Source organism: Actinomadura sp. KC06, from assembly GCF_004348735.1.
GTDB lineage: Bacteria > Actinomycetota > Actinomycetes > Streptosporangiales > Streptosporangiaceae > Spirillospora.
Window position 1 is genome coordinate 1 of the sequence record NZ_SMKT01000015.1, and the last position, 56,111, is coordinate 56,111.

A 56,111-nucleotide genomic window follows, 5' to 3' on the forward strand; every position below is an offset into this window, starting at 1 on the left:
CCCCCCATGCCCCCCGAGGAGCCCTCCGATGCCTGCCCACCTCCTGGACGACGATCCGCGCGCGGTCGGCCGCTATCGCCTCATCGGCCGCCTCGGCGAGGGCGGCCAGGGCGTCGTGTACCTCGGTGAGAGCCCGTCCGGAGAGCGCGTCGCCGTCAAGGTGCTCAAGACCGCCGACGCCGCGGCCCGCGGCCGTTTCGCACGCGAGATGCGGGCCGCGCAGCAGGTCGCGCCGTTCTGCACGGCCGCCGTCCTCGACTCGTCGGCGGACGGCGAGACGCCCTACGTCGTCAGCGAGTTCATCGACGGGCCGTCCCTCCAGCAGCGCGTCCTCGCCCGGGGTCCGCTGCGGGGCGGGGAGCTGCAGCGGCTCGCGGTGAACATGGCGAGCGCGCTGGCCGCGATCCACGGCGCGGGCATCGTCCACCGCGACCTCAAGCCCGCCAACGTCCTCCTCGGGCCGGACGGCCCGCGCGTCGTCGACTTCGGCATCGCCCGCGCCGTCGACGCCGAGACCCACACCCAGCTCGTCGGCACCCCCGCCTACTTCGCCCCCGAATGGCTGGAAGGGCACCCGCCGACGGACAGGTCGGACGTGTTCGCGTGGGCGGGCACCATCGTGTACGCGGCCACCGGGCGCCCGCCGTTCGGCCCGGCCACCAGCATCCCGGCCACCATGCACCGCATCGCCAACGGCGAGCCCGATCTCGCCGGGGTGCCGGAGGCGCTGCTCCCGCTGCTCACCGAATGCCTCGCCAAGGACCCGGCGCGCCGCCCCAGCGCCCGCGACCTGATGGTCCGCCTCGTCGACCCGTCCGCGAACACCGGCCCGGCCCTCGCGAACACGAGTCCTGGCGCCAGCGCGGACACCGGGCCCGGGGCCCCGCCGCGGCGCCGCAGGGGGCTCGCCGCCGGGCTGGCCGCGGGCGCGGCGGCCATCGCGATCGTCGCGGTCGCCGCAACGGTCGCCGTCCTGACGCACGGCCCGGACGACCCTTCCCCGGAAACCGGTCGGACCGGCACCGCCAAGGGGTCGGGGAACACGGCGCAGTCCACGCCGACGACCCAGGCGGGAGGCTCTGGCCCCGCCGCGCGGGTGCCCGCCGGATTCGGCGGCACCTGGACCGGCACGGTGACGCAGCGGGACGGGCTCACCCTGGGCGACAGCAGCACGCGAGTGACGATCAAGCTCACGGAAGGCGCGACGGACGGCACCTCCGACTACGACGACTGGGGCTGCCACGACACGCTGATCATCAAGCAGGCCTCCCCGACGCTCGCCGAGTTCCAGGAGACGCCCAAGAACGCGAACGGGAAGTTGGGGTTCTGCGTCGGCGGCACGCTGCTGCTCAGGAAGGTCGCGGACGGCCTGGAGTACACGTCCCCGGGCATCGGCACCACGAGCGGGATCCTGCGCCGCAGCGGCTGACGTCCGTGACGAACGGCACAGGCCCGCCCCGCTGATCACCGAATAGCATTCCAGAGGTCGACCCGATCTGAGGGAGCGAAGTTGAGCGTCGAGGCGGGCCCCGAGGCCCACCGGCGGGCCGCCGAGCTGTGGAACACGCTGTCGGGCGCGGAGCTGATCCAGGCCATGGCGGACGGCGAATTCCCCGAGATCTCCGACATCAACCAGCACATCGGGCAGGTCATCACCTCCGCCGAGCCGGGCCGGATCGTCATCTCCTGGACGCCGTCCGAGCAGCTCTGCAACCCCGGAGGGACCGTCCACGGCGGCTACATCGCCATGATCCTCGACAACGCGGTCTGCCTCGCGGCCACCAGCACCTGCGAGCACTTCATGCCGATGCTGACGCTGAACCTGAACGTCGACTACCTGCGCGCCGTCCGGACGGGCGAGACGTTCACGGTCACCGGGACGTGCGTGCACGCCGGCGGCACCCGCATGGTGTCCAACGCGGCGATCGCCGACGCGCGCGGGCGCACGCTGGCGCAGGCGTCCGCGAGCGTGATCCCGAACAAGGCCTTCGCGCGCTGACGGACCGCCCGGCCGGACGCCGGGCGCGGGAAGGCCCCGCGTCCGAGCGCATAGGCTGGGCGCATGGTTGATCCCGGCAACGTCGTCAACGTGATCAAACAGGCCCGCGACCGGCGGACGGCCCCGCTGATCCTCGAACTCGACCTCACCGAGGGCATCGTCGAGGTCGCGCCGTCCGACCCGATCTCCGCGATCCTGTCCATGCGCCGGACGAGCCTGCGGGACGTCCTGGACGGCCTGCGCCGCGCCCGCTCCGACACCCGCGTGCGCGCCCTCGTCGTGAAGGTCTCCGGCGGCATCGGGCTGGCGCTCGTCCAGGAGCTGCGCGAGGCCGTCCAGGCACTGCGGGACGCGGGCAAGCACACCGTCGCGTGGGCGGAGACGTTCGGTGAGGGCGGGCACGGAACCGTGCCGTTCTACCTGGCCACCGTCTTCGACAAGGTGTACCTGCAGCCCACCGGCCAGGTCGGGCTGACCGGCATCGCGATCGAGGAGCCGTTCCTCGCGGGCGCGCTGGAGAAGGCGGGCGTGCAGCCGAGGTTCGCCAAGCGGCACGAGTACAAGACCATGGCGAACACGTTCATGGAGAAGGCGTACACGCCGGAGCACGAGGAGTCGTCGCGCCGCCTGGTCGACTCGCTCGGGGAGCAGATCACCGCCGGGATCGCCGCCGGGCGCGGCCTGCCGGAGGACAAGGTCCGCGAGCTCACCGACCGCGGCCCCCTCCTCGCCGACGAGGCCCTGGAGGAGAACCTCGTCGACCGGCTCGGCTACCGCGACGAGGTGTACGCCGACCTGCGCGCGGAGTTCGGCGAGGAGGCGCAGCTGCGCTACGTCGCCCGCTACAACCGCGCGCACGGCCTGGCGAGCCGGCTCCCGCAGCCCGGCCGGCAGGACGCCGTCGCGCTGATCAACGGGCACGGCCCGATCCGGCTCGGCCGCAGCGGGCGCGGCGGCCCGCTCCCGAACTCCGGCCCCGCGATGGGCTCGGACACCATCGGCGCCGCGTTCCGCGCCGCCGTCAAGGACGACCGGATCAAGGCGATCGTGTTCCGCGTCAACAGCCCCGGCGGCTCCGCGGTCGCGTCCGACGCGATCTGGCGGGAGGTGGTGCTGGCCCGCCGCGCCGGCAAGCCCGTGATCGTGTCGATGGGCAACGTCGCGGCGTCCGGCGGCTACTACGTGGCGGCGGCCGCCGACACGATCGTCGCGCAGCCCGGCACCCTCACCGGCTCGATCGGCGTCGCCACCGGGAAGGCGCTGGTGAACGGGCTCCTCGACCGGATCGGCATCGGCCTCGGCAGCGTCGCGGTCGGCGAGCACTCCCGCATGTCCAGCGCCACGAAGGACTTCAGCGACTCCGAGTGGGAGCGCGTCAACGCGTCCCTCGACAAGATCTACGACGACTTCACCTCGCGGGTCGCCGAGGGGCGCGGGCTGTCCCGCGAGCGCGTCCACGAGGTGGCCAGGGGCCGCGTCTGGACGGGCGCCGACGCCAAGGAGCGCGGCCTCGTCGACGAGCTCGGCGGCATCGACCTCGCCCTCGACATGGCCCGCAAGAAGTCGGGCCTTGCCGCCGACGCCCCGATCCGCGTGTATCCGCACACGTCGCCGCTGGAGCGGCTCCGCCCGCCGGAGTCCAGCGAGGACCGCGCCGCCGCGTCCGCCCGCTTCGACGCCTGGGGCTCGCTCGGCGGCCTCGCCGCCCGGCTCGGCCTGCCCGCCGCCGGCCCGCTGACGCTCCCGGGCACCTGGGAGATCCGCTGACCGCCACGGCCGACTTCGTCGAGGCCGTCGCGGGCTTCGCCACGGGCGTGGCGGTGCTGACCGTCCGCGACGGCCGCGACGACCTCGGCACGACGGTGACCTCGTTCATGTCGGTGTCGCTCGAACCGCCGATGGTCGCCGCGGGCGTCGCGACGTCGTCGTACCTGACGGAGGTCCTGAAACGGCGGGACCGCTGGGCCGCGACCGTCCTGTCGTCCGGGCAGCGCGCCCTGGCAGGACGCTTCGCGGCGGAGGGCCGCCCGAGCGCTCGCATCCTCCTTGCGAGCGCCCCGCACCACCGCGGCACCCACTCGGACGCCCTCATCCCGGAAGCGGGCGTGTCCGCCCTCGAATGCGAGACCCGCCAGACCGTCGCCGCAGGCGACCACACCCTGTTCGTCGCCGAAGTCCTCGCCGCCGACTACATCGCCCGCGACGAGAACCCCCTGATCAGAGCCAACCGCCGCTACCTCACCTGAGCGCCGGCCCTCCAGACGGCGGCGGTCTGGGGGACGCCGGGGCGGTAGGCGAGGTGGATGTAAGACGGGGCGTCCAGGACGTGCACGTCCGCGCGGGCGCCGACGCCCAGGTGACCGACGTCCGTGCGGCGGAGGGCGCGGGCGCCGCCGGCGGTCGCGGACCAGACGGCCTCGGCGGGTGTCATGTGCATGTCCCGGACGGCGACGGCGATGCAGAACGCCATGCTGGAGCTGTAGCAGGAGCCGGGGTTGCAGTCGCAGGCGAGGGCGACGGTCGCGCCCGCGTCGAGGAGGCGGCGGGCGTCGGGGTAGGGCTGGCGGGTGGAGAACTCGACGCCCGGCAGGAGGGTCGCGACCGTCCGGGACGACGCCAGCGCGTCCACGTCGGCGTCACTGAGGAACGTGCAGTGGTCGGCGGACGCGGCGTCCACCTCGACGGCGACCTGCACGCCCGGGCCCTCGGTGAGCTGGTTCGCGTGCACGCGGGGGCGGAGGCCCGCCGCGACGCCCGCTTTCAGGATCTCGCGGGCCTGGTCGGCGTCGAAGGCGCCCTGCTCGCAGAAGACGTCCACCCAGCGGGCGTGCGGGGCGCAGACCGCCAGCATGTCCGTGGCGGCGAGGCGCGCGTAGCCCGCGGTGTCGCCCTTGTACTCGGTGGGGACGACGTGCGCCCCGAGGTAGGTGACCTCGTCGGCGAACTCCGCGGCGATGCGGACGGCGCGCTCCTCCTGCTCGACCGTCAGGCCGTACCCGGATTTGCATTCGACCGTCGTCGTGCCCTGGCGGGCCATCTCGCCGATGAGGCGGCGGACGTTGGCCCGGAGGTCGTCGTCGGACGCCACCCGGGTGCGTTCCACGGTCGTCCGGATGCCGCCGCCGTCGTACTTCTGGCCGCTCATCCGCGCGGCGAACTCCTCGGCGCGCTCACCGGCGAAGACGAGGTGCGCGTGGGAGTCGACGAAGCCGGGGAGGACGGCGCGTCCGGCGGCGTCGAAGGACTCGTCGGCGGCGGGGGCGCCGGACGCCGGGCCCGTCCACGCGATCCTGCCGTCCTCGATCACCAGCGCGGCATCGCGGAGGATGCCCAGGCCGGAGCCGGTGGCGGGGTCGTTGGTGACCAGTTCGCCGATGTTGGTGATGACTGTGGTGCCTGTGCCGGTGCTCATCTTCGGCAGGATCTCACGCATCGTCCGCGTCATTCCGGCTCGGGTGCGGTGACGGCGGCGATGGCCTCGTCGAGCGCGCCCGGGACGTCGTCGATCAGCAGGTGGCGCCCGTCGTGGACGATCTGCCGCCCGGACACCACCACATGCCGGACGTCGGCGGCCGTAGCGGCGAACACGGCCGCCTCGGCGGCGTAGTCGGCGGTGGCCCCGGCGGTGCGGACGGAGTCGAGCGCGACGGTGACGAGGTCCGCATACGCGCCGGGCTCCAGCCGTCCCGCCTCCGGCCAGCCGAGCCCGTAGTGTCCGTTGGACGTGGCCGCGGCGAGCAGTTCCCCGGCCGTCCAGTGGCCCCGGACGCGGGTGCGGAGACGCTCGTCCAGCTCGACCGCGCGGGCCTCCTCGAACAGGTCGACGACGGCGTGCTGGTCGGAGCCGAGGCAGACCGGCGAGCCCGCGTCCGCCAGGTCGCGGGCCGGGCCGATGCCGTCGGCGAGGTCCCGTTCGGTGGTCGGGCACATGCAGACGCCGGTCATCGTCGTCCCGAGGAGGCCGATGTCGTCGCCGGTGAGATGCGTCGCGTGGACGGCCGTGGTCAGCGCGCCCAGCGCCCCCGATTCGGCGAGCAGGCGGGTCGGGGTCATGTCGTAGGCGTCCAGGCACGCCTCGTTCTCGGCGGGCTGCTCGGACAGGTGGACGTGCAGCGGCGCACGGTGCTCCTTCGCCCACGACGCGACCGCGCTGAGCTGCTCGCGCGGCACGGCCCGGACGGAATGGATCGCGGCGCCGACACGGGCGTGGAGCCGTCCGGCCTTGCCGGTCTCCTCGTGCAGGCTGCCGACGCGGCGCGCCCAGTTGCCCGCGGTGCCGTCGCCGAAGCGCAGTTGCGGGCCCTTGAGCGGCTCGCCGATGCCGCCGGCGAGGTAGCAGGCGTCGAGGAGGGTGATCCGGATGCCCGCGTCCGCCGCGGCGGCGATCAGCGCCTCGCCCATCGCGTTCGGCTCGTCGTACGGGGCGCCGCCCGGACGGTGGTGCAGGTAGTGGAACTCGCCGACGCAGCTGATCCCGGCCAGGGCCATCTCCGCGTACACGGCGGCGGCGAGCGCGCGGTACGAATCGGGGTCGAGGCGGTCGGCGACCTTGTACATCGTGTCGCGCCACGTCCAGAAATTCCCGGAATGGGCCTGGACGCGGGAGCGGAGCGCCCGGTGGAAGGCGTGCGAGTGCGCGTTGGCCAGCCCCGGCAGCGTCAGGCCGGGCAGCCGCTGGGCGTTCTCCGGCGCGGGGACGCCGGGCGCGACGCGCGTGATCCGCTCGCCGTCGGCCTCGATGAGCACATCGGCCGCCACGCCGTCTCCGAGCCAGGCCAGTTGTGCATGCCACTGCATACCGAAATCCTTACCCGCACGCCCTGGCACTACAAGCAAGGTCGTCCAGTACCGCCGTGAGGGCCTCGACCCCGGCCAGGCAGTCCGCGGGTTCGGCGCACTCGGCGGGCGCGTGCGAGACCCCGGTCGGGTTGCGGACGAACAGCATCGCCGTCGGCAGCCGCGCCGAGAGGACGCCCGCGTCGTGCCCCGCACCGGTCGGCAGGACGGGAACGCCGCCCAGCGTCGCGCCGATCCGGTCACGCAGGGCGTGGTTGAAGTCGACGATCTCCGAATAGGACTCCTCGGCGAGATCGACGCTCACCCGATGCGGGCGAGCGGCGACCCGGGCCGCCTCGTCGATCTCCGCGACCGTCCGCCGGACGGCCTCGTCCCGCGGTCCCCGGGCGTCCAGCCAGCCGGTCACGGACGAGGCGATCGCGTTCACCCCGCCCGGCACGACCCGCACCTTCCCCACGGTCGCGACGGTTCCGTTGCGTTCGGCCGCCTCCCGCGCGGCGATGACCATGGCGGCGAAGGGCAGCATGGGGTCGCGCCGGTCGGGCAGCCCGGTCGTCCCGGCGTGGTTTCCCTCGCCGCCGAAGTCGAACCGCCACCGCCCGTGCGGGACGATCGCGCTCGCCACCCCGACCGGCTCCCGCAGCGCCCGCCCCTGCTCGACGTGCAGCTCGACCAGGCATCCGATGCGTCCGAGCAGGCCGTCGTCGGGGCCGATCGCCGCGGGGTCGAACCCGGCGTTGTGCATGACCTCGGCGAACGTGTGACCGTCCGCGTCGGTGAGGCCGCGGGCCCGCGCCGGGTCGATCGCCCCGGCCAGTAGCCGCGACCCCAGGCACGCGACCCCGAACCGCGCGCCCTCTTCCTCGGCGAACGCCGCGATCCCGATCGGGCGTCGCAGCGCGGTGCCCCGCTCGCGGAGCAGATCGACGGCGGCGAAGGCGGACACGATGCCGAGGGGCCCGTCGAACGCGCCGCCCCCCGGCACCGAGTCCAGGTGGCTCCCGGTCAGAACGGCATCGCCGCGCGAGCCGTCGGCCGGGAGCCACCAGGCGATCATGTTGCCGTTCGCGTCGTGCTCGACGTCCAGGTCGCGGCGGCGTGCCTCGTCCAGGAACCAGGCGCGGCATTCCAGCTCGGGCGGCGTCCACGCGAACCGGTGGTAGCCGCCGGTCGCCTCGTCCCGGCCGACCGGCAGCAGCGCCGCCCACATCTCCTCGAAGCTCATGCGCGCTCCCGGCGTCTCGGTTCGCTGGCGTTTCGTTCGCTCACGCTTGCATCGGGATGCGGACGCCCCGCTCGTCGGCGACCTCGGCGGCGCGCTCGTAGCCCGCGTCGACGTGCCGCATGACGCCCGTCCCCGGGTCGTTGGTCAGGACGCGCCGCAGCTTCTCGCCGGCGAGGGCCGTCCCGTCCGCGACGCAGACCTGGCCCGCGTGGATGGACCGGCCGATGCCGACGCCGCCGCCGTGGTGGATCGACACCCACGTCGCGCCGGACGAGGCGTTCAGCATCGCGTTCAGCAGCGGCCAGTCGGCGATCGCGTCCGATCCGTCCTTCATGCCCTCCGTCTCCCGGTACGGGCTGGCGACCGACCCGCAGTCGAGGTGGTCGCGGCCGAGCACGATCGGCGCGCTGATCTCGCCGCGCGCCACGAGGTCGTTGAACGCCTCGCCGGCCTTGTCGCGCTCGCCGTAGCCGAGCCAGCAGATCCGGGACGGCAGGCCCTGGAAGTGCACCTTCTCCTGCGCCATCCTGATCCACCTGGTCAGCGGCTCGTTGTCCGGGAACAGGTCGAGGATGGCCTGGTCGGTGCGGGCGATGTCCGCCGGGTCTCCGGACAGCGCCGCCCACCGGAACGGCCCCTTGCCCTCGCAGAACAGCGGGCGGATGTAGGCGGGCACGAACCCGGGGAACTCGAACGCACGCGTGTATCCGGCGAGCTGCGCCTCACCGCGGATGGAGTTCCCGTAGTCGAAGACCTCGGCGCCCTCGTCCTGGAACCCGACCATCGCCTCGACGTGCGCGGCCATCGACGTCCGGGCCCGGTCGATGAACGCGGCCGGGTCCTTGTCGCGCTCGGCGGCCATGTCCTCGAACGCGACGCCGCGCGGAAGGTAGGTCAGCGGGTCGTGCGCGCTGGTCTGGTCGGTGACGATGTCGATCGGCGCGCCCCGGCGCAGCAGCTCCGGGACGATGTCGGCGGCGTTCCCCAGCAGCGCGATCGACAGCGCGCGCCGCTCCGCCTTCGCCTCCTCCGCGAGCCGCAGCGCCTCGTCCAGGCTCGCGGCCCGGACGTCGCAGTACCGGTGCTGGACGCGCCGCTCGATCCGGGACGGGTCGCACTCGACGCAGATCGCGACGCCGCCGTTCATCGTCACGGCGAGCGGCTGCGCGCCGCCCATCCCGCCGAGCCCGGCCGTCAACGTGATCGTCCCTGCGAGCGAGCCGCCGAACCGCTTCTCCGCGACGGTCGCGAACGTCTCGTAGGTGCCCTGCAGGATGCCCTGCGTCCCGATGTAGATCCACGACCCGGCGGTCATCTGCCCGAACATCGTCAGCCCGAGCGACTCAAGGCGGCGGAACTCCTCCCACGTCCCCCACTGCGGCACGAGGTTGGAGTTCGCGATCAGCACGCGCGGGGCCCACTCGTGCGTCCGGAAGATCCCGACCGGCTTGCCGGACTGGACGAGCAGCGTCTCGTCCCCCTCAAGGTCGGACAGCGACCTGATGATGCCGTCGAACGCGTCCCAACTCCGGGCCGCCTTCCCGGATCCGCCGTAGACGACCAGCTCGTCCGGGTGCTCGGCGACCTCGGGGTCGAGATTGTTCTGGATCATGCGCAGGGCGGCCTCCTGCGGCCAGCCCTTGGCGGCGGTCAGCGACGTGCCGCGCGGCGCGCGGACGGGACGTGGACCTGACATCTTCGGCTCCTTCGTGAGAGCGGGTTCAGAAGAGCTTTGGTTCGGGAGCTTTCAGGTGGGCGGGCTCAGGAGTGCGGGTTCAGGCGAGCGGGCCGGTGACGGCTTCGGCGGCGGCGACCAGGGATCCGTCCCGGACCATCTCGGTCGCCGCGGCGATCTCGGGCGCGAGGTAGCGGTCCGGGCCGGGCGGCGGGACGGCCTCGCGCAGCTTCGCGACGACCGCACCGGTCGCCGGCCCGGGACGCAGCGGTGTGCGCAGGTCGAGGGCCCGCGCGGCGGTGAGTATCTCGATGGCGATGACCTGCGCGAGCCCTTCCACGGACCTGCGCAGCTTGCGGGCCGAGTTCCAGCCCATCGACACATGGTCTTCCTGCATGGCCGAACTCGGAATGGAGTCGGCGCTCGCGGGCGCGGCGCGCCGCTTCAGATCCGACACGATCGCGGCCTGCGTGTACTGCGCGATCATGTGCCCGGAGTCGACGCCGGGGTCGTCGGCGAGAAAGGCGGGCAGCCCGTAGGACCGCCCCTTGTCGAGCATGCGGTCGGTACGGCGCTCCGACATCGATGCGACGTCCGCCGCGGGGACGGCAAGGAAGTCGAGCACATAAGCAATGGGAGCCCCATGGAAATTGCCATTTGACTCGACCCGTCCATCGGGCAGAACGACGGGATTGTCAATGGCGGACGCGAGTTCCCTGCCCGCCACGAGTTCCGCATGTTCCAGCGTGTCGCGAGCGGCCCCGTTGACCTGCGGGGCGCATCGCAGCGAGTAGGCGTCCTGCACCCGCGTGCAGTCGGGACCGCGATGCGACTCCATGATCTCCGAGTCGCCCAGCAGCGCCCGCAGGTTCGCCGCCGACGCCGCCTGACCTGGATGCGGCCGCAGTTCCTGCAGGTCGGCGGCGAAGACGCGGTCGGTGCCGAGCAGCGCCTCGACGGTCATCGCGGCCGCCACGTCCGCCGCCGTGAGGAGATTCCGCAGGTCCTCGATGGCCAGGACGAGCATGCCGAGCATCCCGTCCGTCCCGTTGAGGAGGGCGAGCCCCTCCTTCGCGCCCAGCGTGACCGGCGCGATCCCGGCCTCCTCCAACGCCTGCGCGGCCGGCTTGAGCTCCCCGCCGCCGTCCCTGACGGACCCTTCACCGATCAACGCGAGCGCCACATGCGCGAGCGGCGCGAGATCCCCGGAACACCCGAGGCTCCCGTGCTCGAAGACCTGGGGCGTGATGCCGGCGTTCAGGAGCGCGGCGAGCGTCCGCGCCGTGACGGGTTGGACGCCGGTGCGTCCCGTGGCGAGCGTCCGGAGCCTGAGGAGCATCAGCGCCCGGACGACCTCCCGCTCGACCTCCGGCCCCGTCCCCGCCGCATGCGACCGGACGATGTTCAGCTGCAACTGCGCCCGCATCTCCGGAGGGATGTGCCGTGTGGCCAGCGCCCCGAACCCGGTGGAAACACCGTAAACAGGCGTGGGACGCGCGGACAGCTCCTCGATGTGCGTCCGCGACTCCCCGATCAGCTTCAGTGCCTCGTCCGTCAGCGTGACCTTGGCTCCGCCCCGCGCCACGGCCACCACCTGCGCGAAGCTGAGCGTTTCCGGCCCGACCCGGACGCCGTTGCCCCCCATGTCAAAGCTCATACCCACCATTCCAGCGCCCTCGTCCGCCCCGCACGAGGGCCTGCCCGGCGAAGGTGTCTCAGATACCAGACAGTGCCGCGCGGTCGCCCCCCCGCGCGGTCGCCTTCCGCCGCGAGGGCGGTAGCCGATGCCGATCGAGCGGCTCGATCCCCCGCCTTGAACGCGATAATAGAAGAGATTTTCACCATTGCATCCGAATTCCAATGAAATTAATCTTGGTGAAGTTTCGACGCGGCGATATGACGCGGCCGCGCCGACCGGAGGAAATGCCCTGGCCACCCCCTCACCAGGAAGTCCGCCCATGTTGCGTCCCAGGACCAAGGCGATCGCGATACTGAGCGTCGCCACTGCGCCACTCGCCTTGACCTTCGCGCCCGCATCCGCGGCGCCGGCACCTCCCGCCCCCGTGATCGAGATCGCGACCCTCAACGGCTCCGGATGTCCACCCGGAACCGTCAAGGTCGCCCCCGACCCGGACGGTTTCACCATCAAATACAGCGGCTACACGGCCAGTGTCGGCGGTGACGCCAAACCGACGGACTCCCGCAAGAACTGCCAAGTCAGTCTGAAGGTCACCGTCCCGGAGGGACTCACCTACGCGGTGGAAAAGGTGGATTTCCGCGGCACCGGCGGCATGGAGCCCACGACGACCGGTGTTCTCAAATCCAATTTCTACTTCGCGGGCCATCCGTCGACCAGCTCGATCACGAGAGAGATCCCGGGCCCTGTCGCAGGCGACTGGCAGCGCAACGAGAGGTGGGTCGAGCTCCTCTGGCCGCAGTGCGGCGAACAGCGGAATCTCAATCTCAACACCGAACTGCGCGTGACAGCCTCTGACAAATCCAAGGCCAATTTCTTGTCCATGAACTCCGACCTCGGCACGTCCTACCACTTCAATTGGAAGACCTGCCCCTGACGGAAAGCCCGCGGACGTGACCGGCCTCCGTCCCCGCCCGTGGAGCGGGGGCGGGCCGACCTGGTCGTCTCAGATACGAGACGATGGGTCCCATGTCCCAGGTACCGGCCGCCCGCCGAGCCCTGGCGGTCCTGCGCCTGCTGGCCGCCGCGGCCGGCCCCCTGCCCGCGTCCTCGATCGCCCGGTCCCTCGACCTGCCCCGGTCGAGCACCTACCACCTCCTGACCGCGATGGCCGAGGACGGCTTCGTCACCTACGTCCCCGAGGAGCGCCGCTGGGGCCTGGGCGTCGCGGCCTTCGAGATCGGATCCGCCTACCTCCGCCACGAACCCCTCGAACGCCTGGCCCGACCCCTCCTCCGCCGCCTGGTCGACCGCGTCGGCGAGATCGTCCAGCTCGGCATCTTGCACGGCCCGGAGACCCTCTACCTCCTCAAGGAGCAGCCCGCCCGGCACGCGACCCTCGTCACCGACGTGGGCGTCCGGATGCCCGCCCATCTCACCGCGAGCGGCCGCTCGATGCTCGCGCACCTGCCTCCCGCGCAGGTCCGCGCCCTGTTCACCGTCCCCGTCGCCACCCGCGCGGCCCCCTTCATCAGCCGCACCGGCCGCGGCCCCACGACCCTCACCGACCTCCGCCGCACCCTCGCCGAGGACGCCCGCCGGGGCTGGTCGGTGGAGGACGGCCACGTCACCGAGGGCTTCGCGAGCATCGCCGCCTGCGCCTTCGACCACACGGCCCACCCCACGGCCGCCATCACCATCACGTTCCGCCGCGAAGACCATCCTGAAGAGACGTGGCCTCCGCTGGCCGACCAGGCCAGGGCCACCGCCGCCATCCTCACCACCCGCCTGAACGGCCGTCCCCCGCTCCCCTGACCACCGGGGATTCCTGACGAAAGTCAGGGGCGGCGGGTGGCGTTCGGTCAGTGTGCCGGTCACGCCCGGCCGCTTAGGTTCAACCTCGCCATGTTGGACGGCGGGGCGGGAGAACCCGAGTGATCACTTTGCGGGGACTGACGAAACGGTACGGGGACAAGACCGCGGTGGACGGGCTGTCACTGGAGGTCGCGGCCGGAAAGGTGACCGGATTCCTCGGCCCGAACGGGGCGGGGAAATCCACCACGATGCGCATGATCGTGGGCCTGGATCGCCCGAGCGCGGGCGAGGCCCTGGTCGGCGGCCGCGCGTACGCGGGAATGGCGCGTCCCATACGTGAGGTCGGGGCGCTGCTGGACGCGGGCTCGGTCCATCCCGGCCGTTCGGCGCGGGCGCATCTGCTGGCGATGGCGCGCAGCAACGGAATTCCGCGTCCGCGCGTGGACCAGGTTCTGGGCCTCGTCGGATTGGAGTCCGTCGCCGGGCGGCGGGTCGGCTCGTATTCGCTGGGAATGCGTCAGCGCCTGGGAATAGCGGGCGCGTTGCTGGGCGATCCCGCCGTCCTGATGTTCGACGAACCGGTGAACGGCCTCGACCCGGACGGAGTGCTGTGGGTGCGGCGGCTCATGCGCGGGCTCGCCGCGGAGGGCCGCACGGTGTTCGTGTCGTCGCACCTGATGAGCGAGATGCAATTGACGGCGGACCAGCTGGTTGTTCTCGGCCGCGGACGCCTGCTCGCCGACGCGCCGATGGCGGAGGTGATCGCGAACGGTTCCGGCAACGCCGTCCGGGTGCGCAGCCCCCGTGCCGCCGAGCTCGCGGGACGGCTCGCCGCCGTCGGCGCCGAAGTACGCCATGCGGACGAGGGCGAACTGCGGGTCACCGGCCTCCCGATAGACCGGGTCGGGCTCATGGCATACGAGGCGGGCGTTCCCGTGCTCGAACTGAGCGCCGTCGAAGCGTCGCTGGAAGAGGCGTACATGGATCTGACCGGGGCGAGCGTCGAATACGGCACCGGAATGCCGGGAGCGGAGGCACTGCGATGACCACGAAAACGGGACCGATCGGCATCGAAATCGGAAGCGCCTCCGGCACCGTGTCCGGCGGGGGCATGCCGGGCGCGTTGGCGGCCGAATGGACGAAGCTGTGGACGATACGTTCCACGTACTGGGGCCTGGCCGGTGCGCACCTGCTGATGGCGGCGCTGTGCTTGATCATGGCGCAGGTGACGGTGTCGAACAACACCGATGAGCGCGTGCAGGAGCACCCCGGAGTGGTCTCGGTCAGCGACATCGCCACCGGTTCGATGGACATGGTCCAGTTCGTGATCCTGGCCCTGGCCATCCTGATGATCACGGGTGAGTACGCGACGGGAAGCATTCACGCGACGCTCCAGTGGGTCCCGCCACGGGGTCGAATGCTGTCGGCGAAGGCGGCCATTGCCACGGCGGTCATTTTCCCGTCCGGAGTTCTCCTCGGCTTGGTGGGCACGGCCGTCGCGTACCCCGTCCTCGGAAGATGGGGGCGCCTGGACGCCGGCGACGTCGTCCACGACGCGCTGATGACGGGCGTGTACCTGACGGCGCTGAGCGTCATGATTCTCGGCGTCGGGGCCATGCTCCGCAGCACCGCGGCGACGCTGACCACCGCGTTCCTCTTCATCATGGTGCTGCCGGTAATGCTGGCCAACAGCCGGTCCGAGCTGCTCATGGACGTCGCGAACGGCATGCCGAGCAGCGCGGGCCGGCACCTCCTGAAAGGCGACGGCCCCTATCCGGCGGCAGTCGCCGGAGCGATTCTCGCGGCGTGGACGGCCGCGGCTCTGTGGGGCGGAATCACCGTCCTGCGCCGCCGCGACGCCTGATTCCTCAAGCCGGGCACGAAGTGCGTTCGTTGGGCTGGAGACGCTGGCTGAGGATGACGCCCTCCCATCTGCCCAGGGCGCCGTCCCGCCTGATCCGCCCCGACTGGACGAAGCCCGCTCGTTCGTAGTAGCGGACGAGGCCCTGGTCTCCACCCGCCCAGCACCTGAGCCTGAGCAGGCTGATTCCCCTGTCGGCGGCTTCGGCGCGGGCATGGTCCAGCAACGCCTTGCCGACGCCGAGCCCGGCGCACCGCCGGTCGATGACGAGAGCCTCCAGAAAAAGCTCCGGCTCCTGGACGGAAGGAATGAATTCAGGGGCAGGCCCCAGCCGCATGGCCCCTACGACGGCGCCTTCGTTCTCGGCGACGCGCAGTTCCCCCGACTCGGCGTAACGCCGAACCCTTCCGATGAGCCTCGGACTCTCCGACCACGGTTCCGTGCCCCACTGCCCCGACCGGCCGGAGCCGGCGAGCCATTCGACCGCCCGGTCGTAAAGCGCGAGAACGGCTGGAACGTCCTCCAAGTCTCCTGTCCGGATACGCACCGCTGCCTCCGCCATCCCCATGATCGAGAGCCCTCGTCCTGACGTTAGCCGGACCTCAGAAGTCCTGACTATGAGTGCGGTCACAGACGGCGGCCGACGGGCCGGATCGCGATCCGGGCTTCACTTCCGGGTCAGGTAGTCGGTGAGGACGGGGGCCAGGACGTCGGCCGCGACGATGTGACCCTGGTCGGGGAGGACGAGGTGCCGTCCGTTCGGCATGGCGGCGGCGATCTGCTCGGCCGTCTCGATCATCCAGGAGTGGCTGTCGCCGCCGCACAGCACGAGCGTGGGGACGGTCACCTCGCGCGCCTGCTCGACCGGTGTGCGTCCGCCCCGGCTGTCCTCGCTCACCATCGCGAAGGGGTCGATGGGCAGGGTACGGGCGCTCGCCTGGGTTCCGGGGTTCTGGCTCATGAAGTCGATGAGCTGCTGCGGCATCCCCGTGGGCGTCAGGAAGGCCGCGATCGCGTCGGCGGGACGATCCTGTGCGAGGTGCTCCTTGATGGTGCGGAGCAGTGCCTGCGACCTTTCGGGTTCCTCTGGGTCGTCCTCAAGGAGGAAAGGCGGCTCGTGGAGGACGAGTCCGGTGATGGGCAGCCCGGACGCCGCCGCGTGCAGCGCGAGAGCCGCCCCGGACGAGTGGCCGTACACCGCCGCCTCGCCTCCGGCCTCCGCGATGAGCGCGCCCAGGTCGTCGATCTCCTGCTGGACGGTGTCCGGGGCCTTGTCGCCGCTGTCGCCCCGGCCTCTGCGGTCGTAGCAGAACACGGTGAAGTTCCGTCCGAGCTCCGCGGCGAGCGGGTCGGTCGCCATGCGGTCGCACAGGGCCCCGGCCACGAGGACGACCGGCGGGCCGTCGCCGGTCCGCTCGAACGCGATGGAGGTTCCGTCCGCTGAGATCGCTTTGTTCATGGTCGTCCTCTCATGATCGGGTCAGTCAGGCTATCGGTGCGGCGCCCCCTTCACGACGACGATCGCGCCCCCGGCGCAGGTGACGGCGCCGCCCGTGAAGCGCCGTTGTCGAGCAGGCGCATCTGCAGCAGCGCGGCCACGGCGGCGCACGCGACGGTGCCGAGGAGGCTGGCGGCGCCCAGCTCTCCGCGCACCGCGTACGAGGCGACCGAGGCGGTGAAGACGCCGGTGCTCATCGCGAGCGCGAAGCCCAGCGCAGGCGCGGCGGACGGGCCGGGCAGCGCCGCCGCGGCCAGCAGCAGCGCGCACAGGATCAGGTCCGGCACGAGGAACAGGTTGTCGCCGCGCCAGGAGTCGTGCAGGAACAGAAAGGCGAACGTGGTCACGCTGATGAGGACCGCGAACGCGCGGGCGAAGCCGATGAGGTTCATGGTCCCATCAGAGCGGGGACGCGCGTCCGGGCGCATCGGCCGGCGCGCCGCGACATCGCGGCCACCTGGAGGAGGGCGGGCTCCTGCTCGCGGCGGAGGCCCCCGGCGGGCGGCGATTCTAGGATGAGAGCATGTTCGCCGACCAGGTGGAGAGCCTGCTCTCACGCTGGTTCGTCCCGCTGCGTGCGGGCCTTGGCGCCGTCCTGGCGGCCGGCGATCTCGCGCTCATGCACCGTCCGGAGCACGGCGCCGACTGGACGCTGGTGCTGGCGGCGTTCGGAACCTACACCGCTGCCGTACGGCTTCCGATGCCGGCCGTCGCCGGGCTGGCGGTGCTGCTGGGTCTCGCCGAGGCCACGGGCTCGGCCATGGTGATGCCGGTGAAGGGCATGCTCGCGATCGCCCTGTTCGAGCTGGCGGTGCGCCGCCCGGCACGGGAGCTGCTCGCCGGAGCGGCGGCGTTCGCGCTGGCGGTCGGCTGCGGATGGATCGGCGACCCGCTCCGGACGGTCCCGCCCGCGCTGTTCCGGGTCGCGGTCTTCCTCACCGTCCTGCTGCTGGCGGGCGCCTACATCCGCTCCGCGCGGGCGGCCGCGCGGGCGGCGCGGGAGCGGGCCGCCGCCGAGACGCGCGCGGCCCGCACCACCGAGCGCACCGCGATCGCCCGCGAGCTGCACGACCTGGTGGCGCACCACGTCTCGTCGATGGTCCTGCGCGTCGGCGTGGCCCGGCACGTCCTCCCGGACGCCGGGCCCGAAGTCGGGGAGGTCCTGGACGACCTGCACGCCACCGGGACCGCGGCGCTCGACGATCTCGGCCGCCTGGTGGCGGTGCTGCGCGACCCGTCCACCGTGCACGGCGAGCCGCCGCAGGTGGAGCCGGCCGCGCTGCCGGCCGCGCTGGAACGCGTCGTCGAGCGGCGCCGGTCGGCGGGGCTGGCGGCCGAGGCGTCGATCGACCCGGCCGTGACCCGGCTGGCCCCGCACCAGGGCGTCACGATCCTGCGGCTGGTCCAGGAAGGACTCGCCAACGCCGCCAAGCACGCCGGGCCGCACGCCACCGTCCGCCTGTCCGTCCGGATCGACGGTGACGCCGCCCGCCTGGTCATCGACGACGACGGCCACGGCGCGCCGGGCGCTCCCGGCCACGGGCTCATCGGCATGCGCGAACGGGTGGACCTGCTCGGCGGCACCTTCGAGGCGGGTCCGACCGGATCCGGGTGGAGGCTGTCGGCCGAGCTCCCCCTGCCCGCGGCCGTACGCCCATGACCGATCGGGATGCCGCCGTGATCCGCGTTCTTGTCGCCGACGACCAGCGGCTCGTCCGGATGGGCCTGCGCATGCTCTGCGAGGCCGCCGACGACGTGCGGGTCGTCGCCGAGGCGGCCGACGGCCACGAGGCGGTGACCCTGACCGGACGGCTCGTCCCCGACGTGGTCCTCATGGACCTGCGCATGCCCGGCCTGGACGGCACCGCCGCCACCGAGCGCATCATCGCGGCCCGTCCGGCCGCCCGGGTGCTGGCGCTGACGACCTTCGGCGACGACGACCACCTGTACCCCGCGCTCGCCGCCGGAGCCTGCGGATTCCTCCTCAAGAGCGCACCCCCGGGCGACCTGCTCGACGCCGTGCGCCGGGCGGCGGCGGGCGGCACGCCGTTCAGCCAGGAGGTGCTCGGACGCCTGGTCGAGCGGGCGGTGAGCGTCCCGGCCGCGGCCGACCCCGGCGACCTGACTCCGCGCGAGCGGGAGGTGCTGGTGCTGGTCGCCGCCGGGCTGTCCAACCGGGAGATCGCCGCACGGCTGCACGTCGGGGTGACCACGGTGAAGACGCACGTGGCCGCGCTGCTGGCCAAGACCGGCTGCCCGAACCGGATCCGGCTGGCCGTGTTCGCCGTCCGCGCGGGCCTGGCGTCAGGCTGACATGCGGCGGGCCCGCTCCGTGACGACAGAGCGGGCCCGAGCGGAGCGGACGAGGTCAGGCCAGGCCGGACTTCTTGAGCCACTCTTCGGCGACCTTTTCCTGGTCGTCCTTGTCGATGGCGATGCGCTTCATCATGTCCAGGAGGTCCTGGGTGGTGAGCTTGGCGGAGACGGCGTTGAGGGCCGCCCGCGCCGTGTCGTTCACGGCCTTCTTGTGCACCAGCGGCGTCACGTTCTGGGCGCTGAAGACGTTCTTCGGGTCTTCGAGGACGACGAGCTTGTTCTGCTCGATGGTGGGGTCGGTGGTGAACAGGTCGGCGGCCTGGATCTTGTTCTCGACGAGGAGTTTCACCAGGGTGGCCTGGGCGCCGGCGTCGAACGGCTGGAACTTCTTGAACTCGAGGCCGTAGGCGCTCTTGAGGCCGACGAGCCCCTGCTGCCGCGTCTTGAACTCGGACGGGCCCGCGATGGTGAGCTCCCCGGCGACCGGCTTCAGGTCGGCGATGGACTTGAGGTTGTACTTCGCGGCGGTCTGCGGGTTGACGGTGACGGAGTCCTTGTCCTCGGCCTGGGCGGAGTTCAGGATCTCGACCTCGGCGGGCAGCTTGGCCTTCAGGGCCGCGTTGATCTCCTCGGTGGTCGCGGCCGTGCTGCTCTTGTCGACAGACGTGGTCAGCAGCGCGCCGTTGTACTCGGGCATGACGCTGATGCCGCCCTTGACGACCTGGTCGTAGTAGACCTCGCGGGCGCCGATGTTGAACTTGCGGGTGACCTTGACGCCCTTCGCCTCCAGGGCCTGGGCGTAGAGCTCGCCGAGCAGGTTGCTCTCGGGGAAGTTGGCGCCGCCGACGGTGACGGTGCCGCTGTCGCCGCCACCGGCGAGCGGGTTGTCGTCGCCGGAGTCTCCGCCGCCGCAGGCGGACAGGGTCAGGGCGGCCACCAGGCCGACGACCGCGCCACGGATGAGTTTCTTCATTGTTCTGTTCCTTCGGTCAGGATGAACGGGCGGAGCCGAGCAGGCCCGGCGAGACGATGAGGCGGCGCAGGCCCGCGAAGATCAGCTGGACGATCAGCGCGAGCAGCACCACCAGGACGGTGCCCCCGATGACGAGCTGGTAGTCGTTGCGGGCCAGGCCGTCGATGATGTAGCGGCCGAGGCCGCCGAAGCCCGGGTAGGCGGCGATGGTGGCGGTGGCGACGACCTGGATCGCGGACGTCCGCAGCCCGAGCAGGATCAGCGGCAGCGCGATCGGCAGCTCGGCCCGCCACAGCACGCCCCAGCCGGTCATGCCCATGCCGCGGGCGGCGTCCTTGGCGTCGGCGTCGACGGCCCGGACGCCCTCGAAGGTGTTGACGAGGATCGGCGGGACGGCCAGCGCGACCAGCGCGACCAGGACCGGCGTGATGCTGTACTCGATGACGACGACGAACAGCACCAGGCCGAACGTGGGGATCGCGCGGGCGACGTTGGCGAGGCTGATGGCGAGGAACCCGCCGCGCCCGGTGTGGCCGACGATGAGGCCGAGCGTCAGCCCGATCACGGCGGCGCAGAGCAGCGACACCCCGCTGTAGTAGACGTGCTGGAGCAGGCGGTGCGGGATCCCGTCGGCGCCCTGCCATTGGGAGGACGCGGTCAGCCACGTCCAGAACAGGTCGATCTGGTTCCACAGGTCGTTCACGACGCCGCCTTCCCTCGCGCCCGCGCCCACGGGGTGAGCAGCCGCTGGACGGTGACCAGGAGCGCGTCGGTGACGAGCGCCAGCAGCACGATCAGGACGGTCGCGGCGACGATCTGCGTCTGGAACTGGAGCTGGTAGCCGCGGATGATGTCGTAGCCGAGCCCGCCCTGGCCGATCAGCTGCCCGACCGCGACGAGGCTGATGGACGACACCGCGGCGACCCGCGTCCCGGCGATGACGATGGGCACGGCGATCGGCAGCTCGACCTGCATGAGGCGGCGCAGCGTCCCGAACCCCATGGCGGTGGCGGCCTGCCGCACCGGCTCGGACACCGACGCGAGCCCGTCCACCACGTTGGGGATGAGCACCGACAGGCTGTAGAGCGTCAGCGGGATCATGACGGTGGCGGCGGTGAGCCCCGTGTACTGGATGAAGATCATGAACAGGGCGAGCGACGGGACCGCGTACAGGACGTTCGCGATCGTCAGCGTCGGCGGGTAGAGCCAGCCCCAGCGGCGGCACAGCACGCCGAGCGGCAGCGAGATCAGCAGCCCGAACAGCACCGGCAGCAGCGCCAGCCTGAGATGGATCAGCGCGTGCTCGGTGAGCGTGTCCCTGTGGTCGGCGATCCAGGACCAGTCGATGTCCATCAGCCCGCGCCCCCGCCGTCGGCACGGCCGTCGTCGTCCTGCACGTCGTCCGCCGTGGCGTGGTCGGCGGCGCCGTGGGTGGGGACGGCCAGCAGGTCGGTCCCGGCGGCGGTGCCGATCACCGCGCCCGCCTCGTCGACGCCGACCGCCAGGCCCGCCGGGGACAGGACGGCCGCGTCCAGCGCGACGCGGACGGAGTCGGCGCCGACGCGGAACGTGGCGCCGACCGGTGACAGCGGCGCCTCCGACAGGGCTCCGGCGACCTGGGTGGGACGTGTCCAGCCCAGCGGGCGGCGGCCCTCGTCCACGACGAGGACCCAGTCGAGACCGGCGGCCTCCGCGGCGTCCGCGGTCGCGGGGCGGACGGCGTCGTCGCTCAGCCGCAGGTCGCCCGTCCCGGCGAAGGACAGGGTGCGGATACCGCGGTTCTGGCCGATGAAACCGGCGACGAAGTCGTCGGCCGGGTGGGCCAGGAGGTTTTCGGGGCTGTCGACCTGGACCAGCTTCCCGCCCGTCTGGAACACGGCGATCTTGTCGCCGAGCTTGATCGCCTCGTCGATGTCGTGGGTGACGAACACGATCGTCTTGTGCAGCTCGTCCTGGAGGCGGAGGAACTCGTCCTGCAGCTCGGCGCGGACGACGGGGTCGACGGCGCTGAACGGCTCGTCCATCAGCATGATCGGCGGGTCGGCGGCGAGGGCGCGGGCGACGCCGACGCGCTGCTGCTGGCCGCCGGACAGCTGGAACGGGTACCGCTTGGCCATCGAGTGCTCGAGCCCGACCCGCTCCATCAGCTCCAGGGCCCGCTCCCGCGCCTTCTTCTTGTTCCAGCGCAGCAGGTACGGGACGGTGGCGATGTTGTCCTCGATGGTGCGGTGCGGGAACAGCCCGGCGTGCTGGATCACGTAGCCGATGCCGCGCCGCAGCTCGGCGGGCCGCTGCTCGCGGACGTCCCGCCCGTCGATGAGGACGCGTCCGGACGTGGGCTCGACCATCCGGTTGATGGTGCGCAGCGCCGTGGTCTTGCCGCCGCCGGACGTGCCGACGAACACGGTGATCCGCCCCGCGGGGCAGTCGAGGCTCACATCGTCGAGCGCGACGGTGCCGCCCGGGTAGCGCTTGGTGACGCCCTCAAAGGTGATCAACGATTCACTCCTCGCAGGGCGCCCTCGACGCCGACCATCGACTCCGGCTTCTGCCTGCCGTAACTCGCTTCTACCCAACCGTAACCAATGGGTACGGTCAGCATGATGTCCCGGCGTGTCCGGAACTTCGGATCCTGAGCATAACGACCTGAAATGCAGGGAAAGTAGCGTTGCGCCGTGGAGGACAGCCGAATCGTTATCGACGGGACGGCGCTGAGCTGCGCGCAGGTGGTAAGAGCGGCCCGCGACGATGTGACGGTCGCCATAGCGCCGGACGGCGTCGACCGGGCCCGGGCGGCCTGGCGGACGGCCGCCGAGGTCGCCGCGTCGCAGCCGGTGTACGGGCGGACGACCGGCGTCGGCGCGAACCGCGCCGTCGACGTGGAGTGGGAGGACTCCGACGCCCACGGGCTGCGGCTGCTGCGCAGCCACGCGGCGGGCGCGGGTCCGCTGGTCGCGCCGGAGATCGTCCGGGCGATGCTGACGGTGCGGCTGAACCAGATCGCGGCGGGCGGCTCAGGCGTCGAGCCCGGCGTGCTCCAGGCGCTGGCGGACGTCCTCAACCTGGGCCTCCTTCCTCCGGTGCCGGTCTACGGCGCGATCGGGACGGGCGACCTGACCGCGCTGGCCTCGACGGCGCTGTGCCTGCTGGGCGAGCGGCCCTGGCGGCCGGGGCCGGACGGCGCGGCCGAGCGCGGCCCCGGCTACCGGCTGCGGTCGGCCGACGCGCTGGCGTTCATCAGCTCGAACGCGGCGACGCTCGGCGAGGCGGCGCTCGCGGTGGCGGACCTGCGGGAGACGCTCGCCGCGTCCACGGTCGTCGCGGCGCTGTCGCATTTCGCCATCCGGGGGTCGGAGGAGCCGTACGCGCAGGCCGTGCAGGACGCGTGCCCCCACCTCGGCCAGCAGGACGTCGCGGCGGCGATGCGGACGCTGCTCGCGTTCGACCAGCCCACGCCCATGCGCATTCAGGACCCCTACGGCTACCGGGCGTTTCCGCAGGTGCACGGCCCCGCGCTGGAAACGGCCGCCTACGCCGAGCAGGTCGTCACCCGGGAGATCAACGCCGCCGCGGAGAACCCCCTGGTGGACGTCCCCGGCCGGACGGTCTGGCACAACGGCAACTTCCACACCGCCTACGTCGGCCTCGCGCTCGACTCCGCCCGCGCCGCGCTGTTCCAGACGATGGCGCTGGCCGCCGCCCGCCTCGGGACGCTCGCGGAACCGTCGTTCACCGGCCTCTACCCCTTCCAGGGCGCGACGGAGGCGTCGTCCGGGATCATGATCCTGGAGTATGTGGCGCACTCGTGCCTCGCGGACGTCCGCCGCCTCGCGACCCCGGCGGCGCTCGGCAGCGCGGTGCTGTCGCGCGGCGTCGAGGAGCACGCGGGCTTCTCCACCCAGTCGGCCCGCGCGAGCACGGACGCGGTCGCGGCCTACCGGCTCGGGCTCGGCTGCGAGCTGGTCGCGGCGGTGCGGGCGCTGCGGATGCAGGGCCGCGCGCCGTCCGGCGGGCCGCTCAGGTCGGCGCTCGACCTGGCGGCCGGCGTCCTGGACCCGCGCGTGGAGGACCGGCCGCTGGACGCCGACATCGCCGCCGCCGCGGACCTCCTCCCCCGCCTGGCCGGGCTCCACCCGTGACCCCTAGCCGGGGTGTTCGCCGGTCGAGGCGCGGACGCGCAGGGACGGTTCGCGGACGACGCGGCGCTTGCGCGGCTTGCCGTCGATGACGTCCACGACGAGGCGGACGGCGGAGTGCACGATGCCGTCGATGTCCCAGTCGACGGTGGTGAGCGGCGGGGTGAGCAGCGCGGACATCGGATGGTTGTCGTACCCGCAGACCGCGACGTCGCCGGGGACGGCCAGGCCCAGCTCGCGGGTGGCGGCGTAGACGCCGTAGGCGATCGAGTCGGCGAAGCAGAACACGGCGGACGGGCGGTCGGCGCCGCCGAGCACCCGCATGGCGACGTCGGTGGAGGCGGCGAGGGACTGCGGCACGACGACCACGTCCACCCGCAGGCCGAGCCGTTCGGCCTCGGCGTTCACGTGCACGTCGGCGGGGCGGTCGGGGGTGCTCGCGCCGGTCGGGGTGAACACGGTGACCCGCTGGTGCCCGAGGCCGCGGAGGTGCTCCAGCGCGAGCGTGACGCCGCGCCGGTTGTCGAACACGACCTCGCCCTGCGCCTGGCCGCCGTGCAGCGCGTCGCCGATGGACACGACCGGGATGGTGCCGGCGAGCTCCGTCCACAGCGCGGCGGACGGGTCGAGCGGCTGGACGATCAGGCCGTCCACCCGCTGGTCGCGCAGCCGCCGGGCGAGCGCCAGCTCCCGCTCGGGGTCGCCGCCCGCGTCCACGATCAGGGCGTAGCGGTCGCGGGCCAGCAGCGCCCGGCCGATGCCGACCGCGAGGGACTGCTGCCAGTAGTCCTCCAGCGAGCCGCACAGCAGCCCGACCTGGTCGGTGCGGCCGCGGGCCAGCGCCCGCGCGATCGGGTGGGCCTCGTAGCCGAGCTCGTCCGCCGCCGCGCGGACCCGCTCCTGCGTCTCCTCGGACGTCTGGATCCCGCGCAGCGCGTACGACACGGCCGCGGGCGACAGCCCCGTCGCCTGCGCCACTTCCCGGATGGTCGCGCGCTTGCGCTTCTCCGACATCCACCCAACCCTAATCGCCGCCACTGACACAACGGCGGACCCCACTTGACGGGACGATGTCTGAACCGATTCACTGAAACGGTTAACTGATGCGGTTCACTGATACGGTTCAGTGCCTGTGTGCAGCCCGTTCGCCATGACGCCCGACGCGTTCGGACGAACGGGCGACGACGAGCGATCGAGAGGAGCGAACCCGTGTCGTCCGAGGTCCTGTCCCGCCCCGCCGGCTTCGAGGGCCCGCCCGGCCGTCCGCTCGACAAGCGCGAGCTGCGCGCGCTGGTCGACGGCCTCGCGGAGCGCCCCGGGCTGTGGCGGCAGCACGTCGCCTTCCCCGGCGGCCGGCGCCACTACGCCTCGCTCTACCGGGACGAGCACGTGGACGTCTGGCTCCTGTGCTGGACGCCGGAGAACGACACCGGCTGGCACGACCACGACGTGTCGTCGGGCGCCGTCCGCGTCGTCGCCGGGGCGATCGAGGAGAACAACCCGCGGATCGGCGGCGACCCCATGCGCACGCTGGTCGGCGAGGGCCGGTCGTTCTGCTTCGGCCCCGACCACATCCACCGGCTGACGGGCGTGGACGACGCCAGCGTCTCCATCCACGCCTATTCGCCGCCGCTGACCCGTCTCGGCCAGTACACCATCGACGAATCGGGCGTCATGCGCCGCCTGACGGTCGACTACACGGAGGAGTTGCGGCCGCCGGAGGGTCCGTCCTGACGAGCCGCCCCGGGGGATGGAACCTCCGGTGGGCCCGACCGGGGGAGACGAGCCCACCGGAGGCGGTGCGCCCGGCCGAAGCCCGCTCACATCGGCCGGACGCCCACATTCCCTTCAGCGCCTGTCCCCGCCGACATGTCACACCGCCCGCGAAATTCTCACGCCACGACGCCTCCTGCTAACGCGCCCTCAGCGGCGCACCGCATCGGCCGGGGTGCGATCGTGAGGCTCACCGCCGTTGAGGCCATCGCCGCCGCGTCCACCCCGATCGCCATGACCGTTCAGCTTGGTCATGGGAGAGGGCGTGGAAGAACGGATCGGTTCCAGTGCGGCGTGCAGGCGGGTCCGCATCCATGCGGCGCCCGGACGTTCGACGAGACGGTGCACGGCATAGGCGGCGAGCAAGGACGCGCCTACCACCACCGCGAGCGCCGCCCATCTGTTGAGCCCTGGATAGATCGCGTCCAGCAGGGGAAGCGCCAGCTGCGAATGGACGAGATACAGCGGATACGTGAGCGCCCCAAGAACGGTCAGCCCCCGCCACCGCATCCATCGCAGCCGACCCGTCGCGACCAGGGCCATCACGATGAAGATTCCGGTGATGACGGCGCTGACCACGACCTCGTCCGCGTTCTTGAACGCGTTCTCGGCGCGCCAGGCGCCCCAGCGCAGCGCGAGCAGGTAGGAGGCGGCCACATATCCCCAGAGCAGGAGCGTCGGCCCGAATCTGTGGATGAGGAAGAACGCCATTCCGGCGATGAAGTACGGGCTCCATGTCGGGACCAGCATCACCTGGAGGAGCTTGTTGCCGGCCTCGTCGGCGAACAGGCCGCCCATCATCCAGGCCGCCATGAAGACCAGGCAGGAGCGGTAGGTGATGCCGATCGCCGCGAGGATCGCGGCGAGGACGTAGAAGTGGAGTTCGACCCAGAGCGTCCAGTAGACGGCGTCCACATTCCGCAGCCCTAGTCCGCCCTGGAGCATCGTCAGGTTCGGCAGCACTAGCCCGGGGACGCCGTTCCCCTGCCGGAAGACGCCGTAGATGACGGCGCCGAGCAGCACGCTCACCCAGTACGCGGGCATCAGCCGGACGAGCCGCGATATCCCGAACTCCCCCGGCCCGCGCCCCCACGCGCTCATCAGGATCACGAATCCGCTGATGACGAAGAACAGATCCACGCCGAGGTAACCGAACCGGGCGATCGGCGCGAGTTCCGGGAAGACGTCGCGTGCCGGTTCCGGCCACGCCCCCTCGCCCCAGAAACCGGTGAAGTGGAACAGCACCACCGCCAGTGCGGCCAGGAAGCGCAGGAGGTCGAGTTCGCGGAGCCGTTCCCGTCGAGTCACCGCGGAACCCTTTCGGCGCCAGGTTTCCCGCCCCGAGCCGGGAGATGAACGGCAGATGTAGGCGAGGCCGCGATTCCCCCACGCGCGCCCGCGGCGTGAGCCCGCCGCATCGGTCCGCCACGCCGTGCCAGACCCGTCACTATTCGTGCGCCGGATCAGTAGGATGCGGTGCAACCTCCGAGAACTTTGACGCTCCCCCGGACGACTGAATGTTCTTTGACAATCTGATGTGCTTGGAAGAATCGTCCCGGACGATGGGTGGCCCTCGATGACATCTCGCCGCGCCCGACGCGGCGCGGCGACTCTCGTGCTGTGCCTGAGCCTGGCGGCGGCCGTGTCCGCGTCGGGCTGCTCGGTGTTCCGGGGCTCGGTCCACCGGCAGGCGGCGGCCGACGGCCCGGGGCAGGGTGAGAGGCAGAAGCCCGCGAAGAGCCCGTCCGTGGTGATGTTCCTCGGCGACAGCTACACGGTCGGCGACCGGGGCGTCGAGCCGGAGGAGACGTTCGCGTCCGCGGCGGCGCGGCTGCTGGGCTGGCAGGTCGTCGTCGGCGGCCGCGCGGGCGCCGGGTTCGTCAAGACGAGCGCGGGCGCCGCCTACCTCGGCCTGTTCGAGAGCCAGCTCGGCTGGCGGCCCGCGCCCGACATGCTGATCGTGTCCGGCGGGCACAATGACTGGCGCATCCCGGCGCCGCAGGTCGCGGCGGCGGCGCATCTGCTGATCGAGCGGGCGCGGCAGCGCTGGCCCGGCACGCACGTCGTCCTGATGGGCCCGCTGTGGGGCTCGGAGACGCCGCTGCCGGGCGCGGTCGCCGTCCGGGACGCGCTGCGGAACCTCGCCGCGCAGCTCGGTGTCCCGTTCGTCGACCCCATCGGCGAACGGTGGATCACCGGGGACCGGACGGCGGGCACGGGCAACGCGGCCCAGTACATCAAGCGGGACCGCACCCATCCGAGCCCGGCGGGCCACCGCTACGTGGCGACCCGCCTGGTCTCGGACCTGACGCGGCTGGGCCTCGACCGCCCCGTCCGCAAGTCCTAGCGTCCGCGGGTCCTAGCCGGGAGTCGGACGGGCCAGGCCGAGGGAGAAGTCCCCCGCCGCGTCCGTCCAGAACTCGGCGAGTTCCATCCCGGCCGCGGCCAGCTCGGATTCGAGGCGTTCGCGCCGGAACTTGGCGGAGATCTCGGTGCGCATCTCCTCCCCGGCCGCGAACGACACCGCGAGGTCGAGGCCGCGGACGCGGACGTCCTGGTCGCGGACGGACCGCAGCCGCATCTCGATCCACTCCTCCGCCTCGTCCCAGACGGCGACGTGCTCGAACGCGTCCGGGTCGAAGTCGGCGTCCAGCTCCCGGTTGATGACGTGCAGGACGTTGCGATTGAACTCGGCGGTGATCCCGGCGGCGTCGTCGTAGGCGCGGACGAGCCGTCCCGCGTCCTTGACGAGGTCGGCGCCGAGCAGCAGGAAGTCGCCGTCGGCGAGGGCGGCGCGGACGCCGCCGAGGAACCCGATCCGCTCGGCGGGCGGCATGTTGCCGATCGTCCCGCCGAGGAAGGCGACGAGGCGCCGCTCGCCGCCGGGCAGCAGGTGCAGGTGCTGCTCGTAGTCGGCGACGACGGTCCGGACGGTGAGGCCCGGATGGTCGGCCGCGATGCCCGCCGCGGCGTCCTCCAGGAAGTCGCCGCTGACGTCCACCGGCACGTACGAGCGGAGCGTGCCGGAGAGGGCGTCGAGGAGCAGCCGGGTCTTCTCCCCCGACCCCGCGCCGAGCTCCAGGAGCGTCCGGGCGCAGGTGGCGGCGGCGATGTCGGGCGCCCGCGCGAGGAGGATCTCCCGCTCGCGGCGCGTCGGGTAGTACTCCTCCAGCTTCGTGATCTCCTCGAAGAGCGCGCTGCCGCGCTCGTCATAGAACCACTTGGGCGGCAGGGTCTTGGGCGTGCCGGCGAGCCCGTCCCGGACGTCCTGGCGGAGCGTCTTGGCGAGGTCGTCGGCGGTCAGGAACCGGTCCACGTGGTTCTCCTTCAGAGGGGAGCGATGGTGATGCCGGACGGGAGCCCGGCGGTGACGAGGGAGCGGTCGGGGACGGGCGTCCAGCGCGGGTCGCCGTCGAGCGGCTCGGAGGCGACGCGGATCTCGCCGTCGCCCTCGCGGACGAACAGCGAGTCGCCCCAGGTCGTGGCGGCCAGCGACGTCCCGTCGGAGGCGAGCAGGTTGTAGCGGCCGGGCGAGAGCGCGGCGACGGCCGCGACGACGGCGGCCAGCCCCTCGCCGAGCGGCATCCCCTCCCGCCAGTACCGGACGGCGAGCGCGAACAGCGGCGCGGAGTCGACCGGGGCGCGGGCGTCCGGGACGCCGGAGACGTCTCCGGTCAGGTCGCGGAGCTTGGACTCGACCGCGCCGTAGTCCTCGACCTTGCCGTTGTGGCTGAACAGCCACGTCCCGGCGCGGAACGGCTGCGCGCACGACTCGTCCACGGGGAACCCGACCGTCGCCGACCGGATGGCTGCGACCGCACACGACGCCCGGACGGCCCCGGCGATCTCGTGGAACGACTGGTCCGTCCAGAGCGGCTGGGCGCGGCGGAACCGGACGGCCGCACCGTCCTGGTACCAGCCGACGCCGAACCCGTCGGCGTTGAGCAGGTTCCCTTGAGTCATGCGCGGCGCGTACGCCTGGGTCTCCAGGGAGTACTCGCCGTCGTAGACGAGGGAGTGCAGCGTCCGGTCAGGCCCTAGGTAGCCAACGTGGCGGCACATTCAGGACCCTTCCCGTGGGGTCCGGGCACAGCGGAAACCGGAAAAGATCTGCCTGCGGATGGGGTAGTCCCAGTTGCGGAACGATCCGCGTACGGCGAGCGGGTGCGTCGCCCACGATCCGCCGCGCAGCACCTTGTATTCGGGGCCGAAGAAGACTTCCGAGTACTCCTTGTAGGGGAACGACCGGAAGCCGGGGTAGCCGTGGAAGTCGGACGACGTCCACTCCCACACGTCCCCCAGCATCCGCCTGACTCCGTACGCCGAGGCACCCGACGCGTACGCGCCGGTCTCGGACGGACGGAGCATCTGCTGCCCGAGGTTCGCGTGGCCGTCTGCGTAGTGCTCGCCCCACGGGAACGTGCGGGAGCGCTCTGCGATGGGGTCCCAGCGCGCGGCTTTCTCCCACTCGGCCTCTGTGGGGAGGCGCTTTCCGGCCCAGCGTGCGTAGGCGTCCGCCTCGTACCAGCACACGTGCTGGACGGGCTCGCCCGGCGGGACGGTTTCCGTCCGTCCGAACCGGCGCCGCAGCCACTGCCCGCCCTCGCGGGACCAGAACGCGGGGGCGCGTTTGCCGCTGCTGGTGCGCCACTCCCATCCGGCGGGGTCCCACCAGCGCGGGTCGTCGTATCCGCCGGCTTCGATGAACGCGATATAGGCGGCGTTGGTCACCGGCTCCACGTCGATGTAGTACGCGGGAACGTCCACCATGTGCGCCGGACGCTCATTGTCGTACGCCCACGGATGATCGGACGTTCCCATCTGGAATGGACCGGCCTCGATCAGCACCTCGTCCACTCCGGAGGCCCCGCCGCCGTTCTGGAGAGGCTCGGCCAATGGGTCGAGTAGCGCGGGGGTGCCTTTGCGTAGCTGGTGGGTGGCCAGCATGGTCTCGTCGTGCATGTGCTCGTGCTGGACGACCATCCCGTACACGAACCCGCCCGAAGTCAGCGGATTCGCCGTGTCGAACCGCACCGACGCCAGCGAGTCGAGCACCTTGGCGCGGACCGTCCCGATGTAGGAGCGCGCCTCCTCCGGCGGCAGCAGCGGCAGCGACGGCCGTTCGGCGCGCGGATGCTCGAACGCGTCGTACAGGTCATCGATCTCGGGACGCATCGCCTCGATGCCCGCCGCCGCGCGCAGCAGCCACAGTTCCTCGTAGTTGCCGACGTGCGCCAGGTCCCACACGAGCGGCGACATCAGCGGCGACACCTGGCCGGTGAGGTCGTCCCCGGCGAGGACGTCGGTGGTGAGGCCGAAGCTGCGGTCCCGCACCGCGCCGAGCTCAGCGGCGATCAGTTCTTTCAGTTCGTCTTCCGCGATCGAGCCGGGGGCGCTCATCGGGACCATGCGGAATCCTCCTCCTGGGACGGCCGGGGGGCCGGGGACGGCGGGTCGTCGGCGGGGGTGCGCCCGCGCTCGACGTACCGGCGGGCGTACTCCTCGACCGCCGGGACGAGCCCGGACGCGCCGAGCCGCGGCAGCGCGTCCAGCGCCGCGGCGAAGCAGGCCCGCGCGGCGGCGGCCAGGGGCGCGTCGGACAGCCCGCGGCGGGCGGCCTCCGCCCACCGGTCCGCCACCGGTTCCGCCGCGGCCTCCGCGGCGCGCGACGCGGCCGGGTCGTCCAGCAGCGCGGTCGCGACCGCGACGGGGACGGGCCAGAACGGCGGGGGCAGCGCGTCGATCATGCGCAGCTCCAGCCAGCCGCGCGGCCGGACGGGCGGGAACAGCGTGCTCAGGTGGTAGGTGAGGTCCTCCTCGCCGGGCTCGCCCTTGGCCAGCCACTCCAGGAACGACATCCCGGGATCGGTGACCCACTCGCCCTCCGCGGTGTGCAGGAGCATGACGCGGGCGTCGAGCGCGTACCGCGTCCACGCCTCGGCCGGGTCGCCGTCCACGCCGTCCCGCAGGACGGGCAGCGTGCGGCACGGGTCGAGCTCCGTCCAGATGCCCTGGCGCGACGAGCGCATCCCGGTGCGGCGGCCCGCGCGCAGCGGCGAGTTCGCGAACGCGGCGACCAGCACCGGGCCGAGCGCGTGCACGAGCCGCCAGCGCCGGGACGCGTCCGGGTCGTCGGCGCCGATGTCCAGGTTGACCTGGACGGACGCCGTCGAGCACATCATCGCCAGGCCCGCGTCGGTGAAGCCGCCGGAGCGGAAGTAGTCGCGCATGCAGGCGTAGCGCGGATGGTCGGCCTGGAAGAGCGGCCGCCGGACGGGGTCGACGCCGTGCCCGGCGAGGGCGAGGCCGTCCGGCGCGAGCGCGTCCCGCACGTGCGCGATGTCGCCGTCGAGGGCCGCGTGCAGGTCGCCGAGCTTGCCGAACGGCGCGGAGCTGAGCTCGACCTGCCCGCCCGGCTCGTAGGTCACCCTGCTCTCGCCGGGCGGCGGCCCGGCGTCCGCGACGAGGGCGCGCACCCGGTCGCCGGCCACGTGGGCGGCGGGATCGGCGGCGTCGACGACGAGCCACTCGGTCTCCGCGCCGACGAGCCCGGGCGGTCCGGTCTTGAAGCAGACGCCGCGAATGTGCTGGTAGACATCGTCAACGGTCATCCGGGCCACGATCACTCCCCGCATAATTCGATAACGGGTTCGAATCTTCCCTGCTTAACCGGATCAGGAATCCGAAGAATTTCGTGAACTTCCTTAAATCTCCGTGAACGTCACTGTCCGCATGCTTCTCCGTTACCTACCGTGCTAATCGACGTATCGCCCAATCCCTGACTTCTCAGGCATTGACCGGAAGCGCTAGAGTCCCGTCAGCCAGGTAGTGCGGACCGGGCGCGAACAGGAACAGGAGGCCGACATGCGCGGAGACATGGGCTCGCTCTACGACGCGCACGCCGACCGCCTGTACGCCTACTGCTGGTCGCTCGTCGGCGACCGGCTCGCGGCGGCCGCCGTCGGCGACACGTTCACCGCGGCCGTGCACCATCCGCCGCGCGGCGACCGGGTGCTGTGGCTGTACTCGCTGTCGCGGACGGCCTGCGCCGAGCGCGGCGCGTTCACCGGCGCCGGTCCCGCGGGCGGTCCGAGCGGCGCGGGCGGGGCACCGCTGTTCTCCGGTTCCGACCCGCTGCTGCGCGCCGCGGGCGGCCTGCGCTCCGACCACCGCGAGGTGCTGCTGCTGTGGGCGGGCGAGTGGCTCGAACCGCACGACATCGCCCTCGTCGTCGGCATCGCGCCCGACACGGTCGCACAGCTTCTCAACGCCGCCCGGACGCGCCTGGAGCGCTCCGTCCTCGACGCCCTCATGCGCGGGACGACCGAGCCGCGGCTCGACCTCATCTCCGCCTTCGAGAAGGGCCGGCTCCCGCAGCTCCTCGCCCGCCGCGCGCCGTCCGGCGCACCCGGCTGGCTGCGCGAGCGGGTCCTCGCCGTCTGCGAGGAGGAGGCCGTCCGGCCGCTGCCCAGCGTCGCCGCCCCGAGCCCGCTCGTGGTGATCGGCGCGGAGCGGGCCCGTCCCGGGGACGGCCGCCCGCGCGGCGCCGCGGACGGCCCGCGCCGCGGGCTGACCGGCGGCGTCTCCAAGGGCCTCGGCGCGGCGGCGGGCGTCGCCGCCTCTGCCGCGGCGGTCGCCGGCCTGCTCATCTCGTGGCCGTCGGCCAAGGAGAGCGGGTCCACCTCGCTCGTCCCGACGGCGAGCAACGCCCAGACGAACCCGGCGTCCGTGAGCACCGGCCCCGCCCCGCAGGACCCGGTGCCCGGCCTCACCGGAACCGAGCGGGTGCCGAGCGGGACGCCCGGCACCCCGCACCCGAACGCCGACCCCCGCCGGGACCGCGGCGTCCCGGGCGCGACGGCCTCCCCGTCGCCGACGCCGTCCCCGTCCGGGGAGCCCTCCCCCGGGGACAGGGAGCCCACCGGAACGCCGACGGACCCGACCACTCCCCCGGACCCGACGGACCCGCCGACCGACCCGCCCACGGACCCGCCGACGGATCCTCCGACCGACCCGCCGACGGACCCGCCCACGGATCCGCCGGCGGAGGACCCGGGAACGCCGAGCCCCAGCCCCACGACCAACCCGGCCCCGTCACCGAACACGGGCCAGGACTGACCCGCCCCGGCGTCCCGGCCGCTCGTCACACCGCGGCGGGGCCGTCGACCGGGGTGCTGCCGCGCCGGACGAGCAGCGCCGCGAGGATCGCGACGACCGCGACCGCGCCGGCCACCGTCAGGGCGTTCTGGAAGCCGTCCATGAACGCGAGGTGGCTGCCCGTGGTGATGGCCTCGGCGGCCGGACCGGACGTCCCCGGCGGGACGGGCGCGACGCCCTGCGAGACGATCCCGCCCTGGCCCGCGAGCTGCTCCGCGGCGGGTCCTGGCACGCCCGCGTCCGTCAGACGTCCGAACAGCACGTCGCCGACCTTGGTGGACAGCAGGACGCCCAGCACGGACGTGCCGAGCACGCCGCCGAGCTGCGCGGCGGTCTGCTGGAGCCCGCCCGCGACGCCGGCGAGGTGCGCGGGGGCGTTGCCGACGATGGCCTCGGTCCCGGCGACGATGACCATCCCGAACGCGAGCCCGACGAGCACGAACCACGGCCACAGCTCGATGTAGGGGGCCTCCACCCCGATGCGGGACAGCCCGAACATCGCGGCGGCGGTGAACCCCATGCCGAGCACGAGCGGCAGCCTCGGCCCGAACCGGCTGGTCAGCGCGCCCGCCAGCGGGGAGGCGACGATGAACACGCCGGTCATCGGCAGCATCCGGACGCCGGCGTCCACCGGGCTCATGCCGTGCACCTGCTGCAGGTAGAGGGTGATGAAGAAGACCGTCCCGAACATCCCGAAGAAGCCGAGGACGATGAGCCCGGTCGCGGCCGACAGCGACACCGAGCGGAACAGCCCGAGCGGCAGCAGCGGGCGCTCGACCCGCAGCTCGTTCCAGACGAACGCGGCGAACAGCACGACCGACACGGCGAACGACACCAGCGGGACCGCGTCGCCGAAGCCGTCCTCGCCGGCCTTGATCAGGCCCCAGACCAGCGCGAACAGCGCGCCGGTGAGCAGCGCGACGCCGGGCAGGTCGAACGAGCCCGCGGCCTCCTCGTCCTTGGACTCGCGGATCACCCACAGGCCGACGAGGAGCGCGACCAGGCCGAGCGGGGCGTTCAGGAAGAACACCGACTCCCAGTTGACGTTCTCGACCAGGACGCCGGCGACGATCGGGCCGCCCGCGATGGAGATGCCGACCGTGGAGCCCCAGACGCCGATGGCGGTGTTGAGCTTGTCGGCGGGGAAGGTGTTGCGCAGGATCGCGAGGCTGGCCGGTTGCAGGAGCGCCCCCGCGAAGCCCTGCACGACGCGCCAGAAGATGACCATCCCGAGGCCGCCGGACAGGCCGATCAGCACCGAGGAGACGGCGAAGCCGATCACGCCCGCCAGGAAGGTCCGCTTGCGTCCGAACCGGTCGGCGATCTTCCCGGCCGGGATCAGCGAGACGGCGAGCGCCAGCAGGTAGGCGTTGGTGACCCACTGCAGGCCGGACAGGCTCGCGCCGAGGTCCTTGGCGATCGCGGGGTTGGCGATGGCCACGACGGTCGCGTCCAGCCCGACCATCATCACGCCGAGCGCGACGGCGACGAGCGTGAGCCAGGGATGGCCGTGGCCGGATCGTGCGGGACGTCCGCGCGCGCGGTCGCGCGGCGGTGCGTGGACGGGTCCGGGTTCGAGCGTCTCGGCGCCCGTGGAGTGAGTCATCAGCGACCTTCCAGGTGGCATGTGGGCGAGCTTCGTTGTGACGCGCATCAAACTGTCACGAGATGACACTTGTCGTCAAACGCCGCTCGTCGCAGTGCGACATGATTCATCTCACGACATTGGTCACCTGGTGACGCTTGGCTCGGGATGACAACGTGGCTACACTTCGCACATGACCGCGACCGCCCCCGAGACCGGCACCCCCGGTCCCGGACCCCAGCCCCCGGGCCGGCGCGAACGCAAGAAGCAGCGCACCCGGGAGGCGCTCGTCGACGCCGCGTTCTCCCTCTTCGCCGAGAAGGGCTTCGACGCCACGACCGTCGAGGAGATCGCCGACGCCGTGGACGTCTCGTCCCGCACGTTCTTCCGCTACTTCGCCTCGAAAGAGGACGTCGCGCTCACCTTCCAGGAGGAGCAGACCCGGGCGGTCATGGACGCGCTGGCCGCCCGCCCCGCCGACGAGCCGATCATGACGGCGCTGCGCCACACCGTGGTGGAGATCGCCCGCGCCTGCGAGCGCGGCGAGCTCGGCTTCGACCCCGAGCGGTTCGAATGCATGTTCACCATGATGAGCGAGAGCCCAGCCCTCATGGCGGGCAGCCTGGAGCACGCGCAGAAGAAGCAGGCGCTGCTGACCGAGGTCGTCGGCGCGCGGCTCGGCCTCGACCCGGCCACCGACCTGCGCCCGCACGTCATCGCCGGCGCCGCGACCTGCGGCTTCCAGGCCGCCGCCGACGCCCTGCGCCGCCACCCCGGCACGTTCGGCACGATGTCCGAGGCGGTCGACCGGGCCTTCGACATCCTGGAGGGCGGCCTCAACGAGCCGCCGCGCGACTGACGCCTCCCGGCACCGTCCCGTGTGGGACGCGATGCGGCGGGTACCTCGTGCGCAGCCGGGGACGTCCCGGCCACGTGCCGAGGCGGAGGAGGTCGGCGGCATGGCACTCAAGCATCCCCGGCACGACGGGCACGGCGGCCGGGACCTGGAGGTCAACCCGGTCTTCAGCCGCGAGCCGCTGCGGATCCACCGGTACGCGCTTCCGGCCGGGGAGATGGAGCCGGGCACCGCGTACCAGATCGTCCACGACGAGCTGATGCTGGACGGGAACGCGCGGCTGAACCTGGCCACGTTCGTGTCGACGTGGGCGGAGCCGGAGGCGCTGCGGCTGATGGCCGAGTGCGCCGAGAAGAACATGATCGACAAGGACGAGTACCCGCGGACGGCCGAGCTGGAGCTGCGATGCGTCCACATGCTCGCCCGCCTCTGGCACGCCGAGGACCCGCGCCGCGCCGTCGGCTGCTCCACGACCGGGTCGAGCGAGGCGGCGATGCTCGGCGGGCTCGCCCTCAAGCGGCGCTGGCGGAAGCGCCGCCGCGACGCGGGCGAGCCGGCCGACCGGCCCAACCTGGTCATGGGCGTGAACGTGCAGATCTGCTGGGAGAAGTTCGCCGACTACTTCGAGGTCGAGCCCCGCTACGTGCCGATGGAGGGCGACCGGTTCCACCTCGGCGCGCGGGAGGCGGCCGAGCTGTGCGACGAGAACACGATCGGGGTCGTCGCCGTGCTCGGATCCACGTTCGACGGCAGCTACGAGCCCGTCGCCGAGATCGCCGCCGCGCTCGACGACCTGGAGCGGCGGACCGGCGTGGACGTCCCGATCCACGTGGACGGCGCGTCCGGCGCGATGATCGCCCCCTTCCTCGACCCGGACCTGCGGTGGGACTTCCTGCTGCCGAGGGTCGCCTCCATCAACACCTCCGGGCACAAGTACGGCCTCGTCATGCCCGGCGTCGGCTGGGTGCTGTGGCGCGACGAGGACGCGCTGCCCGACGACTTGGTCTTCCACGTCAACTACCTCGGCGGGGACATGCCGACGTTCGCGCTGAACTTCTCCCGTCCCGGCGCGCAGGTCGTCGCGCAGTACTACACCTTCCTCCGGCTCGGGTTCGAGGGGTTCCGGCGCGTCCAGCGGACGTGCCGCGACGTCGCCACCCGCCTCGCCGCCGAGATCGCCGGGCTCGGCCCGTTCGAGACGCTCACCGACGGCGGCGACCTCCCGGTGTTCGCGTTCCGGGTCAAGGACGACGCCGACCGGTTCACGGTGTTCGACGTGTCCGCGGCGCTGCGCGAGAGCGGCTGGCTGCTGCCCGCCTACACCTTCCCCGAGAACCGCACCGACCTGGCGGTGCTGCGCGTCGTGGTCCGCAACGGGTTCAGCCACGACCTCGCCGACCTGCTCCTGGACGACCTGCGCCGCGTCCTGCCCCGGCTGCGCGCGCAGGACGCGCCGCGCCGGCACGCCGCCGACCCCGACGGCGCGGGCTTCGCGCACGGCACCGAACCGAAGAAGGCCAGCGCGCCGAAGAAGGCCGGGTCAGCGCGGCGCCCTCGGCAGCCCTAGGCCGATCATCGCGATCAGCTCGCGCTGGATCTCGTTGACGCCGCCGCCGAACGTCAGCACAAGCGCGCCCTTGGCGAGCCGGTCGGTCGCCTCGACGAACGCCGCGGTCTCCGGGTCGCCCGGGTCGCCGTACCGGGCGAGGACGTCGCCGACGATCCGGCCGACCTCCTGCACCCGCTCCGAGGCGTAGATCTTGGTGGCGGACGCGTCCGGGGCGCCGAGCCAGCCGAGGTCCTGGTTCGCGGCGACCTGCCAGTTGAGCAGCTCGTTGACGCGCAGGTAGGCGTACACCCTCGCGACCGCGCGGCGGACGGCGGGCGTCTCGATCAGCGGCCGCCCGTCCGGCCCGGCGGTGGTGCGGGCCCAGCGCTCGAACCGGACGTGGACGTGCCCGATGTTCCCGGCCGGGCCGAGCGTGACCCGCTCGTGGTTGAGCTGGTTGACGATGAGGTCCCAGCCCTTGTTCTCCTCGCCGATCAGCATGTCCGCCGGGACGCGGACGTCCTGGAAGTACGTCGAGTTGGTGTGGTGGCGGCCGTCCATCGTGATGATCGGCGTCCAGGAGAAGCCGGGATCCTTGCAGTCGACGATGAACATCGAGATGCCCTTGTGCTTCTTCGCGTCCGGGTCGGTGCGGGCCGCGAGCCACACGTAGTCGGCGGTGTGCGCGGCCGACGTGAAGATCTTCTGGCCGTTGACGACGTAGTGGTCGCCGTCCCGGACGGCGGTGGTGCGCAGCGCGGCGAGGTCGGTGCCCGCGCCGGGCTCGCTGTAGCCGACCGCGAAGTGGCACTCCCCGGCGAGGATGCGCGGGATGAAGAACTCCTTCTGCGCGTCCGTCCCGTACTGCAGGATCGTCGGCGCGACGGAGTTCAGCGTGATGAGCGGGTAGGTGACCTCCGCGCGGGCGATCTCGTTGGCGAAGATCGTCTGCTCGACCGGGCCGTAGCCGCGGCCGCCGTACGCCTTCGGCAGCGCGACGCCGAGCATCCCGTCGCGGCCGAGGCGGCGGCAGTGCTCCAGGAAGGCGGGGCCGAACGGGTCGTCCAGGATGGCGGCGCGCTGGTCCTCGTCGAGGCAGTTCTCGAAGTACTCGCGCAGTTCGGCGCGGAGCTTCTTCTGCTCGTCGGTCAGGTCGATGAACATCACGCCTCCTGTGGGAGCGGCTCGCCCCGGGCGAGAAGCTCGCCTAGCGCGTCGAGGCTGTCGTCGGCGCCGCCGAGCAGGTGCGCGTACTGCCTGCCCCAGGCGAAGTAGCGGTGCAGCGGATACGTGACGTCCAGGCCGATGCCGCCGTGCAGGTGCTGGCAGGTGTAGAGCGCCTCCACGACGGGGCCGCAGGCGTTGTAGGAGGCGACGGCGAGGACCTCGTCGGTGTCGGCGGCGCCTTCCGCGAGACGCCACGCGCCCGCCCAGACGGCCACGTCCAGTGCGCGCTTGGCGATGTAGACGTCGCCGATCTGCATGGTGACCGCCTGGAACTGCGCGAGGACGCGGTCGAACTGCTCGCGCGTCTTGACGTACTCCTTGGTCAGCTCCAGCGCGCCTTCGATGACGCCGGACGCGACGGCCACCGCTCCGGCGACGGCCGTGCGGCGCAGGGTGTCCCAGGCGGCGCCGTCGGCGGTTCCGCCGAGCAGGGCGTCCGAGCCGACCCGGACGCCGTCGAGCGCGACGCGTGACAGCGGCTCGGTGGTCGCCGAAGGCTGCCGCGTGATCGTCACGGCGGCCGGCTCCACGAGGAAGACGCCGATGCCGTCACCCTCGACACGGGCGGGGATAAGGATGCGTGATGCCTCGCGCGCGTACGGCACGAACGTTTTCACACCGTCGAGGACGAATCCGTCGCCATCCCGCCGCGCCGTCGCCGTGACCTCACCGGGCGGGCCGGTCTCGCGGTACGCGCCCGTCAGGACGGTCTCTCCTTCGGCCAGCGGCCCGAGCAGGGCGCGTTGTGCGGCGGTGCCGTACCGTCCGATCGGGACGGCCGCCAGCGCGAGCGACGCGTACACCGGGACGGGAGCCGTCCTGGCGCCGACCTCCCGCAGGAGGACGGCGAGCCCGACCGGCCCGAGTCCTGCGCCGCCGGCCTCCTCCGGCAGGACGGCCCCGAGCAGCCCGGCCCGGGCGAGGGCGGTCCAGGTCGCGGCGTCGTACGGGGCGCCGTCCCGCTCGGACGCCTCCAGCCGCTCGCGCGCCGCCTCGCGGCCGAGCACGCCCGCCGCGAGCCCCTGGAGCTCCCGCCGGGTCTCATCGAGGTTGAAGTCCACCCATCCGCTCCCTTCCGGACAACGCGAAAGTAGAACAGATTCTAGTCTGTGTCCAGGGGCGGTATCTGGCCACACAACCGTGGTCGGCCGATTTGATAACACGTTCTTGTGCGGGCTGTATCCTTGGGGGGACGCGCCGGGTGACCGACCGACCGCAGAGAAGGGATCGACCGTGACCGCAGAGCCGACAGTGACCGGGGACGAGACCCGGGGGCAGGCGGCCGGCCCCGCACGGCAGACGGGCGTGCGCTCCCGGAGCCAGCACCAGCGGCGCAAGCGTATCGTCCAGGCGGCCGCGGCGCTCGCGTCCCGCGGCGGTATCGAGGCCATGCAGATGCGCACCGTCTCCGAGCGGGCCGGGGTCGCGCTCGGCACCCTCTACCGCTACTTCCCGTCCAAGATGGACCTGGTCGTCGCCGTCGTCAGCGAGGAGCTCGACCTCCTCGAAGGCAGCATCGAGCGGCGCCCGCCGCGCGCCGGCGACCCGCCGCAGCGCGCGGTCGAGGTGCTGATGCGCGCCACCCGCGGGCTGATGCGCGAGCCCGAGCTGGCGGAGGCGCTGATCCGCTCGCTGCTGCTGTCGGACGTCAAGACCGACTTCGGCGAGCGGATGACCGGGCTGCTCCTGCGCGCCGCGTCCGGCACCCCGGAGACCGCGCCCAGCTCCCAGGAGACCGCGTCCGGCTCCGCGGAGACCGCGCCCGGCGACATCCCGGCCGACGACCCGCGCCGCCTCGTCGCGCGCGCCCTCGCCGGCATCTGGACGATGGAGATGATCGAGATGCTGCGCGGCAACGCCACCGCCGAGGAGATCCAGGCCCGGCTGGAGATCTCCGCCGCGCGCCTGCTCATCGACGCCTGAAAAACGCCCGGTGACGGACGGCCACCGTCCGTCCCGGCGCCTTCGACTCGTATCGAATCAACATTGAAATACCACTTGGAAGCGATTTATTGCTGCGGGTTATACGCCGCCTTACAGTCCCGGCATTGGGCGCCCACCTCTCCCAACCCCCACCCCCACACAGGAGAGTTCACATGGCCCGCAAACACCTGCTGCTGGGCATCACGGTCGGGACCTGCCTGGCCGCAGCGCTGGCGACCCCGGCGCTCGCGGACACGGCATCCCCGGCCACGCAAGCACAGGCCGCGGCAAAGACGCCGCGTCCCATCGGTCCCGTAGGAAAGACCGCCGCCATTCAGAAGAACCTCCGGATGTCCCTCGGATCCGAGTTCGGAGGCGCCTGGGTGAAGAACGGCTCCCAGGTCGTCGTCGCCACCACGGACGCCTCGACCGCCGCCGCGATCACGGCGGCCGGCGCCAAGCCGAAGGTGGTGAAGTACAGCGAACGGCAGCTCGGCGGCGAGCTGGCGAAGCTGAACAAGCACTCCAGGTCGGCGGCGAAGTCCGTGACCTCGTGGTACGTCGACGCCGAGAGCAACACCGTCGTCGTCAACGCGTCCAGCACGGCCGCCGCGAAGCGCTTCGTGAAGGCCAGCGGCGTGAACGCGTCGGCCGTCCGCATCGTCCGCTCGACGGAGAAGCCCCGCCTCGTCTACGACATCATCGGCGGCGAGCGGTACTGGACGACCCAGTACGGCTGCTCCGTCGCGTTCGCCGTCACGGGCGGGTACATGACCGCCGGGCACTGCGGCGACACCGGAGAGGCGACGCAGGGCGCCAACCGGGTCGCGCAGGGCACGTTCGGCGGCTCCTCGTTCCCCGGCAACGACTACGCGTGGGTCGACACCAACAGCCAGTGGACGCCCACCCCCAAGGTCAACAAGTACGACGGGAGCTACGAGACGATCCTCGGCGCGACCGAGGCCCCCGTCGGCACCCAGGTGTGCCGGTCGGGCGGCACGACCAACACGCGGATCTGGTGCGGCCCCATCCAGCAGCGGAACGCGACCGTCAACTACCCCGAGGGCACCGTCACCGGCCTGATCCGCGCCAACGTCTGCGCCGACCCCGGCGACTCCGGCGGCGCGCTGTTCACCCAGACGGGCGGGCAGGCGCAGGGCATCACGTCCGGGACGTCCGGGAGCTGCAACAACGGCCAGGACAGCAGCGACCAGACCTGGTTCAACCCGGTCGGCGAGGTCCTGCAGATCCTCGCGCAGGACGGCCGTGAGCTCATCACCGAGGACGGCGGCCCCGGCCCCGGCACCTGCGACGGCCACGAGACCCGCGTGACGGACTCGCTGACGTCCGGCGCCAGCGACTACCAGCCGAGCGGCAACTACACGACGACGACGTCCGGCGCGCACACCGCGTGCCTCGACGGCCCCGACGGCGTCGACTTCGACGTCTACCTGCAGAAGCTGAACGGGACCACCTGGCAGACCGTCGCGCACTCGATCAGCCCGACGCCCGACGAGAGCATCAACTACAACGGCGCCGCGGGCACCTACCGGTACCGCGTCCACGCCTACAGCGGAAACGGCGAGTACACGTTCGCCTTCAGCAAGCCGTAATACGCAGTAGCAGGGCACGAGAAACTTCCCCGGCCGCCTCTCCCCTTTTGGGCGGCCGGGGATGCTTTTCAAGTGCCGTCCACCCCTTCCCCAGTAGCCTGGGCGTCGAAATGCGCCCGGCCCGAGCCGGCCGGCGCCGGGACGAACCGGCCGGATCCAGGATGAGAAGGTGTGCCAGTGACCGAGCAGGAACCGATCCTCAGCGACGGGGTCATCATCGAGTTCGTCGATGGCAAGGACGTCCCCGTCCAGCACAAGGACTTCGGTGAGCGGGCCGTCGTCATGCGCGACGCGAAGAACCCGGAGGGCCCGATCCTCTACTTCACCGAGGCCGAGTGGGACGCCTTCATCGCGGGCGTCAAGGACGGCGAGTTCGACGACCTCCTGGAAGACCCCACCGAGGCTTCCTGACCAGGATGAGCATGCCCCCGGCGACGCGTCGCCGGGGGCATGCTCATGCGCGGGATGCCTAGGGACGGGTGAGCGCGTCCCAGCGGGAGCTGAGGTCCTGCTCGGCGTCCGGGGCGAGGTCTCCGAGGAGGCGGAGCCGGGCGATGCCGCCGTCCGGGAAGATGTCGAGCCGGACGCTGGTGACCTCGGGCGAGGAGAGCCGGAAGCGGTGCCGGGTGTCGGGCTGAAGGCGGGTCCGCGGAAGGAGCGTCCAGGACGGGGCCGGAGTGCGCCGGTCGTCGAAGCCGGTCAGCGCGAACTCCGCCGGGGCGTTGAACTTCAGGTTCGTGGTGTCGATCTCGGCCAGCCTGATGACGCCCGGGGCGGCGAGCCGGATCAGGGCCCAGTCGTGGCCGCTGTTGCGCCGCCTGGCCGTCTCCCAACCCTCGGCCTGATTGCGGGCCAGTCCGGGATGCAGCATGTTGTCCGGAGACGAGTAGAACATGTCGGAGCATTCGACCACGCGGGCGCCGTTCTCCAGGGCGGCCAGGTCGACGGTCAGCCCGGTCAGGTACTCGGGGTCCGGGACGACGTGGCCGTGGACGCGGAGCCGCGCGATGCCGCCGTCCGGGAACATCGCGAGCCGGACATGGGTGAACACGCGTCCGGTCTCGGCGGCGGCGAACTCGTGGACGGTGTCGCCTTCCAACGGGCTCTTGGGGACGATCTCGACCCAGTCGGCGTCCAGCAGTTCGGCGGGCGACGGATGGCCGTCCGCGAAGCACGCCTCGACGGACGCGTGCGGCGGGAAGTTGCCCTTGAACCAGGCGGTGTCGATGACGACGCCGATGATCCTGCCCGGGAGGCCGAGGCGGATCAGCGCCCGGTCGTGGCCGCCGTCACGCCGCCGGGCGGTCTCCCAGCCGTCGTACTCCTGCCCTTTCGGGCCGAACGTCTCCGGGCGGAAGGCGGGCGCCCACGGGTTGAGGAGGTTCTCCTTCGCCGCGAACGACTCGTCGCTCGCGGCCATCACCGAGCCCCCGAGGGTGCGGACGGCCAGGTCGGGCAGCGAGCTGAAACCGGTCATGGCGCTTCCGCTGCTTCCGGCCGACTGAGCAGGCGTCCGAGCGGCGCGTCCGACACCGGAACGCCGCGGAGCCATGTGGACTGGACGACCCCGGTCAGCGTCCGGCCCTCGTAGGGGGTGACGGGATGGCGGTGGCGGAGGGCGGCGGGATCGACGGTGAAGGTCTCGTCCGCGGCGAACGCGACGAGGTCGGCGTCGTTCCCCACGACGATCCCGCCCTTGCCGGGGACGCCCGCGAGCGCCGCCGGGCCTTCGGACATCCAGCGGACGACGTCGTGCAGGGTGTGGCCGCGTGCGCGCGCCGCCGTCCAGACGGCGGGCAGCCCCAGCTGGAGGGACGAGATCCCGCCCCACGCCGTGGCGAAATCGCCGCGCTTCAACTCCGGCGTGCAGGGTGAATGGTCGGTGACGACGCAGGAGACGACGCCCGAGGCCAGGCCCTGCCAGAGCAGTTCGCGGTTGGCGGCGTCGCGGATGGGCGGGCAGCATTTGTGCGCCGGGCCGCGGGCGTCGTCCGCGCAGAAGGTGAGGTAGTGCGGGCAGGTCTCGGCGGTGACGGGCAGCCCGTCCGCCTGGGCCTTCGCGAGGACGTCCAGGCAGTCGGCGGCGGACAGGTGCAGGATGTGGGCGCGGACGCCCGTCTCCTCCGCCAGCCGTACGACCTGCTCCACCGCGAGCCGCTCGGCGGACGCCGGACGGGACGCCAGGAACTCCGCGTACCCGCCGCCCGACGGCGACGTCAGCGACGCCGGATCCTCCGCGTGGACGATGACGAGCCCGCCGAACGAGGCGATCTCCCGGAACGCAGCCCGCATCTCCTCGAACGCGAGCGGCGGGAACTCCGGGACGCCGGAGTCGGACGTGAAGCACTTGAAACCGAACACGCCGAGGTCGTGCAGCGGGCGCAGCGCGGCGAGGTTGCCGGGGACCGCGCCGCCCCAGAACCCGACGTCGACCGCGCACGCGCCCTCCGCCGCCTCGCGTTTCGCCGCCAGCGCCGCCGGGTCGACGGTCGGCGGGAGCGCGTTGAGCGGCATGTCGACCAGCGCGGTGACGCCGCCGGACGCGGCGGCGCGGGTCGCGGTCGCGAAGCCCTCCCATTCGGTGCGGCCCGGCTCGTTGACGTGCACGTGCGTGTCGACCAGGCCGGGCAGCAGCGCGACGTCCCCCAGATCGATCCCGGTGCCGGTGTAGGGACCGATCGCGGAGATGCGGCCGTCGCGGACGGACACGGCGGCGGGACGCTCACCGTCCGGCAGGACGGCCCGGCGCGACCTGATCACGAGATCGTCCACGTCAGTCCCCCTGGACGATGTGCTCCGGCCGGACGGGCACGCGGGCCAGCGCCCGGCCCGTCGCGGCGCGGATCGCGGCGACGATCGCGGGCGTGGACGACAGCGTCGGCGGCTCGCCCGCCCCGCGCAGCCCGTAGGGCGCCTCCGGATCGGGGTTCTCCAGGATGTCGAGCCGCATCGGCGGCATGTCGAGGATCGTGGGGATCAGGTAGTCGGTGAAGGACGGGTTCCGGACGACGCCGTCCGACACGACGATCTCCTCCATCACCGCGAGCCCGAGGCCCTGCGCGGACCCGCCGTGGATCTGCCCTTCGACGCCCGTCCGGTTGATGATCTTGCCGACGTCCTGGACGGCGGCCAGCTCGATCACCTTGACGAGCCCGAGGTCGGCGTCCACGTCCACGACGGCGCGGTGGACGCACAGGGCGAGCTGCGTGTGGCTGCGCCCCTGCCCGGTGACCGGGTCCATCGCGGTGGTGGGACGGTGGTGGTACTCGCGGGTCTCCTCGATCACGGCGTCGCCGAGGACGTCCTCGACCGTGCCGAGCACGCCGTCCGCCCGCGAGACGATCTTCCCGCCGACGACCGCGAGGTCGGCGCGGCCGAGGCGGCGGGCGGCGAGCGCGAGGAGCCCGGCGCGGACCGCCTCGCAGGCCGCCTTCACAGCGCCGCCCGACATGTACGACTGGCGGGACGCGCTGGACGAGCCCGCGTCGCCCACCCGGTTGTCGGCGGGCGCGATCGTGACCCGCTGGACGCCCAGCTCCGTCCGCGCGATCTGCGCCTGGATCGTGACGAGGCCCTGCCCGACCTCCGCCGCAGCCGTGTGCACGAGCGCGGTCGCCTCGCCGCCGATGACCTCCAGCCGGACGCGGGCCGTGGAGTAGTCGTCGAAGCCCTCCGAGAAGCAGATGTTCTTGATGCCGACGCCGTATCCGACGCCCCGCACGACGCCCTCGCCGTGCGTCGTCTGCGACACCCCGCCCGGCAGGTTCCGCAGGTCGGACGGGTCGAGCGGTGGCGGCAGCGGCATCGCCTCCAGCCGGGTCAGCATGTCCGCGAGCGGCGCCGGGGACTCGATGACCTGCCCGGTCGCGAGCTTCGAGCCGCGCGAGACGGCGTTGCGGCGGCGGATCTCGACCGGGCCCAGCCCGCAGGCCGCGCCGAGCCTGTCCATCATCGACTCGTAGGCGAAGCACGCCTGGACCGCCCCGAACCCCCGCATCGCGCCGCACGGCGGGTTGTTGGTGTAGACGCCGTACGCGTCGATCCTGATGTTGGGGATCTCGTACGGGCCGACGCCGAGGGACGCCGCGTTCCCGACGACGTTCTTCGTGGACGAGGTGTACGCGCCGCCGTCCAGGACGATCTCGACGTCGGCGTAGAGGAGGCGTCCGTCCGCCGTGGCGCCGTACTCGTACCGCATCAGCGCGGGATGCCGGTGGACGTGCCCGAAGAACGACTCGTACCGGTTGTAGGACATCTTCACCGGCTTGCCGGTGTGCAGCGCCAGCATCGCGGCGTGGATCTGCATCGACAGGTCTTCGCGTCCGCCGAACGCGCCGCCCACCCCGGCGAGCGTCATGTGGACCTGCTCCTCGGCGAGGCCGAGGCACGGCGCGATCTGCTTGACGTCGTTGTGGATCCACTGCGTCGACACGTACAGGTCGACGCCGCCGTCGTCGGACGGTATCGCCAGCCCGGACTCCGGCCCGAGGAACGCCTGGTCCTGGATGCCGACCTCGTACTCGCCCGCGACGACGACCTCGGCTCCGGCCTTCGCCGCGTCCACGTCTCCGACGCGGACGGGCTGGTGCCGGGTGATGCCGCCGAGGTCCTGGACCTTCAGGCCCTCCGGGTCGGCGATCACGGCGCGCGGGTCGGTGATCGGCTCCAGTACCTCGTACCCGACGACGATCTTCTCCATCGCGCGGCGGGCCGTCTCGGGGTGGTCGGCGGCCACCAGCGCGACCGGCTCGCCCTGGTGCCTGACCTGGTCGATCGCCAGGACGGGCTGGTCCTCGACGTGGTCGATGCCGAACATCTTCCGGCCCGGGACGTCCTCGTGGGTGAGGACGGCGCGGACGCCGGGCAGCGCGAGCGCCGGGCCGATGTCGATCGACCTGATCAGCGCCCGGGGGTGCGGGCTGCGGAGCGTCGCGCCCCACAGCATCCCGTCCATCCACAGGTCGGACGCGTACGCGAACTCGCCGGCGACCTTGAGGGTCCCGTCCGGGCGGAGCGGGCTCTCCCCCACGCCGCCCAATCCGGGAGCCGCCACATGCCCCGGGCTCTTCACTGGGGACGCCATCAGAGCACCTCCTCCGCGAGCTTCATCAGGCGGCGATGGGCGGCGGCGCCGCGGCGTGCGGCCTCGTCCTGCGGGACGGTGACGAGCATGTCGTCGTCGACGACCGTCCGCCCGCCGACGAGGAGGCGCTGCAGCGGCGGCGTCCGCCCGAACGCGAACGCGACGACCGGGTCGTCGACGGCGGCGTGGAAACCGTCCACCCGCCACAGCGCGATGTCGGCGAGCTTGCCCGGTTCGAGGGTGCCGAGCTCGTCGTCGCGGCCGAGGCAGCGGGCCCCGCCGAGCGTCGCCATCTCCAGCGCCTGCCGGGCGGTCAGCGAGGTCGGCCCGTACCGGGCGCGCTGCAGGTAGATCGCCTGGCGCAGCTCCCCGGCCAGCGGGACGAGCTCCGCCGACGCCGGCCCGTCCACGCCCAGGCCGACCGCCGCGCCCTCCGCGAGCAGGTGCGACACGCGGGCGATCCCGGCGCCGAGGCGGGCGTTTGAGCTGGGGCAGTGCGCCGTGCCGGTGCGGGTCTCGGCGAGCCGCTTGACGTCGGCGTCGTGCAGGTGGACGCAGTGCGCGAGCCACACGTCCGGGCCGAGCCAGCCGATCGATTCCATGTACTCGGCCGGGGTCATGCCGAACTGCTCTCTCGTGTGCTCCTCCTCGTCCAGCGTCTCCGCCAGGTGGGTGTGGAGCCTCACCCCTTTGCCGCGCGCCAGTTCCGCCGATCTCAGCATCAGCTCTTTGGTGACGGTGAACGGGGAGCAGGGCGCGACGGCCACGCGCAGCATGGAGCCGGGCGACGGGTCGTGGTTCCGGTCGATCGCGGCCTCGGTCTCGGCGAGGATCGTGTCGATGTCCTCGACCACCTCGTCCGGCGGCAGGCCGCCCTGCGACTCGCCCCGGTCCATCGAGCCGCGGCACGGGTGGAACCGGACGCCGATCTCCCGCGCCGCCTCGACCTCCGCGGCGAACAGGTCGCCGCGCCCCTTCGGGAACAGGTAGTGGTGGTCGGTGGACGTGGTGCAGCCCGACTTGGCGAGCCAGCCGAGGCCCGCGCTCGCCGCACCGGCCACGACCTCGGCGTCCATCTTCGACCACGGCTTGTAGAGCGTCGTCAGCCACTCGAACAGGGTGCTGTCGACGGCCATGCCCTGGCTCGCCCACTGGTAGAGGTGGTGGTGTGTGTTGATCAGGCCGGGGGTGGCGAGGCATCCGCCGCCGTCGATCCTCTCGCCGTCCTGCGCGGGTGCCTTGCCAGGGCCGACGGCCGTGATCCGGTCGCCGTCGATGACGATGTGGCCGTTCGCGTACTCGTCGCCGGAGACGGTGACGACGTGCGCGTTCTCGATGATCATCGCGCGGCCGCCTTCCGCTCCGCCGCCAGGCGCACCGCGTCCAGGATCTTCTCGTAGCCGGTGCAGCGGCACAGGTTGCCCGCGAGGGCCTCGCGGATCTCGGCGTCGGCCGGAGCGGGGTTCCGTTCGATCAGGTCGTGCGCCTGGACGATCAGCCCCGGCGTGCAGAACCCGCACTGGACGGCCCCCGCCTCCAGGAACGCCTCCTGGACGACGTCGAGCCGCTCGTCGCCAGGCGGACCCTCCGCCAGGCCCTCGACCGTGCGGACGTCCCGTCCCTCCGCCTGGCCGGCCGCGACCAGGCACGCGCAGGCCGGAACACCGTCGAGATAGACGGTGCAGGAGCCGCATTCGCCCTGCTCACAGGCGTTCTTGGAGCCCGGCAGGCCCATCCGCTCGCGCAGCATGTAGAGCAGGCTCTCGCCCTCCCACACGTCGTCCACGACCTCGTGCGAGCCGTTGACCGTGACGTTCACGCGCATCACGAAGCCTCCCTTCCGGTGGTCGCGGCCATGTGGTCGTTCCAGGCCCAGGCCAGGGTGCGGCGGGCCAGCACCGAGAGGGCGTGCCTGCGGTAGTCGCCCGTCCCGCGGACGTCGTCGATCGGCGACGCCGCGTCGGCGACCAGCGCTCCGAACCGGCGCGCCGCCGATTCCCGGAGCGGGCCACGGCCGTCCCAGTCCAGTTCCTGTCCGATGAATTCCTCGGCGGCCGGGGCGCGGAGCGGTGTCGGCGCGGCTGAGCCGAGGCCCGTGCCGACGCGGCGCTCCGCCGGATGCAGCGCGATCGCGAACGAGCACACGGCGATCACCATCGCGTTCCGGGTGCCGATCTTGGCGAAGTACTGCGGGCCGGACGCGGGCGCCGTCCAGAACGCGCGGATCAGCTCGTCCGGTTCGAGGGCACTCCGCTTCACGCCGGTGAAGAACTCCGCGACCGGGATCATCCGGACGCCGCGCGCCGCCGACTCCGCCTCGATCACCGCGCCGGCGGCGAGCAGCGGCGGATGGCCGTCCCCGGCGGGCGACGCGGCGCCGAGGTTGCCGCCGACCGTGCCGCGGTTGCGGATCTGCGGCGAGCCCACCGTCCGGGACGCCTGGGCCAGGCCGGGCAGGCGCGCGCCGAGCTCCGTGATCAGGCGGGTGTACGGGACGGCGGCGCCCACGCGGAGCCGTCCGTCCGCCATGTCCCATTCGGCGAGCTCGCGGACCCTCGTCAGGTCGAGCAGCGCCTCCGGCCTCCGCGCGTCGAAGTTGATCTCGACCATGACGTCGGTGCCGCCTTGAAGGGGCAGCGCGCCCGGAAGTTCGGCCTTCGCGTCGAGCGCTTCTCTCAACGTCGCCGGTCGCAGGAATTCCATCGCTCTCAGTTCCCTACTCCCAGGCGGACGCCGCGTGCGGCGCGTCGTCGTTGAGGACGGTGCCCTCGATCAGCCCGTACGGGCGGTCCGCCGCGAAGTACACCTCGTTGTCGTTGTCCATTCCGAACGGCTCCAGATCGACCAGGAAATGATGCTTGTTGGGCATCGACAGCCGTATCTCGCAAAGCTCGTCTCGTTCGTCCAGTACCCGGCGGCCCATCTGGAACAGCGTCTGCTGGAGCGACAGGCTGTGCGTTTCGGCGAACGCGTGCAGCATGTGGTGGCGGGCCGCGCGGTAAGAGTCGTCCCAGTCGCCGGTTTCGGTGCCGCGGTGGCGCCATCGGGCGGTGACGGCGGTCGCGAGGACGCGGTCGTCGGTCGGGGCGAGCGTCGTGTACTCGTCCTGGATGAATCCGTGGAATTCGCTGCCGGTCGAGTTCAGGACGACCAGGTCTCGAAGCCCGGAGACGACGGATTCGGCGCCGCCGTCGCCGTCGCTGTGGATCAGCGCCGTCCGGATCTCACCGCCGTTCCGGACGAACGAATGCCCGCCCGCGATGCGATCCCAGGAGTACTCGTGGATCTCCACGCGGGCGTGGTTGATCGTCGGCTGGGAGTCCACGAAATGGCGGGCGAGCAGGAGCCCGAAGTCCTCGATCGTCTCGACGCCGTGCTTCTTGGCGAACGCGAACACGGTGTTCTTCTGGCTGTCCGTCGGCAGGACGGCCGCGTTGTCGCCGGTCAGGTGCGTGTCGGCCATCGCACCGGAGAGGGAGACGCTGACGTTCACGTCCTTGATCCCATGCAGCCCGCCGGAGCGCGTGACGCGGACGACGCGCGTTTCCGCCTTCCCGTAGCGGTTGGGGCCCAGCACGATGCCCATGTCGCTAGCTCCCTCGGTAGGTCGAGTAGGCGAACGGGCTGATCAGGAGCGGGACGTGCAGATGCCGTCCGGGGTCGGTGATCGTGAACGCCACGGCGACCTCCGGGAAGAAGTCCGACAGGCCGGACGTGTCGAACACCAGGCGGTACGTTCCGGTATTCAGCTCCGTGTCCCACTCCTTGATCCGGCCGTCGCCGTCGGTGCGGGCGGCGGCGAGTGTCGTCCAGCCGCCGCCGTCCGCGTCGCGCCGCTCCAGCCGGACGGTCGTCCCGGCCGCCGGCAGCCCCTTCGCCGCGTCCAGCACGTGCGTCGAAAGACTCACGATCTCCGCTCCCCCGCCAGCCTGGTCAGACGAAGATCCACGATCTTCGCGAGCTCCCTCCGGACGACGGCCCGCTCGGCCTCGGCGTCGTTGCCCAGGCGATCCCGGAGGTCGCCGAGCATCTCCGCGGCGGTGCGTCCCGTCGCGCAGATCAGGAACACGTGGCCGAAGCGGTCCTCATAGGCTCGGTTCCCCTCGATGAGGGCGGCACGCACGTCCGGGGCCGCGCCGTCCATGCCCGACTGCTCGGCCCGCGACCAGCCCCCCACGCGGTCGCCGATGCGGGGATGGGCGGCGAGGGCCTCCTCCACGTCGGGCCAATCGAGGTCGTCCAGCGCCGCGGCCCCGGCTTCGCGCAGCTCGGTCAGGTCGCGATAGCGCCGTCCCGCGACCGCCTTCACCCAGCGGCGGGACGCGCAGCACTCGAACAGGTCCGCTTCCGTGAACAGCACCCGCGCCTCCCTCGTTGCATGCAGTACACACAGCCGCCCGTGCGGTGGTCGAGAGACAGGACGTCCGAACTGTGCTGCCGTTCGACCGCGACCCTTTGTAGGTTGCTACATGTGAAGCTGCGCGCCCTGCTCGCCATGCCCGAACTGCGGCTTGAGGTCGTCGTCGGGGATGACGCCGGGCTGGACCGGCCGATCCGCTGGGTCGTCACCACAGACCTCCTCCACCCCGGCCGCTACCTGCGCGGACGGGAACTGATCCTCACCGGCCTCGTCTGGCGGTCGGGCCCCGCGGACTCCGAGACCTTCGTCCGCGCCCTCGCCGACGCCGGCGTGTCGGGCCTCGCGGCGGGGGAGTTCGCCCTCGGCACCATTCCGGACGATCTCGTCGACGCCTGCCGCCGGCACCGGCTCCCGCTGTTCAAGGTCCCGGAGGACGTGGCGTTCGCGACGGTCACCGAGGAGGTCGTCCGGCATCTGTCCGGCGCCCGCGCCGCCGATCTGACCGCCGTCCTGGACCGGCACCGCCGACTCGTCGAGGGCACCGGGCTCGGCGCCGTCCTCGACCTGGTCGGACGCGACCTCGGCATGCGCTGCCACGTCCTGACCGCCACCGGGCGGCTCGTCGCCGGTCCGCGGCTGCCCGACGCCGACGCCGCCCGGCTGGCCGGGGCCTTCCTCCGCGCGCCCCGCCTGCCCGAGTACGCGGCCGGTCTCGACGCGTCGATCTTCCCGGTCGGCGAGGGGGCCCGGAGCCGGGCGGCCGGCTGGTTCATCGCGTGCGAGGGCGACTTCGCCGACTGGCCCGCGGAGCGCCGCGCCCTCACGGGCGAACTCGCCGCCATCGTCGCGCTTGAGCGGGCTCGGCTGGACGACCGGCTGAGCGACGAGGGCCGCCGCGCCCAGGAGATCGTGACCGCCGTCGCGACCGGTGGCGGCGGGCTCGGAAACGCCGGTGAGCTGGAGCGATCCGGGTTGGCCGCCGGAGTCCCCGTGGCCGCGGTCGCCGCTTCGGGACGGGACGGGACGGACGCGGGCGAGCTGCGCACCGTCCTCGCCGAGATCCTTGCGGGTGCGCGGCCGATGGTCGGCCTGGTGGACGACGAGGTCATCGCCCTGGTCCCGGCGCCGGCCGGCGACGATGTCGCCGGTGCGATCGAGGACGCGCTGAACGCCCTGGCTCCGGGCCTCGCGGGCGGCGGTGCCGCGGTCGGAGTCAGCGGCATCGCCGAGGCGCCGGACCTGCGCGGCATCGTCGAAGAGGCCCGCCAGGCGCGCCGGCTCGCGGCCACCCGTTCTTCTCCCGTGTGCGTCGTCCGGCACGACGAGCTCGCCACTCATGTCCTGCTGCTGGCCAGCGTTCCCGATGACGTCCGGGAGATGTTCAGAGTGCGTCTCCTGGATCCGCTGCATGCTTATGACAAGGTGCACGGCGCCGACCTCGTCCGGACGCTGGAGACGTTCCTGCGGCATTCCGGGTCTTGGACGCGCGCCGCCGACGAGCTCCATTTGCACGTCAATTCGGTGCGCTATCGCATTCAGCGCGTCCAGGATCTGACCGGCCGCGACCTGTCGCGACTTGAGGACCAGGTCGACTTCTTCCTCGCCCTTCGGCTCGGATAGGTGCGGACGAATCCATGAGTCGTGTAGACGACCGGCCGTCCGGACGGTGGAGCGCGGCGATCGACGCCCTCGCCGCGAGCCTCGGCGCCCACCTCGGCCAGCGGGTGACCGTGGTGGGCTCGTCCCAGATCGAGGACGGGTTCTCCTGCCTCGTCCGAGGTCCGGAGCCGTCCGGGTCAACCCTCCAGATGGCGTGGGAGGGGGTGCTCGGTATGCAGTACTTCGAGGGAAAGCCGGACATCAGCGTGTCGCTGTTCCTGTACAGCCGGGGTCGCCGCCTGCGGCTGGACGACCAGCCCGGCAGCTACTTGGGAATCGTCTACGAAGGCCCCTTCGACGGCTCGGGTACGTGGCGCGACATGGGCTGGCTTCAGGACGACTTCGGCGAATTCGACGCCCACGACCATTACGGCGGCTGACCACACCCACGGGGTTTCAGGACGTGTGGCGCAGGATGGCCGGGACGACTTCGTCCCACGTCCGCCGTGGAAGTTCATTGCCCATCCCGGAGACGGTCAGCAATTCGGCACCGGGAATTTCGGCCGCCAGCGCCTCGCCGTTGCCGAGCGGGAAGAACGCGTCGTCCTCGCCATGGATCACGAGGGTCGGCGCGGAGATGCCGCCCAGGCGCTCTCGCCAGCGGGGTTTGCTGTCGAGGGCGGCGAAGACGGTCGCCATCTGATTGGCGCGGTGGGCCTTGCCCGGGTCGGGTGTTGCGGGCGTCCGGTCGTAGATCCGTTCGATGTCCTCGCGCGCCTCGTCCTCATCGAAGAACTTGCCGGAAAGATGGCGGGCGCTCTCGATCATGAAGGCGACCACGGAGGCGCGGTCCGTCCAGTCGACCTCGGGCGGGTTCATGAAGTGCGCCATCAGCTCGGGTGCGTGCTCGGGCAGGTCGGCGTCGTTAGGGCCGGGCGCGGTGGGCCTGGTGGCGATCAGCGTGAGCGTGGTGACGCGGGCGGGGTGGTCGAGGGCGAGGAGCTGCGCGATCCAGCCGCCGACGCCGAAGCCCACGACGTGCGCGGACGGCAGGTCGTGGGCGTCGAGCACCCCGGCGGCGTCCGCCACCAGGTCGCGCAGCGTGTAGGCGGGGGCCTCGGGGTCGGCGAACGTGGACCGGCCGGTGTCGCGCAGGTCGTACCGGACGACGAACCTCCGCAGCGCGGCGACGCGCCCGCAGAGGTCGTCGGGCCAGGTGAGCATCGTGTTGCCGATCAGCAGGACGGGCGCGTCACCCGGATCGCCGAACGTCTCGGCGCACAGTTCCACCCCGTTGGCCTTGATGAATTTCTCCATGATGGGTTGGACTGCCCGGGCGTCCGAAACTCATCCCTGCTTGGCCATGGCGTTCAGGGCCTCGGTGATGTTCGCCTCGGCGGCGGCCTTGTCGATGCCGAGATCGGAGAGGACGCCGGATCCGTCCTCGAACTCCAGGAGGGCGAGGAGCATGTGCTCGGTGCCGATGTAGTTGTGCCCGAGGCGGAGGGCCTCGCGGAACGTCAGCTCCATCGCCTTCTTCGCGTCCGCGTCGTACGGGATGAGGTCGGGGACGTCGTCCGCCTCCGGCGGAAGCGCGGCGGTGGCGGCCTGGCGGACGTCGTCGAGCAGGACGCCCTGCGCGAGGATCGCCTTGGCGGCGAGCGCCTTCGGCTCCGACAGCAGGCCGAGCACGATGTGCACGGGCCGGATCTGGTCGTTGCCCGCCGCCTTGGCCTCGTTCATCGACGCCATGACGACGTCGCGGGCCCGCGCGGTGAACCGGGAGAAGCCCTGGGACGGGTCGAGGTCGCCCTGCCCCTTCGGCACGAAGCGCTTCTGCGCCGCCTGCTTGCTGACGCCCATGCTCTTGCCGATGTCCGTCCAGGACGCGCCGGAGCGCCTGGCCTGGTCGACGAAGTGGCCGATGAGATGGTCGGCGACCTCGCCGAGGTGCTCGGCGGCGACGACGGCGCTGGACAGCTGTTCGAGGGCGTCGGTATGGACCTTCTTGATGGCGTTGATCAGGTCGTCGAGGCGGACCTGACCGGTCGGCTGCACGGGTTCGGTCATGCGTCAACCATAGGTTGACGATCGCCGTGCGTCAACCTGTGGTTGACGATCACCAGGAGGCGGCGCCGGTGAACGTCGTCTCGTGCGGGTCGTAGCCGAGGACGGTACGGGCGGCGGTGATGTCGAGGGTCCGCTCGACGGCCAGGTGGCTGATCGCGTAGCGGGTGACGCGCGGTGGCCGTGGGCTCCGGGCCAGCAGGAACGCGCCTTCGGCGACGGCGGCGAGCGGACGCGCGGCGGCGGCGGGGACGTACACGGGCCTCGCCCGGACGCCCCGTTCGCGGAGGATCCCGCGCAGCGCGCCGTCGATCGTGATCGGGGCCGCGTCCGCGATGTTGAACACGCCCGCGGCGACGGGTCCGGTCGCGGCGAGCACGCAGGCCCG

General features: G+C 72.2%; 54 protein-coding genes (1 of these 54 running past the window's edge). 21 read left to right on the forward strand and 33 right to left on the reverse strand.

The window, feature by feature from the left end; genetic code table 11:
* The first annotated feature begins 28 nt into the window (after positions 1-28).
* The 4 genes from E1287_RS07610 (at position 29) to E1287_RS07625 (ending at position 4,245) form a co-directional block, all read left to right on the forward strand.
* Positions 29-1,429 (forward strand): serine/threonine-protein kinase, encoded by a 1,401-nt coding sequence (locus E1287_RS07610; RefSeq protein ID WP_131964130.1) that lies wholly within the window; start codon positions 29-31, stop codon positions 1,427-1,429.
* A gap of 81 nt (positions 1,430-1,510) precedes the next feature.
* Positions 1,511-1,999 (forward strand): PaaI family thioesterase, encoded by a 489-nt coding sequence (locus tag E1287_RS07615; protein ID WP_243718722.1) that lies wholly within the window; start codon positions 1,511-1,513, stop codon positions 1,997-1,999.
* A 63-nt stretch (positions 2,000-2,062) separates the two neighbouring features.
* Entirely contained in the window at positions 2,063-3,766 is a 1,704-nt protein-coding gene (sppA, locus tag E1287_RS07620; protein ID WP_131964131.1) for a signal peptide peptidase SppA, read from the forward strand.
* Between the two features lie 47 nt (positions 3,767-3,813).
* A complete protein-coding gene (locus E1287_RS07625) occupies positions 3,814-4,245 on the forward strand; it encodes a flavin reductase family protein (RefSeq protein ID WP_243718724.1) in 432 nt (143 codons plus the stop codon).
* Here E1287_RS07625 and hutI read toward each other — a convergent pair.
* The 5 genes from hutI to hutH all read right to left on the reverse strand — a co-directional run bounded on the left by hutI (position 4,233) and on the right by hutH (position 11,341).
* A complete protein-coding gene (gene hutI, locus E1287_RS07630) occupies positions 4,233-5,411 on the reverse strand; it encodes an imidazolonepropionase (RefSeq protein ID WP_131964132.1) in 1,179 nt (392 codons plus the stop codon). The genes E1287_RS07625 and hutI overlap by 13 nt on opposite strands.
* A gap of 29 nt (positions 5,412-5,440) precedes the next feature.
* Positions 5,441-6,796 carry a formimidoylglutamate deiminase gene (locus tag E1287_RS07635; protein ID WP_131964133.1) on the reverse strand — a complete coding sequence of 452 codons (1,356 nt, stop codon included), beginning with the start codon at positions 6,794-6,796 and terminating at the stop codon, positions 5,441-5,443.
* 10 nt (positions 6,797-6,806) lie between these two features.
* A complete protein-coding gene (locus E1287_RS07640; RefSeq protein WP_131964134.1) occupies positions 6,807-8,021 on the reverse strand; it encodes an allantoate amidohydrolase in 1,215 nt (404 codons plus the stop codon).
* Between the two features lie 40 nt (positions 8,022-8,061).
* Positions 8,062-9,717 carry a urocanate hydratase gene (gene hutU, locus E1287_RS07645; protein ID WP_131964135.1) on the reverse strand — a complete coding sequence of 552 codons (1,656 nt, stop codon included), beginning with the start codon at positions 9,715-9,717 and terminating at the stop codon, positions 8,062-8,064.
* A gap of 79 nt (positions 9,718-9,796) precedes the next feature.
* Positions 9,797-11,341, reverse strand: a complete 1,545-nt coding sequence (gene hutH / locus E1287_RS07650; protein ID WP_131964195.1) for a histidine ammonia-lyase — start codon at positions 11,339-11,341, stop codon at positions 9,797-9,799.
* Between the two features lie 313 nt (positions 11,342-11,654).
* Here hutH and E1287_RS07655 point away from each other — a divergent pair, with 313 nt between their 5' ends.
* The 4 genes from E1287_RS07655 (at position 11,655) to E1287_RS07670 (ending at position 15,011) form a co-directional block, all read left to right on the forward strand.
* On the forward strand, positions 11,655-12,269 hold the full coding sequence (locus tag E1287_RS07655) for a DUF4360 domain-containing protein (protein WP_131964136.1): 615 nt from the start codon (positions 11,655-11,657) through the stop codon (positions 12,267-12,269).
* A 92-nt stretch (positions 12,270-12,361) separates the two neighbouring features.
* Positions 12,362-13,147 (forward strand): IclR family transcriptional regulator, encoded by a 786-nt coding sequence (locus E1287_RS07660; protein WP_131964137.1) that lies wholly within the window; start codon positions 12,362-12,364, stop codon positions 13,145-13,147.
* 119 nt (positions 13,148-13,266) lie between these two features.
* On the forward strand, positions 13,267-14,193 hold the full coding sequence (locus E1287_RS07665) for an ATP-binding cassette domain-containing protein (protein ID WP_131964138.1): 927 nt from the start codon (positions 13,267-13,269) through the stop codon (positions 14,191-14,193).
* Positions 14,190-15,011 (forward strand): ABC transporter permease, encoded by an 822-nt coding sequence (locus tag E1287_RS07670; RefSeq protein ID WP_131964139.1) that lies wholly within the window; start codon positions 14,190-14,192, stop codon positions 15,009-15,011. The genes E1287_RS07665 and E1287_RS07670 overlap by 4 nt, the downstream gene beginning before the upstream one ends.
* Before the next feature lie 4 nt (positions 15,012-15,015).
* Here E1287_RS07670 and E1287_RS07675 read toward each other — a convergent pair whose 3' ends face one another.
* From E1287_RS07675 to E1287_RS07685, 3 genes are all read right to left on the reverse strand, one after another.
* Positions 15,016-15,570 carry a GNAT family N-acetyltransferase gene (locus E1287_RS07675; RefSeq protein ID WP_131964140.1) on the reverse strand — a complete coding sequence of 185 codons (555 nt, stop codon included), beginning with the start codon at positions 15,568-15,570 and terminating at the stop codon, positions 15,016-15,018.
* Between the two features lie 105 nt (positions 15,571-15,675).
* The gene (locus E1287_RS07680) at positions 15,676-16,467 is read right to left on the reverse strand and encodes an alpha/beta hydrolase (protein ID WP_131964141.1); all 792 of its coding nucleotides are present in this window, start codon (positions 16,465-16,467) and stop codon (positions 15,676-15,678) included.
* Positions 16,468-16,517: 50 nt separating this feature from the next.
* Positions 16,518-16,898, reverse strand: a complete 381-nt coding sequence (locus E1287_RS07685) for a hypothetical protein (RefSeq protein WP_131964142.1) — start codon at positions 16,896-16,898, stop codon at positions 16,518-16,520.
* Positions 16,899-17,029: 131 nt separating this feature from the next.
* Between E1287_RS07685 and E1287_RS07690 the strand changes: the two genes are divergently transcribed.
* Together E1287_RS07690 and E1287_RS07695 are read left to right on the forward strand one after the other, a co-directional pair.
* Positions 17,030-18,166, forward strand: a complete 1,137-nt coding sequence (locus E1287_RS07690) for a histidine kinase (RefSeq protein ID WP_207934071.1) — start codon at positions 17,030-17,032, stop codon at positions 18,164-18,166.
* Complete coding sequence (locus E1287_RS07695; protein ID WP_243718726.1) at positions 18,163-18,819, forward strand: response regulator transcription factor; 657 nt, start codon at positions 18,163-18,165, stop codon at positions 18,817-18,819. Before E1287_RS07690 ends, E1287_RS07695 begins: the two co-directional genes overlap by 4 nt.
* A gap of 55 nt (positions 18,820-18,874) precedes the next feature.
* On the opposite strand, the gene E1287_RS07700 is transcribed toward E1287_RS07695, so the two are convergent.
* Genes E1287_RS07700 through E1287_RS07715 form a run of 4 tightly spaced genes read right to left on the reverse strand, consistent with a single transcriptional unit; the run spans position 18,875 to position 22,293 of the window.
* The gene (locus tag E1287_RS07700; RefSeq protein WP_131964143.1) at positions 18,875-19,795 is read right to left on the reverse strand and encodes an ABC transporter substrate-binding protein; all 921 of its coding nucleotides are present in this window, start codon (positions 19,793-19,795) and stop codon (positions 18,875-18,877) included.
* Positions 19,796-19,811: 16 nt separating this feature from the next.
* A complete protein-coding gene (locus tag E1287_RS07705; protein WP_131964144.1) occupies positions 19,812-20,498 on the reverse strand; it encodes an ABC transporter permease subunit in 687 nt (228 codons plus the stop codon).
* Positions 20,495-21,148: an ABC transporter permease gene (locus E1287_RS07710; protein ID WP_131964145.1), complete on the reverse strand. Its 654-nt coding sequence runs from the start codon at positions 21,146-21,148 to the stop codon at positions 20,495-20,497. Before E1287_RS07710 ends, E1287_RS07705 begins: the two co-directional genes overlap by 4 nt.
* On the reverse strand, positions 21,148-22,293 hold the full coding sequence (locus tag E1287_RS07715) for an ATP-binding cassette domain-containing protein (protein WP_131964146.1): 1,146 nt from the start codon (positions 22,291-22,293) through the stop codon (positions 21,148-21,150). The genes E1287_RS07710 and E1287_RS07715 overlap by 1 nt, the downstream gene beginning before the upstream one ends.
* Before the next feature lie 177 nt (positions 22,294-22,470).
* On the opposite strand from E1287_RS07715, the gene E1287_RS07720 reads away from it, so the two are divergent.
* Positions 22,471-23,934, forward strand: a complete 1,464-nt coding sequence (locus E1287_RS07720) for an aromatic amino acid ammonia-lyase (protein WP_131964147.1) — start codon at positions 22,471-22,473, stop codon at positions 23,932-23,934.
* A 3-nt stretch (positions 23,935-23,937) separates the two neighbouring features.
* Here E1287_RS07720 and E1287_RS07725 read toward each other — a convergent pair whose 3' ends face one another.
* A complete protein-coding gene (locus E1287_RS07725; protein WP_131964148.1) occupies positions 23,938-24,945 on the reverse strand; it encodes a LacI family DNA-binding transcriptional regulator in 1,008 nt (335 codons plus the stop codon).
* A gap of 195 nt (positions 24,946-25,140) precedes the next feature.
* Between E1287_RS07725 and E1287_RS07730 the strand changes: the two genes are divergently transcribed.
* A complete protein-coding gene (locus E1287_RS07730) occupies positions 25,141-25,665 on the forward strand; it encodes a cysteine dioxygenase family protein (protein WP_207934072.1) in 525 nt (174 codons plus the stop codon).
* Between the two features lie 189 nt (positions 25,666-25,854).
* Here E1287_RS07730 and E1287_RS07735 read toward each other — a convergent pair whose 3' ends face one another.
* Positions 25,855-27,012 (reverse strand): acyltransferase, encoded by a 1,158-nt coding sequence (locus E1287_RS07735; RefSeq protein WP_165968920.1) that lies wholly within the window; start codon positions 27,010-27,012, stop codon positions 25,855-25,857.
* 268 nt (positions 27,013-27,280) lie between these two features.
* Here E1287_RS07735 and E1287_RS07740 point away from each other — a divergent pair, with 268 nt between their 5' ends.
* Complete coding sequence (locus E1287_RS07740) at positions 27,281-28,051, forward strand: SGNH/GDSL hydrolase family protein (RefSeq protein ID WP_131964150.1); 771 nt, start codon at positions 27,281-27,283, stop codon at positions 28,049-28,051.
* Positions 28,052-28,063: 12 nt separating this feature from the next.
* Here E1287_RS07740 and egtD read toward each other — a convergent pair whose 3' ends face one another.
* The 4 genes from egtD to egtA are packed head-to-tail and all read right to left on the reverse strand — an operon-like array spanning position 28,064 to position 32,324.
* Positions 28,064-29,020, reverse strand: coding sequence for an L-histidine N(alpha)-methyltransferase (gene egtD / locus E1287_RS07745; protein WP_131964151.1), 957 nt, complete (start codon positions 29,018-29,020; stop codon positions 28,064-28,066).
* An 11-nt stretch (positions 29,021-29,031) separates the two neighbouring features.
* Positions 29,032-29,766 (reverse strand): ergothioneine biosynthesis protein EgtC, encoded by a 735-nt coding sequence (egtC, locus tag E1287_RS07750; RefSeq protein ID WP_131964152.1) that lies wholly within the window; start codon positions 29,764-29,766, stop codon positions 29,032-29,034.
* The gene (gene egtB / locus E1287_RS07755) at positions 29,767-31,104 is read right to left on the reverse strand and encodes an ergothioneine biosynthesis protein EgtB (RefSeq protein WP_131964199.1); all 1,338 of its coding nucleotides are present in this window, start codon (positions 31,102-31,104) and stop codon (positions 29,767-29,769) included. It abuts the gene before it with no gap.
* Positions 31,101-32,324, reverse strand: coding sequence for an ergothioneine biosynthesis glutamate--cysteine ligase EgtA (gene egtA / locus E1287_RS07760; RefSeq protein WP_131964153.1), 1,224 nt, complete (start codon positions 32,322-32,324; stop codon positions 31,101-31,103). Before egtA ends, egtB begins: the two co-directional genes overlap by 4 nt.
* Positions 32,325-32,568: 244 nt before the next feature.
* Between egtA and E1287_RS44610 the strand changes: the two genes are divergently transcribed.
* Complete coding sequence (locus E1287_RS44610; RefSeq protein WP_131964154.1) at positions 32,569-33,822, forward strand: hypothetical protein; 1,254 nt, start codon at positions 32,569-32,571, stop codon at positions 33,820-33,822.
* Between the two features lie 25 nt (positions 33,823-33,847).
* Here E1287_RS44610 and E1287_RS07770 read toward each other — a convergent pair whose 3' ends face one another.
* Entirely contained in the window at positions 33,848-35,467 is a 1,620-nt protein-coding gene (locus E1287_RS07770) for an MFS transporter (RefSeq protein ID WP_131964155.1), read from the reverse strand.
* A 172-nt stretch (positions 35,468-35,639) separates the two neighbouring features.
* On the opposite strand from E1287_RS07770, the gene E1287_RS07775 reads away from it, so the two are divergent.
* On the forward strand, positions 35,640-36,305 hold the full coding sequence (locus E1287_RS07775; RefSeq protein ID WP_131964156.1) for a TetR family transcriptional regulator: 666 nt from the start codon (positions 35,640-35,642) through the stop codon (positions 36,303-36,305).
* 100 nt (positions 36,306-36,405) lie between these two features.
* The gene (locus E1287_RS07780; RefSeq protein ID WP_131964157.1) at positions 36,406-37,869 is read left to right on the forward strand and encodes a glutamate decarboxylase; all 1,464 of its coding nucleotides are present in this window, start codon (positions 36,406-36,408) and stop codon (positions 37,867-37,869) included.
* On the opposite strand, the gene E1287_RS07785 is transcribed toward E1287_RS07780, so the two are convergent.
* A complete protein-coding gene (locus E1287_RS07785; protein ID WP_131964158.1) occupies positions 37,843-39,015 on the reverse strand; it encodes an acyl-CoA dehydrogenase family protein in 1,173 nt (390 codons plus the stop codon). The genes E1287_RS07780 and E1287_RS07785 overlap by 27 nt on opposite strands.
* Complete coding sequence (locus E1287_RS07790; RefSeq protein WP_131964159.1) at positions 39,015-40,139, reverse strand: acyl-CoA dehydrogenase family protein; 1,125 nt, start codon at positions 40,137-40,139, stop codon at positions 39,015-39,017. The genes E1287_RS07785 and E1287_RS07790 overlap by 1 nt, the downstream gene beginning before the upstream one ends.
* 244 nt (positions 40,140-40,383) lie before the next feature.
* On the opposite strand from E1287_RS07790, the gene E1287_RS07795 reads away from it, so the two are divergent.
* From E1287_RS07795 to E1287_RS44615, 3 genes are all read left to right on the forward strand, one after another.
* On the forward strand, positions 40,384-41,001 hold the full coding sequence (locus E1287_RS07795) for a TetR family transcriptional regulator (RefSeq protein ID WP_131964200.1): 618 nt from the start codon (positions 40,384-40,386) through the stop codon (positions 40,999-41,001).
* A 173-nt stretch (positions 41,002-41,174) separates the two neighbouring features.
* Positions 41,175-42,614 carry a S1 family peptidase gene (locus tag E1287_RS07800; RefSeq protein ID WP_131964160.1) on the forward strand — a complete coding sequence of 480 codons (1,440 nt, stop codon included), beginning with the start codon at positions 41,175-41,177 and terminating at the stop codon, positions 42,612-42,614.
* Positions 42,615-42,791: 177 nt separating this feature from the next.
* Complete coding sequence (locus E1287_RS44615; protein WP_207934073.1) at positions 42,792-43,025, forward strand: DUF397 domain-containing protein; 234 nt, start codon at positions 42,792-42,794, stop codon at positions 43,023-43,025.
* Between the two features lie 58 nt (positions 43,026-43,083).
* Here the strand turns inward: E1287_RS44615 and alc are convergent, their stop codons facing one another.
* From alc to uraD, 9 genes are read right to left on the reverse strand one after another with little or no spacing between them, the layout of a single operon-like run.
* Positions 43,084-44,091 (reverse strand): allantoicase, encoded by a 1,008-nt coding sequence (alc, locus tag E1287_RS07810; protein WP_131964161.1) that lies wholly within the window; start codon positions 44,089-44,091, stop codon positions 43,084-43,086.
* A complete protein-coding gene (gene allB / locus E1287_RS07815) occupies positions 44,088-45,386 on the reverse strand; it encodes an allantoinase AllB (RefSeq protein WP_131964162.1) in 1,299 nt (432 codons plus the stop codon). Before allB ends, alc begins: the two co-directional genes overlap by 4 nt.
* A 1-nt stretch (position 45,387) precedes the next feature.
* A complete protein-coding gene (gene pucD / locus E1287_RS07820) occupies positions 45,388-47,697 on the reverse strand; it encodes a xanthine dehydrogenase subunit D (protein WP_131964163.1) in 2,310 nt (769 codons plus the stop codon).
* Complete coding sequence (locus tag E1287_RS07825) at positions 47,697-49,040, reverse strand: 8-oxoguanine deaminase (RefSeq protein ID WP_207934074.1); 1,344 nt, start codon at positions 49,038-49,040, stop codon at positions 47,697-47,699. Before E1287_RS07825 ends, pucD begins: the two co-directional genes overlap by 1 nt.
* Positions 49,037-49,522, reverse strand: a complete 486-nt coding sequence (locus tag E1287_RS07830) for a (2Fe-2S)-binding protein (protein ID WP_131964164.1) — start codon at positions 49,520-49,522, stop codon at positions 49,037-49,039. Before E1287_RS07830 ends, E1287_RS07825 begins: the two co-directional genes overlap by 4 nt.
* Entirely contained in the window at positions 49,522-50,400 is an 879-nt protein-coding gene (locus E1287_RS07835) for an FAD binding domain-containing protein (protein WP_131964165.1), read from the reverse strand. Before E1287_RS07835 ends, E1287_RS07830 begins: the two co-directional genes overlap by 1 nt.
* Before the next feature lie 13 nt (positions 50,401-50,413).
* Positions 50,414-51,283 (reverse strand): factor-independent urate hydroxylase, encoded by an 870-nt coding sequence (pucL, locus tag E1287_RS07840; RefSeq protein ID WP_131964166.1) that lies wholly within the window; start codon positions 51,281-51,283, stop codon positions 50,414-50,416.
* Positions 51,284-51,287: 4 nt separating this feature from the next.
* Positions 51,288-51,608, reverse strand: coding sequence for a hydroxyisourate hydrolase (gene uraH / locus E1287_RS07845; RefSeq protein ID WP_207934078.1), 321 nt, complete (start codon positions 51,606-51,608; stop codon positions 51,288-51,290).
* Positions 51,602-52,057, reverse strand: coding sequence for a 2-oxo-4-hydroxy-4-carboxy-5-ureidoimidazoline decarboxylase (gene uraD / locus E1287_RS07850; RefSeq protein ID WP_243718728.1), 456 nt, complete (start codon positions 52,055-52,057; stop codon positions 51,602-51,604). The genes uraH and uraD overlap by 7 nt, the downstream gene beginning before the upstream one ends.
* A 111-nt stretch (positions 52,058-52,168) precedes the next feature.
* Here uraD and E1287_RS07855 point away from each other — a divergent pair, with 111 nt between their 5' ends.
* A complete protein-coding gene (locus E1287_RS07855) occupies positions 52,169-53,677 on the forward strand; it encodes a PucR family transcriptional regulator ligand-binding domain-containing protein (RefSeq protein WP_207934075.1) in 1,509 nt (502 codons plus the stop codon).
* Between the two features lie 14 nt (positions 53,678-53,691).
* On the forward strand, positions 53,692-54,096 hold the full coding sequence (locus E1287_RS07860; RefSeq protein WP_131964169.1) for a hypothetical protein: 405 nt from the start codon (positions 53,692-53,694) through the stop codon (positions 54,094-54,096).
* 16 nt (positions 54,097-54,112) lie between these two features.
* Here the strand turns inward: E1287_RS07860 and E1287_RS07865 are convergent, their stop codons facing one another.
* The 3 genes in view from E1287_RS07865 to E1287_RS07875 are tightly spaced (at most 49 nt apart) and all read right to left on the reverse strand, a layout consistent with a single transcriptional unit that may run on beyond the window.
* A complete protein-coding gene (locus E1287_RS07865) occupies positions 54,113-54,973 on the reverse strand; it encodes an alpha/beta hydrolase (protein WP_131964170.1) in 861 nt (286 codons plus the stop codon).
* A gap of 30 nt (positions 54,974-55,003) precedes the next feature.
* Positions 55,004-55,726: a Clp protease N-terminal domain-containing protein gene (locus tag E1287_RS07870; RefSeq protein WP_131964171.1), complete on the reverse strand. Its 723-nt coding sequence runs from the start codon at positions 55,724-55,726 to the stop codon at positions 55,004-55,006.
* A gap of 49 nt (positions 55,727-55,775) precedes the next feature.
* Positions 55,776-56,111: the end of an NAD(P)-dependent oxidoreductase gene (locus tag E1287_RS07875; protein WP_131964172.1), read on the reverse strand. The gene runs 582 nt beyond the window's last position; the window shows 336 of its 918 coding nt (coding positions 583-918); its start codon lies off the right edge, out of view; the stop codon is at positions 55,776-55,778.

Bases quoted from the DNA above. Each gene is read 5' to 3' on its own strand.
- E1287_RS07610 (WP_131964130.1), top strand. From the start codon at position 29: ATGCCTGCCCACCTCCTGGACGACGATCCGCGCGCGGTCGGCCGCTAT.
- sppA (WP_131964131.1), top strand. From the start codon at position 2,063: ATGGTTGATCCCGGCAACGTCGTCAACGTGATCAAACAGGCCCGCGAC.
- hutI (WP_131964132.1), bottom strand. From the start codon at position 5,411: ATGAGCACCGGCACAGGCACCACAGTCATCACCAACATCGGCGAACTG.
- E1287_RS07635 (WP_131964133.1), bottom strand. From the start codon at position 6,796: ATGCAGTGGCATGCACAACTGGCCTGGCTCGGAGACGGCGTGGCGGCC.
- E1287_RS07640 (WP_131964134.1), bottom strand. From the start codon at position 8,021: ATGAGCTTCGAGGAGATGTGGGCGGCGCTGCTGCCGGTCGGCCGGGAC.
- hutU (WP_131964135.1), bottom strand. From the start codon at position 9,717: ATGTCAGGTCCACGTCCCGTCCGCGCGCCGCGCGGCACGTCGCTGACC.
- hutH (WP_131964195.1), bottom strand. From the start codon at position 11,341: ATGGGGGGCAACGGCGTCCGGGTCGGGCCGGAAACGCTCAGCTTCGCG.
- E1287_RS07655 (WP_131964136.1), top strand. From the start codon at position 11,655: ATGTTGCGTCCCAGGACCAAGGCGATCGCGATACTGAGCGTCGCCACT.
- E1287_RS07660 (WP_131964137.1), top strand. From the start codon at position 12,362: ATGTCCCAGGTACCGGCCGCCCGCCGAGCCCTGGCGGTCCTGCGCCTG.
- E1287_RS07670 (WP_131964139.1), top strand. From the start codon at position 14,190: ATGACCACGAAAACGGGACCGATCGGCATCGAAATCGGAAGCGCCTCC.
- E1287_RS07675 (WP_131964140.1), bottom strand. From the start codon at position 15,570: ATGGCGGAGGCAGCGGTGCGTATCCGGACAGGAGACTTGGAGGACGTT.
- E1287_RS07680 (WP_131964141.1), bottom strand. From the start codon at position 16,467: ATGAACAAAGCGATCTCAGCGGACGGAACCTCCATCGCGTTCGAGCGG.
- E1287_RS07685 (WP_131964142.1), bottom strand. From the start codon at position 16,898: ATGAACCTCATCGGCTTCGCCCGCGCGTTCGCGGTCCTCATCAGCGTG.
- E1287_RS07690 (WP_207934071.1), top strand. From the start codon at position 17,030: ATGTTCGCCGACCAGGTGGAGAGCCTGCTCTCACGCTGGTTCGTCCCG.
- E1287_RS07695 (WP_243718726.1), top strand. From the start codon at position 18,163: ATGACCGATCGGGATGCCGCCGTGATCCGCGTTCTTGTCGCCGACGAC.
- E1287_RS07700 (WP_131964143.1), bottom strand. From the start codon at position 19,795: ATGAAGAAACTCATCCGTGGCGCGGTCGTCGGCCTGGTGGCCGCCCTG.
- E1287_RS07710 (WP_131964145.1), bottom strand. From the start codon at position 21,148: ATGGACATCGACTGGTCCTGGATCGCCGACCACAGGGACACGCTCACC.
- E1287_RS07725 (WP_131964148.1), bottom strand. From the start codon at position 24,945: ATGTCGGAGAAGCGCAAGCGCGCGACCATCCGGGAAGTGGCGCAGGCG.
- E1287_RS07740 (WP_131964150.1), top strand. From the start codon at position 27,281: ATGACATCTCGCCGCGCCCGACGCGGCGCGGCGACTCTCGTGCTGTGC.
- egtC (WP_131964152.1), bottom strand. From the start codon at position 29,766: ATGTGCCGCCACGTTGGCTACCTAGGGCCTGACCGGACGCTGCACTCC.
- egtB (WP_131964199.1), bottom strand. From the start codon at position 31,104: ATGAGCGCCCCCGGCTCGATCGCGGAAGACGAACTGAAAGAACTGATC.
- E1287_RS44610 (WP_131964154.1), top strand. From the start codon at position 32,569: ATGCGCGGAGACATGGGCTCGCTCTACGACGCGCACGCCGACCGCCTG.
- E1287_RS07770 (WP_131964155.1), bottom strand. From the start codon at position 35,467: ATGACTCACTCCACGGGCGCCGAGACGCTCGAACCCGGACCCGTCCAC.
- E1287_RS07775 (WP_131964156.1), top strand. From the start codon at position 35,640: ATGACCGCGACCGCCCCCGAGACCGGCACCCCCGGTCCCGGACCCCAG.
- E1287_RS07780 (WP_131964157.1), top strand. From the start codon at position 36,406: ATGGCACTCAAGCATCCCCGGCACGACGGGCACGGCGGCCGGGACCTG.
- E1287_RS07785 (WP_131964158.1), bottom strand. From the start codon at position 39,015: ATGTTCATCGACCTGACCGACGAGCAGAAGAAGCTCCGCGCCGAACTG.
- E1287_RS07800 (WP_131964160.1), top strand. From the start codon at position 41,175: ATGGCCCGCAAACACCTGCTGCTGGGCATCACGGTCGGGACCTGCCTG.
- alc (WP_131964161.1), bottom strand. From the start codon at position 44,091: ATGACCGGTTTCAGCTCGCTGCCCGACCTGGCCGTCCGCACCCTCGGG.
- pucD (WP_131964163.1), bottom strand. From the start codon at position 47,697: ATGGCGTCCCCAGTGAAGAGCCCGGGGCATGTGGCGGCTCCCGGATTG.
- E1287_RS07825 (WP_207934074.1), bottom strand. From the start codon at position 49,040: ATGATCATCGAGAACGCGCACGTCGTCACCGTCTCCGGCGACGAGTAC.
- E1287_RS07830 (WP_131964164.1), bottom strand. From the start codon at position 49,522: ATGCGCGTGAACGTCACGGTCAACGGCTCGCACGAGGTCGTGGACGAC.
- E1287_RS07835 (WP_131964165.1), bottom strand. From the start codon at position 50,400: ATGGAATTCCTGCGACCGGCGACGTTGAGAGAAGCGCTCGACGCGAAG.
- pucL (WP_131964166.1), bottom strand. From the start codon at position 51,283: ATGGGCATCGTGCTGGGCCCCAACCGCTACGGGAAGGCGGAAACGCGC.
- E1287_RS07860 (WP_131964169.1), top strand. From the start codon at position 53,692: ATGAGTCGTGTAGACGACCGGCCGTCCGGACGGTGGAGCGCGGCGATC.
- E1287_RS07865 (WP_131964170.1), bottom strand. From the start codon at position 54,973: ATGGAGAAATTCATCAAGGCCAACGGGGTGGAACTGTGCGCCGAGACG.
- E1287_RS07870 (WP_131964171.1), bottom strand. From the start codon at position 55,726: ATGACCGAACCCGTGCAGCCGACCGGTCAGGTCCGCCTCGACGACCTG.